Below are 57,671 nucleotides of genomic sequence, written 5' to 3'. Positions count from 1 at the left end.
GTTTTGTTTACTGCGTTTTATGTTGTACAAGATGAAAAAGAGAAAAACTAAAATACCCCCAATCCTAACTGATGATAATAGGGGCAAAGTTTTCAGTAGTAAGATGGATCACTAAGTTTTTACTTTGATCATCGTTTTTCACTGTTCTAAAGAAGGACAGTTAGTGAGATTACTCTTCCCAAATCACGAGTTTGTCTTTAGGCCAATTCTGGCCTACGTCATGATATTTTTGCTCTAAGACATGACGTTTTATCTTTAGTGTTGGCGTAAGAATACCATTATCGATGCTCCACGGATCTTTGATCATCAATACGCCTTTTATCTGCTCATGAGATTCGAGTTTAGTATTCATTTTTTCGATAACGCGTTTCGTCGTGCGTTCATAACGCTCTCGATCAAAATCAGAGAAATTATGCGGCACAACCAAAAGTATCGGCGCTGGCAACCCTAAGCCAATTAAACACAGCATTTCTACTCGGCTGTATTCATACAATTTTTTCTCAATCGGGACGGGAGAAACAAACTTACCCTTGGCTGTTTTAAACGTATCTTTGATTCGTCCTTGGATCGTAAGATAACCATCAGAGTCAATTGAACCTAAGTCTCCAGTGTGTAACCAACCTTGAGCATCAAAAGCGTCTTTGGAAGCAATGTCATTTTTGTAGTACCCAGAAAATACCCCTTTACTATGAACGAGTATCTCACCGTCATCGGTAATTTTTAAGCGAACTCCTGGTCCAGCATGGCCAACCGTTCCTATTTTATCGGCCCGGAAGGGGTAATTGATCGTACTGTAGGCAAATGATTCGGTCATTCCCCATGCTTCAGTAATATTTAAGCCAAGGCTGTGGTACCACTCTAACAAGGCAGGAGAGACTGGGGCTGAGCCACAACCAAGGACTCGTGCTTGATCTAACCCTAAACCATCCGCTAATTTGCGTTTAATTAAGCTATTTATAAAAGGGATTTTGAGCAGAATATTCAGCTTTTTCTGCGGAAGTTTGTCTTGAATACGCTGTTGGAACAAAGTCCATAGCCTTGGTACTGAGATAAACAACGTTGGGCGATGCATTTTCACATCTTCAATAAACGTATCAAGTGACTCAGGAAAAGCGGTTAAAACACCACCTTGAATTGACGTGCCAAGAATGTAAACACGTTCGGTGATGTGTGCGAGAGGCAAATAAGAAAACAGGCGATCATCTTTTTGAATACCGATTTGAGCAATCAATTGTTGTACTGCCCAAGCAAAAGCACCGTAGGTTAGCATGGCACCTTTTGGTACGCCTGAGGTTCCTGAGGTATAAACAATCGACATCAGTTTATCATCATAATGTTCAGGCCGTTCTTCACTTGGGGGATACTGAGCAATTAAGTCTAGATATTGATGGTGGCACGCTGGTGCTGAAGCGTAAGGTAGAGCGATACTGATCAGCTCTGGCATTTTAGCTAAAACTTGGGCGGTGGCTTTACTGTCGTCTAATTTACCGACAATGATTATTTTACTTTCACTATGACTCGCACAATATTCAATGGTGTCAGCGCCGGCAGTAGGGAAAATGGGCACACTGACATAGTCACCGAGCATGATTGCTAAATCACATATGAACCACTCGGCGCAGTTTTTTGATATAAGCGCCACTTTATCACCAGGTTCAGCCCCTAAGGCGCGTAGTGCTGAAACGAGACGTAGTGCTTGATCAGCGACTTGAGCGAAGGTGTATTCAACAAATTGTCGATTAATGATTTGTTTCAAGTAAACGTCGTTGGGGCGAGTTTGCGCCCAAGTTAAGATCATTTCATTAGGGGGTGGGAGAGCGCACTTAGTTTGACTTAGATTTGTTAACGGATTCATTCTTTAACTCCATGTATGAGGCAATGGCTATTCTATTTATGTTAAAATTTTGTAAATAGTAGCATGGCTATAGGAGTGATGAAGGTTAATTAACTCACATTTGTTAATGACAACAGAGTGATACCTCACAAAAATTACTCAAATTAAGACGCTGGGGGTTCTCTATCTTTCGGATCGAGTTCTGGATAAGTCTCGCTAACCCGCTTTAAATAATCCTGATGATAACGCAGCGCGTTAACGCAGTGTTTATCTAGCTTACCGGATACGACCATTTTTTCTAGTTCCAACAAGGCAAATGGAACAGACCAAGCTTGTTTGTAGGGGCGATGGCTCGTTAGTGCATCGAAAATATTTGCGACAGCAATAATACGAGCGGAGATAGGAATGGCTTCTTGGGTTAAGCCATAAGGATAACCACTGCCATCAAGAAATTCATGGTGGTAGGCAACAATCTCTTTGAGTACGGCGATACTTGGATGTTCTGGTGAGCCAATGTCATCAATAATATCGTTGATGATCTCAATACCTTTTTCGATGTGTTGATTGAGTTGCTGTCTTTCATCTTGACCGAGTGAACAAGGTTTATTCAGTAATTCTGCCGGAATGGCCAGTTTGCCAATATCATGGCATTTAGAAAACTGGCTGATATTCTCTATTACCTCATCATCCAATTGGTAGACCGCTGCTACTTCTAGAGCTATGACACGCGCATAACGACTAATTCGTTCTTTGTGTTCTTTTGAATCTAACCAGTGTTCAGGTGATTTAGCGTTAATGGCTTTGGTTGCATTGAGCAGCGATTGGACTAAATCGTATTCTGAACTGACGACAAAACGTACGATATCAATATACGATTTGAGTTGTGCGTATTTTTCTGGGCTAAAGGTATTTTTTTGTTTTGAATTTAAAAAAATAAAACCAATGAACGTTTGATCATGGTAAACCGGTAAGGTCATTGAGGATTGAAAACCTTGTTCAAATAACCATTGGCTATGCGGAGTGGTATGATTAACTTCAATTGAAATATCATTGATATAGCGAACTTCAGCAGATTGTGCACACGCTTTTAAAATCGGTAGATTATCGAGGGGCACCGAGTAATGAAGCAGTTCAAAACCTTGATTATCGCTGTGAGCATAAGTTTTTAACTCGGTACTTTCTTCATCGTATAAAGCGAAGGAGATACGGGCGATATTCGGCTCTACCGTTAGCATCCGTTGATGGATATCGGTTAACTGATGGTTTAGTGTGCCCACTTTAGCAAAGAAGCTGGGTTTTTCTCCTTCATGGTACGTGTTCATTTGCCCCCCTTGCGGTGGAATAGTCATCGCCTTTAGTAAGTCTAGGCGATTCGCTGGAATTCACCGTGTTTGATCAGCAAAAAATCACTTCTTTTTGTTACAAAACGCCACGAATAAGTGCCGTTAACAAATAGAACATGACTAAACCAAGAATGGGCCACTTCATAATTTTAAGTAACCATAAACCGATCAGTAGTAAAGCAACATCCCAAGCGTTGAATACTGCACTGATAAACACTGGTTGATAAAGAGCAGCGAGTAATAATCCGACTACAGATGCGTTGACTCCGGTGAGAGCACCTGAAACGGAGGGAATATTAGCAAGATTTTGCCAGTGTTTGAGTACGCCTAAAAGCAGTAAAAATCCCGGTAAAAAGACGCCGATGGTAGCGATGATGGCTCCGGTGATCGGCGATGCGGGTAGCAAGTAGTAACCCAGATACGTTGCTAGTGTAAACATTGGCCCCGGCACCGCTTGAGCGGCAGCATAGCCAGTAAGGAAAGTATCGCTGCTTATTTGATCGGCTAACAAATTTTGCAACAGAGGCATGACGACATGGCCACCACCAAATACTAAGCTACCAGCATAAAAAAATTGTTCAAATAACATTAAACTCGCACTGGAGCTGACTAGCCATGGTAGGCCAAATAAAATCGCTACAAATAAAACTAAAGGCCACCACGTTGGTCGAAATGGAATGAGACTTGTCGTGGCAAACGGATTTTTTAGCCACTTCATGCCGATGATGGCAGCAAGGATTATGACCAAGATTTGCGCTAAGATACCGGGAAAACACAACAAAATGACCGCACTAAACAGACCTAAGCTGGCGGTGGTTTTTGTTCGGCAAAAGTTTTGATACATCCCCCATGTTGCCTCGGCAACGACCACGACAGCGAGCAGTTTTAATCCATGGATCAGTAGTGCATATTGGGAGGTATCAAGCCAATAGCGGCTGAAAGTGGCGAGTAATACCATTAGTATGATCGAAGGGAGAGTAAAGCCAATAAAGGCTAAACCAGCGCCCAGTAATCCGCCTCTCTGATAGCCGATCGCGAAGCCAACTTGACTTGAACCTGGGCCGGGTAAAAACTGACTTAAAGCGACGATCTGTCCATATTGTTGATCGCTCATCCACTTCAATTTTTCAACAAACGTGTGTCGAAAGTAGCCAATATGCGCCGCTGGGCCGCCAAAACTTATCCAACCGAGCGTAAAAAAGCGTATGAATATTTCCCACATTTTGTTCATCGTCCCAAGCGCGAATTGAATATTTAACGAACCTGAGCAATCAGTTGATCGATGTGTTCAAGGTCAGTGGCGTTGACACCGGCTAAGTTGCCATATTTAGGCATGGACCGATCATTTTCCCATGGTGCTTGCCAGCCTAAGGTATGTTCGACAAAATGGCGAGCAAACGCCTCAGAAACTTCCAAACACCCGGCGAGCACGGTATCAACGTAAGTTTGGACAATCGGACTGCGTGGACAAGGGGGCTGATATTGTTCGGTGACATAGACCCAAATCGCTTGATCGGTTTTAAGAGGATGCTGACAGTCTATGTGTTGATGAGAAAGTGCGATACGTTGATATCCACGTTCTCGGCGATCAAATTCAGCCAATCCAGCCTCATCGATTTCGAGCAGTACGCCATTCACTTGGCCTTGTCCCGGGTTAACCACTAAAGGTGAAATCAGATAGCTATCATCCACTTTTCCCCAATAACGCACTAAACCATGAACAATCGCTGGAATCGCTTGTCCGGTTTGGCCTGTCAGTTGACGCGAAGCTGAGTTCATTAAGCTTCCGTAACCGAAAATATACATAGTGAGTCCCCATTTAATTGGTTAAAAAACGCAAACGGCGCAATATCCAAAATTCCATCACAAAAATAGCAAGCAGACCAGCACAAAAGACCCCAAAAGCGATAGGAGAGTCAGTACCTGGTATACCTCCTACATTGACACCCAGCAGGCCCGTTAAAAAACTGGCAGGTAGAAAAATTGCAGCGATGACTGAAAATAAATAGGTATTTTGGTTCATTTTTTCAGCGTGATACTGACGCAATTCCCCTTTAATAATATCCAACTCACTCAGGAAAAAATCTAAGGTTTCATTAATCCGAGTAATGGTATTTACGCTATGTCGTAAGTTTAATTGCTTATGATTTGCCATCAATAGATTGGAGTTTTGATAATCCTCAAGCGCGTATTGCTGAGGTTTAATAAAGCGTTTGATTTTTAACAGTGCTTTATGGGTTTGGATTAAGGGATCGCTTAATTCGGTCTCACTTTCGAATCGAGTGATTTTCTCTTCGACGCTATCAAGATAGTCATCAATGTTTTTGCTTAAGCCATCAATAATAGTGACCAACACATCAGCAAGACTTTTCGGTCCATTGCCTTTTTGTAGTGCTTGGCTAATTAAATTAATGGTTTTTGAAGATATCTTACGGCTGGTAATCAAGGCGCCATGATAATAAAGAATACGCACACTGAGCATATCAGAAGGGTCGGCATTATCATTCAGGTTAACCCCTCGTAGAATCAGCAGAAAATGCTGTTCGTCGTACTGTTCAAATAGAGGTCGAGTATCTTCGGCGAGTAAACTATCGACGATAGAAAGAGGAATGGCATTATCGATTAGCCATTCACGCAACCCAGCTTTATCTCGTTGGCAGTGGTACCAGTGGTCCGCTTCAATTTTTTGGGGATGCAGAGAGAGTTGTATCGTAGGAGTCGTGGCAAAAGACCAATGATCGAGAAGAAAATCCATTGAGAATCCTTGTCCTTGATAAAATAAACCCAAGTGATGAGTTATCAACATCACTTGGGGAAAAGTGTTCATCGAATCAGAATAAACTAAAAACCACGCATCTGAATACGGCGTAAGAATTCTGTCATGATACGATCGTAGAGCAGATCGCCGAGAATCGCATCTTCAACTTGATGATCAATGCTCGGGTTATCATTGACTTCAATCACATAAACCTGTCCATCGATCTCTTTAAGATCGACGCCATACAGACCACTACCGATCAAGTTTGCCGCTTTTACCGCCACATCCACCACCGATTTAGGCACCTGCTTTAAATCGAAGGTTTCAAACCCACCCGATGAGACTCGGCCACTGCTGTGGTGCTGATAAATTTGCCAGTGTCCACGACTCATCATGTATTTACAGGCATAAATCGCTTGGCGGTTCATGACGCCAATTCGCCAATCAAAATCAGTCGGCATAAAAGCTTGAGCTAGGATCAGCGCGCTTTTGCTAAATAACGCATTGGCTTCTTTTTCAAGCTCTTGTTCATTACGAACCTTGACTACCCCACGAGAAAAAGCGCCATCGGGGATTTTCAGCACCATAGGGAAATCCAGTTGTCCCATCAAGTAGCTTTTCCAATCGTTATCAAACCCTTGTACGATAACACTCTTAGGCGCAGGAACTTTATTACGTTGCAGTAACTCGGTCAAAAATACCTTATTGGTACATTTCATGATCGATTCTGAATCATCCATCACGATCAGGCCCATTTTTTCCGCTGTTTTCGCAAAGCGATAGGTGTAGTTGCTAATATTAGTGGTGGCGCGAATGAATAGGCCATCAAACTCGCCCAAACGCGACAAATCATCAGGGGAGATCAATTCTAAGTTCATACCTAAGCGATTGGCGGCGCGGCGAAAACGCTTCAATGCAGAAGGATCGGAAGGCGGCATTTTTTCCTCTTCATCGACCAACATCGCGATATCGTAGCGATACTTCTTCTCCTGTTTCGGTCTGCGCCAGATTTTACTTGAGAACAGCTCTAATGACTCAATGAAGAAATCTTGCTCACTGTCTTGCAGATCTTGAAAAGGGAATGGTGCAATACTGTGAATTTGCCATTGTCCCTGAATTTTGGTCATTTTCAGTTCAATCACTGGCACCATAAACTGTTCGAACAGGCGCTGAGCCAGTTTTTCTAGACCAGATTCTGGTGTGCGTCCAAAGTAGATTTTACAGTGGATAGAGTCGATGTTTTTGCACAGCTTGTTAAGTTTTAAGAGTCCAGAGGACAGTAAAAACGGCTGGTTAATATCGTTAATTGCCATTACACGTGGGATCACTCGATGTCCACGGGCTTCAGCTAACAGAGAGCAGTAATATCCCGTACTCATGTAATCATAATCGCGACAAAGGTTCACCACCTGTACGCTGCGCTGTGAAGCTTTCCAGTCAGCATCTAAATATTGATCAACGCTGACGACTTGTTCTGAAGGGAAATACTGTTGCCAGTCACTGGCCTGATCGGTCACGATTAAAAGGTTTGCCATCGCTATATTCTTCCTAAATCAATAGGTCTATTATTGAGTCACAATCTTGCCAACCACTCTTTTCATCCTGTAAGGACGTCGTATGGACTTTCGTCTTGCGAAAAGTACTGATCTCGCTGCGCTTAATGCGTTAGAACAACAGCTGTTTGATGGAGATAAAATTTCTCCTCGTCAAATGAAGCGTTTTTTACATTCTAGCCATTCGGTGATTTTTGTCGCCGATTCCGGTACGGAGTTAGCTGGATATGCATTGCTACTATTTCATCAAGGTACACAGCTCTCAAGGTTGTATTCGATTGCCGTTAAACCTGATTTCAGAGGACGGAGGATTGCTCAAACGTTAGTTGAACAATGCGAGCGTGCTGCTCTTGATCAAGGTTTCACTACATTACGGCTAGAAGTTCGTGAAGACAATATAGCAGCAATAAAATTATATGAAAAAATGGGTTATCGCACTTTGAAGTGTTTGATCCATTATTACGACGATTTATGTGATGGTCGTCGGATGCAAAAACGTTTGACTCCTCATGGACCTAAAATTTTGCTACCGATGCCCCTTTATGTGCAAACCACACCCTTCACCTGTGGTGCCGCTTGCTTATTGATGAGTTTCTCTTGTTTACGACCCTCTTTTGAACTGAGTCGCACCCAAGAGCTTCAGTTATGGCGAGAAGCGACGACGATTTTCATGGCGGCGGGACACGGTGGCTGTAGTGGCCAAGGCTTAGCGTTAGCAGCAGCGAAACGAGGTTTTCATGTCGAGTTATGGAGCCAATCACAAAGTACCCCTTTCATTGATAGTGTCCGAGACCTCAATAAAAAACAGGTGATTGAGTTAGTGCATCTGGATTTTTGTGAGCAACTGGCTCATCAAGATGTGGCGATGATTGATGCTCCACCAACTCAGGATCAACTTGAAGCGTGGGTGACGCAAGGGGCTTGCGTACTATTGTTGATTAGCACCTATCGGTTTGATGGCAAAAAAGAACCTCACTGGATCATTTTAAGTGGCATGAGTGAAAAGTTTTTCTTTTTCCACGATCCTCACGCGGAATCTGAACAGCATGCGATGGCTTCGGCGTATGTTCCGGTTGGTAAAAAAGCCCTATCTCAGATCATCGGTTTTGGTAAGCAAAAGCAAACCGCTTGTGTGGTGATTAGCCCAGCCAATATTGCCCGTTAATTCGGTTCATCAGCGAACAATAGTGCAATAACAAAGGCTAGCTGACGCTAGCCTTTGTTTGGATAATCGAACGGGTTAAGCCGTTGAACTCATTGGATGAGACTTAGTTATTGCTATGCAACTCACTGTTTAGCTCAACCGCTGATTTATTGGCTAAACACTCGATTTGACCGGTGATCGAATTGCGGCGGAATAACAGGTCAGAGACACCAGCGAGTTCGCGTGCTTTGATGATCTCAACTTCTTGACCTTGGTTATCGAGCATGCGCACTTTGGTGCCAGCAGTCACGTACAGACCGGATTCTACCGTGCAGCGATCGCCAAGGGGGAAACCAAGACCGGCGTTGGCGCCAAGTAGTGAGTTCTCCCCAATCGAAACCACCACTTTGCCGCCGCCAGATAAGGTGCCCATGATTGACGCACCGCCACCAATATCAGAGCCATTACCTACAACAACCCCAGCGGAAATTCGTCCTTCCACCATGCTAACCCCTGTGGTACCCGCATTAAAGTTGATAAAACCTTCATGCATGACAGTCGTCCCTTCGCCAACATGTGCGCCAAGACGAACGCGAGCGGTATCAGCAATACGTACACCGGTTGGGACAATGTAATCGACCATTTTCGGAAACTTATCGACACAATCGACGCTCAATTGACGTCCGGCAAGGCGAGCTTCGATTTGACGCTCGGCAAGCTCTGGTAAATCAATCGGACCCTCATTGGTCCAAGCAATGTTATGCAATAGACCAAAAATGCCATCCAGTACTGTGCCGTGTGGTTGCACGAGACGATGAGAGATAAGCTGTAGTTTTAAAAAGCCTTCAGCGATTGAGCTTGGTTGTTGATCGGTAGCGAGCACCACCAAAATCAGTGGTTGAGTAGACAGCGCGGCTTTGCTGGCAAAAGCGGCATTGTCTGCTTGAGCATGAGTCGCAAAGGCATGAGCCAGTTGACCGCATTGCTCTGGTAAGATCTCAACTACTTGATTACCCGATTGATAATTGCAAATATCAGCCAATACTTTGATTAAATCATCACTTGGATTTAGAACTGGATGAGGGAAAAATGCCTCAATGATTTTTCCGTCACGATTGAGTGTGGCCGTACCAAAGCCTAGGGCAAAATTCGCCATTATGAGTTCTCCATTTTGGTGGTGTCAATTTCGTGGTCAATGACCGTAAGATGATCGTTATCTTAAAGAGAGTTTTATTCAGAGGAAAGGTGCAATACGTTATCCGTCCATCGAACGATATCGTCTGTCTTTTTAGCGATAGATATCCTTTCTAGGATAAAAAACCGCTGCTAGGCAGCGGTCAGAGTCAGTTAAGCAGCATCGTCGACAGAGTCATCACTCTCGACCGCTTTCGGTTTTTTCGGTGGCGTAGGCTTGCGCTTGGCACCGAGCGCGACCAGCACGTCTTCTTTGTTCTGTGCCAAGAACAGCGCTAACTCTTCTTGTTTACTTTCATCTTCAATCAGAGCGCTTTTACCTAATAATTCGAACAGCTCATCTGCCATATCGAGCATTTTGTCATAAGCATCAGCTTCGGCTTTCGAGGTAAAAGTCATTTTCTCTTCTCCGTTGCGCTCCACCACGTACTTAACGATGACGGCCATGGTTCATCCTCTATGTTGTGCTAAATAATTACTGGCTTTTTATACAGTTTTTATTCAATAAAGTCTAGATGAAGCCATCAAACTGAGAGGCTAGGCATTGGATTGATGACAAAAGGCGATAAAGCTTTTCAACAGCGGACTTTGGTACTTTTCTTTATGCACCAACACCCAAAAACGCCGTTGCATATCGAGAGGGACAGTCAGTTGCTTGACTCGCCCATCTTGTAACGCGCAGTGGGCCGCCAGCTGTGACAAACAACCGAGGCCTAATCCAGCTGAGACACTGTTAATCAATGCTTCGGTGGTATTGAGCTCGAAACTCTCTTGCCATTGCTCAATACGCGGCGCAACGACGCGCATAAAAAATTCTCGAGAACCAGAACCGGCCTCTCTTAGCACCCACTGGCTCTGTTCAAAATCGCTGAGCGTTAACGTTGATTTTTTGGCGAGCGGATGATCAGGGGCGCAGATAATACACATTTCATCTTGACCAAATTGACGCGAAATCAATTGGGGATGCAGGGTCTTGCCCTCGATTAAAGCAACGTCTAACTCATAATCGACCAGTTTTTGACAAATCAGTGCTGAATTAGAAATAAATAGGCTTTGTGCATGATGATCGTATTGGGAGCGAAAGACGCTAATTAAATAAGGCGCTAACTGGTTGCCAATCGTGTCACTGGCTCCAATCCGTAATTGCCCAGAGAGGGTATTTTGCTGATCAAACAGATGATGCAGATCTTTGGCGCGTCCCAGCAATTCATCGGCCAAAGGCAATAGTTTTTGTCCTTCTTGATTAAGGATTAACCGGTTGTTGACTCGATCAAACAGCGCATGTCCTAAGTGTTTCTCCAATTCCGCTAAAGCTGAACTCACCGCTGCTTTAGAGAGAAACAGAGCGTCTGCGGCTTCGGTTAGCGTTTTGTGTTGGGTGATGGTCATAAACACATTGAGTTGTTTGAGCGAAATCGGGCTGGCCATAGGTTGTTTAGTTTTATCGAACGTAGGTTATAAATAATCAGATATATTCAAACATTAAGCAAGGGTATCATGCGCGTATTGCGATAATAAGCCGTGTTGAGGTGAGTATGATTCAAGCAGCAAAAACAAAAGTGATGGGAGCGCCCACTCCCATGGCAGGATTGGCATTAGGTATTGCCAGTTTAGGTTGGAGCTGGGAAAACCTTGCCAATTTACAAGGCTACGGTCAGTGGCTTGGCGCTGCGCTAGCCAGTGTGTTATTGATTGTTTTAGCGTTTAAGTTTCTTTTGCATAATCATTTACTCCGCCAAGATTTGGCGCACCCAGTGGTGGGCAGCGTCGTGCCGACTTTTGCGATGGCGTGTATGGTGGTGTCTCATTCGGTGGGCCAATTTTCACCATTTTTCGGTGATGGACTGTGGTTACTGGCAGTGTTGCTGCATGTCATTTTCTTGGTGAGCTTTGTTTATCATCGTGCTAAAGCGTTTGAACTGCATCATATGGTGCCGAGTTGGTTCGTGCCACCCGTGGGGATCATTGTGGCTGACGTGTCATTTTCTGGTAACCCGCTATTGGCTCCGATTGCTCATGCAACCTTAATCTTTGGTATGTTGGCTTACGCGGTGATGCTACCGATGATGATTTATCGTTTTATGTTTACCCATCAAGTGCCAGATGCGGCTAAACCCACCTTAGCGATCTTGGCAGCGCCAGCGAGTCTCTCTTTGGCGGGTTATTTAACGGTTACCGCTGAGCCTTCCCCTGTGATCATTGCTTTACTGTTTGGTATTGCGGTGTTGATGACGGCGATTATTTACCTCGCGTTCACTCAATTACTGCGTTTACCTTTTAGCCCCGGTTATGCCGCGTTTACCTTTCCAATGGTGATTGGTGCCACGGCGCTGTTTAAAACGGCTCATTGGATGGAAAGCGTAAATATCGATCCTCACTATGTACAGCAGATACATGCGCTTGCCAGCTTTGAACTGATTGTGGCGACCGTGGTGGTTGGATACGTAGCGCTGCGTTATCTGATGTTCTATTTTCCAGCTCGTTCATTGGCTGGTCAGGCGGGATAATCGTCATGCATTAGGGTTAACAGACCCGAGGAAAATTATCCAGTTAACGGCACTTATGCTACTCTCAACCCTTATTAAGGGCAGAGTAGTGTGAGTGCATTGTGTTTACCGTTTATCATTCGAATAACGTTGAAATCCTCAAAACGCTGTTAGTGCAGTTGATCAAAAACGACCCGTTAGTGCACCCGTTTGACAAAGAAAAAATCTTGGTACAAAGCTCGGGCATGTCGCAATGGCTAAAGATGGCGTTAGCCAAAGAGCTGGGAGTGGCTGCGAATCTTGAGTTTCCATTACCGGCCAGTTTTATTTGGGAGATGTTTACCCAAGTCTTGCCTGAGGTACCACAGCGCAGTGCATTTAATAAAGAAGCAATGACGTGGAAGTTAATGCGTCTGCTGCCAAACCTACTCACTCATCCACAATTCACTGCCCTGCAACGCTATCTTGAGCGAGACGACGATCACTCTAAGCTATACCAATTGGCAGAGAAAATTGCCGATATTTTTGATGGTTATTTGGTGTATCGTCCGGATTGGATCGCTCAGTGGGAAGCGGGGGAGGTCGTTAAAGAACTCGATGACGAGCATCCTTGGCAGCCAATATTGTGGCAAGCCTTATATCAAGACACTGTCTATCAAGGTCAGTCCCATTATCATCGTGGCAATCTGTATCAAAGCTTTATTGAGCAATTGGCAGAGGGGGCATTAGATACCCGTCTGTTACCCAAGCGGTTATTTATTTTTGGTATTGCCTCTCTTCCTCCCCGTTATCTTGATGCACTAAAGGCATTAGGTGAGCAGATAGATGTCCACCTAATGTTTACCAACCCTTGTCAGCACTATTGGGGGGATATTCGCGATCGAAAAACCCTCGCTAAGCTGGACAGTCGACAGCGTAAAACTTTAGCGTTACAAGCCAATGCAATCCACGTTGAAAGTCAGCGATCGCCACTGAAAGGAGGCATTGAAGCGAATCTTGTTGATGAGCAGCATAACGAAGCTTCGGTCGGCAATGGTTTATTAGCCTCTATGGGCAAATTGGGCCGTGATAATCTCTATTTGCTGTCGCTATTGGATTGCGAAGAGCTGGAGCTGTTTATGGCCCCTGCTCGGGATAGTTTACTGCATCACCTGCAAGCGGATATTTTGCATTTAGAAGAACATCAAGATGATCAGCAACTTGATAATAGCCTGCACAAACAGATCATCGAGGTTGATGATTTTTCTCTCTCGCTTCATGTCTGCCATAGTCCAATGCGAGAAGTGGAAGTCTTGCACGATCAACTGCTGGCCATGTTTGATGCTGATCCAGATTTAAAACCGCGTGACATTATTGTCATGGTGGCAGATATCAATGCTTATAGCCCAGCGATTAGCGCCGTATTTGGCAATGCGCCTGGTGAGCGTTATATCCCTTACGCCATTTCAGATCGCACAGCCGATCAAGAAAGTCCTATCTTAAGTGCATTTATGCATTTGGTTAGTTTGCCAGAATCACGTTGCTTAGCCTCAGAGTTACTGGAATTACTCGAAACGCCAGCGATGATGGCTAAGTTCGCGCTTAATGAGCAAGAGTTCGCGCAAGCAAAATTATGGGTGGAAGCGTCTGGGATTCGCTGGGGGCTAAATGCTCGTACGGCAGATCAATTTGAACTGCCGCCAACCGAACAAAATACTTGGCAATTTGGCGTTGAGCGGATGTTACTCGGTTATGCCATGCCGCCCTCTGCGGGCTTATTTGAGCAAGGCGAACTGGCTTTAGCGCCTTACAATGAAGTGCAAGGATTGAATGCGGAGCTGGCGGGCAAATTGGCGCATTTTATTCAGCGAGTGAGTGATTACCGTGAGCGGCTCGCCAACACTCAGAGTATTGAACAGTGGCGAGCGCTGTTAGGGGAGCTACTGGATGACTTTTTTGTGGTTGATCTGCAAGGTGAGCTGGCGCTGAAATCGATTCGCGATACCTTAGCGCAATTAAAACAACAACTGGCGGATGCTAAATACGATCAAGCACTGGCACCGAGTATCATCATCCAGTATCTACGCAACAAATTATTAGGTACACGAGTCAGCCAGCGCTTTTTGGCAGGACAAGTGAACTTTTGTACCTTAATGCCGATGCGATCGATCCCCTTTAAAACGGTGTGTTTATTGGGCATGAACGATGGCGTGTATCCGCGAACCATGCCGAAAGATGGTTTTGATTTAATCAATGGACGTCCCCGAGCGGGGGATCGCTCGCGGAGAGATGATGATCGCTACCTATTTTTAGAGGCGTTGCTCTCGGCACAAAAAACGTTGTACATCAGTTACGTTGGTCGTTCGATTCAAGACAATACTGAACGTGTCCCTTCAGTTTTAGTCGCAGAGTTAATGGAGTATTGCCAACAAAATTACTGCTTGCAGGGCGATCAATCGTTGAGCAGTGATCGGTCGGCGGAACGATTGGTTGATGCGTTAACCACAACTCATGCCATGGTCCCGTTCAGTCCAGACGCATTTTTGACCCAACCCGGCAGTTACGCTAAAGAGTGGCTACCTGCGGCTAATCGTCAGGGACAATCCCGTGGTGAATTTAATCGTGCGCTCAGTGATTACTTAATTGAGGCAACATATCCTCTGAATTTAGAGCTTGTAGAGCTACAACGTTTTTGGCGTTTGCCAGTGCAATACTTTTTTAATCGCCGACTGAAAGTCACCTTTGAAGCGCCGCAGCCAGTGATGGAAGATGCAGAGCCTTTTACTTTGGATGGGCTAGAGAGTTATCAATTACGCGATCAACTCCTTGATGTTTTTCTTGAGCAGCCGAATTCTGAACATGCGATCGAACGTTTATTGGTTGAGCAGCGGGCGCAGGGTAAATTACCGATCGGTGCCTTTGGCGAGCTAGAATTTGAGACTAATCGTGCTCAAGCTCAAGCGCTAGCGGAGAAAATCGGTTTCTTATGTCACTCACCACTTGATGATCAAGAGATCAATCTGCGTTTTGATTTATTCGGTGAGGGCAAATCGGTTCAACTGACTGGCTGGCTGACTAAGAATTATCAAGCTGGATTAATGCGTTATCGCAGTGGTGCGATTCGTGCTCAGCATTATCTCGCGGCGTGGATCGATCATCTTGCTCTTGCTGCAATGGGAATCAATAAACCGACTCATGTGATTGGTTACGATCGCAAACAAGGCGTGCAGCATTGGGTTTATCCCCCCATCGCGGATGCCGATCACGCCAAGGCATTACTGACGGAGTTAGTGCGTTTATTTTATCAAGGCATGACCGAACCGTTGGCGTATTTTCCTAATACCGCATTAGCCAGTATTGAAGCGGGGTTTAGCCGTGGAAAGTGGGTCGATGATCGCGAAAAATCACTGAAAAAAATGGCGGAGACTTTTCATGATGGCTATATGACTCGTGGTGAAGGCAGTAATGTTTATATTGCGCGTATTTGGCCACAATGGCATGAAGAGTTAGCTGAGCAAGTCCGGTTATTGGCCAGTTTAGTCATTCAAGGACCCAGACTTGCGGCTCAGCAAGCGGCAGATGTTGAGCATTAATCGGATGATGCAAAGCCAGCTTACGTTTAGATCGTTATTGGGGTTTCGTCTTACATCGGTGTGCTGGTACACACCTGTGCATTCAAAGGTTAACGAGTTATGAGTATCTCTTCACCAGCGGTGGTGACACCGTTAGATCCGCTTACTTTTCCATTGCATGGCGCGCGATTGATTGAAGCATCGGCGGGAACTGGAAAAACCTTTACCATTGAGGCTTTATATTTACGTTTGTTGCTGGGCCATGGCAATGCAGACACTCGTCATCCAACGCCGCTGACGGTTGATCAAATTTTGGTGGTGACGTTTACCGAAGCGGCAACCGCTGAATTGCGCGATCGCATTCGTCAGCGGATCCATCAGGCGCGAATCGCTTTTTTACGTGGTTCTAGTGATGATCCCGTCATTCAAGGTTTGTTGGCCGATTATGCCGATCGACCTGGGGTCGCAAAAGTATTACTGCAAGCCGAACGACAAATGGATGAAGCCGCCGTTTATACGATTCATGGTTTTTGTCAGCGGATGCTGACGCAAAATGCCTTTGAATCAGGAAGCCGATTTAGTAACGAATTTGTCACCGATGAAAGCCAGTTGAAAGCGCAAGTCGTGGCCGATTATTGGCGTCGTCAGTTTTATCCATTACCATTGAACCTGGCGGCCGAAGTCCGTCGTTTGTGGCCTTCGCCACAAGCCTTATTGGATAAAATTGGTGGTTATTTAACGGGGGTTCCGCTAACGCTATCGGTTGAAGCCATGAAGGGTGATTTAACGGCACTTTATCACGATGGCCTATCACGGATTGCTGATTTGAAACAGCAATGGTTGGCGTCATGTCGCGATCTCCCTTCATCGATTCAAGACTCTGATTTACATGCCGCGACTAAAAAAGCGCTATTAACACGGCTAGAGTTGTTGAATGTGTGGGCAAATCAGCCTCACCATCAGTTCGATTTACCCAGTGAATTATCAGACTTTGCTCAAAGTGCGCTGGAGGCTAAAGCTAAAAAAGGCAATCCCCCCCAACATGCTCTGTTTACGATTATTGAGCAGTTTTTACAAACGCCGATCAGTTTAGCTGCGCCATTATTGGCCCACGCGATCCTCCATTGTCGAGATCGGCTCGCTGAAGCCAAAGCGCAAAAACAGTGGTTATCGTTTGATGATCTGTTAACTCAGTTATCGGCTGCGATTGATCACGATCAGCTTGGTTTACTGACTGAGCGGATTCGCACACTTTATCCAGTGGCGATGATTGATGAGTTTCAAGATACCGATCCGCTGCAATACAGCATTTTCAGCCGAATTTATCTCCCCAAAGCAGAATGTGGTTTATTGATGATTGGCGACCCGAAACAGGCGATTTATGGTTTTCGGGGGGCGGATATTTTCACGTACATCAAAGCTCGTCAGCAGGTCAGTGCGCATTACACGTTAGGCACTAACTGGCGCTCTAGTGCGCAGATGGTGAGCGCGGTTAACCAGTTATTTAGCTCATCTGCTAGCCCTTTTATGTATGATCAAGACATTCCGTTTTTGCCTGTTGCCGCTAGCCCGAATGCGGATAAGCGACAATGGTTACTTAACGGGCAGAGTCAACCGGCATTAACTTACTGGCTGCAAGAGGCCGATAAGCCACTTCCAAAAAATGAATACCTATCCTGTATGGCTAAAGCGTGTGCGAGTCACATTCAAACCATTTTGAGTGCGGCGCAGCACCATCAAGCGTATTTTGAAACGGGCAAAGGCCAAAAAATAGTTCAAGCTGGCGATATTGCTGTGTTAGTGCGTACGGGTAACGAAGGGCGGATGATCAAACAAGCGCTCGCCGAACAAGGGATTGCCAGTGTTTATCTTTCAAATCGTGATAGCGTTTTTAGCAGTGATGTCGCGCAGGATCTCCAACGCCTATTGCAAGCGGTATTAACCCCAGACGATGATCGTACTTTACGCGCCTGTTTAGCATCGCCCTTATTTGCTTTCGATGCTGCCAGCCTAGATGCACTCAACAATGACGAAGTGGTTTGGGAAAACGCAGTCAATGAGTTTAAAGCCTATCGACAACTGTGGATTGAACGTGGTGTATTGCCGATGCTGCGCAGTGTGATGAGTAAGCGTCATCTCGCCGAACGTTGGTTGGAAGAGCAGAATGGCGATCGTTTATTGACGGATTTCATGCACATCGGTGAGCTACTTCAGCAGGCACGACAAGAGATAGAGAGTGATCACGGCCTGTTGCGTTGGTTGGCTCAGTCGATCAGTGATGCCGAGCAAGGGATCGGCGGTCGAGATGAGCAGATTCAACGTTTAGAGTCGGAACAAAACTTAGTACAAATCGTCACCATTCACAAATCGAAGGGATTGGAGTATGACTTAGTCTTTTTGCCATTTGTGGCTGGCTATCGAGAGGCCAGCGAAGGTAAGTATTATGATTCAGTCAACGATCAAACCGTGCTTGATATTACTGACAGCTCGGCAGCGCTTGAGCAAGCGGATAAAGAACGGCTGGCTGAAGACCTGCGCTTGATCTACGTAGCCTTGACTCGCGCGGTGTATGGTTGTTTTATTGGCTTGGCACCGCTGCGTAATGGCCGCTCGACTAAAGAGCCGACAGGCGTTCACTTAAGTGCGATTGGTTATTTACTGCAAAATGGTCAAGAGGCGGGTATTGCCGAACTCCATTCGGCGCTTAACGCGCAAGTAAGCGATGCTATTGTGGTCACCGCTCCTCCGCCACCACAGAGCGAACCCTTCACGGCGTTGGTGGCCGAGAAACCGATCTTGAAAGCTCAGACTTTGCATACGCATATCGATCGCCATTGGCGTTTGACCAGTTACTCGGCGTTGGTAAAACATTCGAGCAAGCTGGCTTATGATGAGGCGAGCTTGGAAATATCCGGTTTTGATATCGATTCGGGCGATGAACAGAATCAAGCTCTATTACTGGAACCAGAACGCTCTATTTTTACTTTTCCCCGCGGCGCGACACCGGGAACCTTTTTACACAGTTTGTTTGAAGAGGTTGAGTTTACCGAATCGGCCAGCAGCGATGAGAATCAGCAACGAATCATTGAATTGATGGAACGAGAGCACATTGAGCTTGAGTGGTTACCGGTTTTACAACAGTTAGTTGATACCGTATTAGCTACGCCGCTCGATGGAAAAGCATTACGCTTGAATCAAAAAACCGCCCAACAACGATTGGTGGAAATGGAGTTTTTATTACCGGTCGAAGTGCTGAGCGCTCCCGCTTTAAATCGAATAATTCAACGCTATGATCCCTTGTCCGCTAAGGCTGGGGAACTGGGGTTTTATCCTGTACAAGGCATGCTCAAAGGTTTTATTGATTTGGTATTTGAACATCAAGGTAAATATTATTTGTTGGATTGGAAATCCAATCATCTCGGAGATGAGATCGGTGCTTATCATGGTGAGCGTTTAAGAGCGGCGATGGTCGAGCATCGTTATGATCTGCAATATCAGCTTTATGCATTAGCGCTGCATCGATTTTTGCGTAGTCGTCTCGCCGATTATGATTATCAGCGTCATTTTGGCGGTGTGTATTATCTGTTTTTACGCGGTATTGATGGTCAGTCTGAACACGGTATTTTCTTTAATAAACCAAGTAGTGAACTGCTGGATGAGATGGACAGATTGATGGATGGAGAAGCCACTCATGTCCGAGCGACGAACGCTGGACAAATGGAGTTGGATTTATGACTGGTTCACTAATGACACTACTGGAACCCTTAGCCGAAAAGGGGGCGCTACGCCAACTGGATTATCAATTTGCGCGATTTATTGCTCAAAAAAGCAGGTCTCAATTAGGCGATGAAGATAGCCAAGCGCTCGGTTTTATTGCCGCGCTGGTCAGCGCAGAGTTAGCTAAAGGGCATATTTGCTTGCCACTGTTTCGTGAACAGGCAACCGCTACTGAGTCATTACTCTTAACTCCGGCTGATTTCAGTGCCAAGTTAGGTTTATTTGGTGATGCGGCGCTGGTGGTTAATCAGCAGTTGCAAGCCATAGATTGGCTTGGGGTTTTGCAGCGTTCGAGTTTGGTTGGTCAGCAAGGGGAAGCGGTCCCGTTAATGTTTGATGGTCAGCGTCTTTATCTGCATCGTTATTGGTACTATGAAGTGACCTTAGCGCAGCGTTTACTCAGCTTTGGGTCACCAATGAGCTTAAAGCCTACTGATGTCCAAAAGCTGAAAGCATTGCTCGATGGCTTATTTGCTCGTCAACACCATCGGTTGCTTGAGGCTTTGCTGGCACAGTCCGCCACGGCGACCCCATTAACTCGCCAACAGCTGGTGTGTGACTTTCTGGATGTGGTGAGTCCGCAAGAATTGGATTGGAGTGCGATTGATTCTGTAGTCAGCGCAGCTCGTCACGTGAAAGATCTGATCCACTTAGATATGCTGATCCCGCAACAGGCTTGTATTAATTGGCAGAAAGTGGCGGCCGCGGTGGCGCTTACGCGTCGTTTTGCGGTGATATCCGGAGGGCCGGGGACGGGAAAAACCACTACGGTAACCAAATTGCTCGCCGCGTTAATCGCTCAAGCTCAGCAAAACGGTAGCATGCCTAGTATTAAGCTTGTTGCGCCGACTGGCAAAGCTGCAGCACGTTTAACAGAGTCGATTGGTAAAGCCGTGGCTGAGTTAGCGGTTGAGCCGGCGCTAAAAGCCGCGATCCCTAGTGAATCAAGTACGTTACATCGATTACTCGGTCCGATCCCTCACAGCGTGGAATTTCGTCACCATCAGCGCAACCCGCTGCATCTTGATATTTTAGTGGTTGATGAAGCTTCGATGGTGGACTTACCCATGATGGTGAAACTGATCGAAGCGCTGCCTAAACACGCCCGTTTAATTTTGTTAGGTGATAAAGATCAATTAGCGTCTGTGGAAGCGGGAGCGGTCTTGGGCGATATCTGTTCGTTTTTGGCCTTAGGATACAGTCGTTCGCAAAGTGAACAACTGTCGGCATTAACCGGCTATCAAGGGTTCACCGGACATTCGCAAGCGAACGTCAACCCTATCGCTGACAGTTTATGCATGTTGCAAAAAAGCTACCGCTTTGATGTACGCTCTGGCATTGGTCAGTTGGCTAAAGCGATCAATCGTGGCCAACCGAGCGCGGTCGATGAGGTATTAAAACGGGATTATGGCGACATTACTCATCATCCACTCACCAGCGACCAGTATAATCAGATGTTGCAAACAGTGGTTGAAGAGTATGGTCACTATTTACGTCGTCTTGAGCGCGTTATGATTGATCCCTCTAGCGCTGCGCCAGAAACGCAGGCCCAACAAGCGAAAGCGGCGCTGGATTGTTTCAATCAGTGTCGTGTTTTGTGCGCAGTCCGTGAAGGGGATTTTGGGGTGAATGGCTTAAATCAACGCATCGAGCGAGCACTCGCGGCGCGTCGCTTGATTGATATGCAAGATGAGCTTTGGTATCACGGCCGACCCGTGATGGTCACTCGTAATGATCACAGCTTAGGGTTATACAATGGCGATATTGGTTTATGCATATTAGACAGGAGTGAAGACGAACCCCGTTTGAAGGTCTATTTTGAATTACCGGATGGCAGTGTAAAGGCGATTTTACCGAGCCGCGTCCCTGAACATGAAACCGCCTATGCCATGACCATACATAAATCCCAGGGCAGTGAATTCGACTTAACGTTACTGATTTTACCGCCTGATTTTAGTCCGATATTAACTCGCGAGTTGATCTACACTGGAGTAACTCGTGCGAAAAAACGATTAATCCTCTTGAGTGATTTACCGATCATGAAACGCGCGGTTCAGTTAAAAACGGAGCGTGCCAGTGGTTTAGTGGCTAAATTAACCGTCTCTTAATCCGTTATCGCGAAAGGTCAATAGACCCTAGGCTTACCGTCCACAATCTGCATCATAAAGGGTAAGCCGAACGCGCTAAAAGGCATGAGTAAAGGTAATGTTTTTGATTTTATAGCGGCTTTGAGAGCTCAGGATAAAAGCACGAAGTTGGTCGCTGGTTGGAAATACGCAGTGTACTGCGTGACCTTCAAGGAACTGGTTATCGGCCATATCCCAAAAGCTTTGTAATGAGTTACAAATAACAGTTTTCATCAATTGTTGCTCTTAAGTACGAGTGGTCGTAAAAGCAATCCTTGCATACCGATGGTTAGGTCGTACCCTCAAGCATTGGTTTCCTGAAGCATTGAGGGTATGGATGAGATCTGTATATTAATTGTACAGATTTCGTCAGGAGGCGGATTCTACCCATAATCTACACAGAAATAAAGCGTTCATTTACTGTGCAATGAATATGCAGTTCGTTGCTATTTTTTGGGGCGCGCCGTACCTTGGCTATTCTTGGACTATAAACGCAAGACTAAAATCTTTGAGCGACGTTGGTAGTTATATAAACTTTGTTTAGCCACTGGGAGGGATTCGACTCCGACCTCAATAAAGCCTTGTTCTCTAAACCAATGCAAGCTGTGGGTAGTTAATACAAATAAACGTTGAATACCCATTTGTTTTGCTTGATGTTTCATATGGTTGAGTAACAGTAACCCTCGATTGCCATCACGGTATTCAGGGTGAATAGCCACACAAGCCATTTCTGCCATTTTTTCATCAGGATAGGGGTAAAGAGCGGCGCAGCCGATCAGTAAGCGATCTTTTTCAATAATGGTAAATTTATGAACTTCTTGTTCGAGTTGTTCGCGAGAGCGGCGCACGAGAATACCTTGCTCTTCCAATGGACGAATCAAATCAAAAATACCACCAATATCATCAATGCTCGCCTGACGGACTTGTTCGGCACTCGCCATCACTACTTGAGTTCCAATGCCATCAAAAGAGAACAATTCTTGAATCAGTGCGCCATCGTCTTTGTAGCTGATCAAATGGCTGCGTGGTACGCCAGCTCGACAAGCGGCAATCGCCGCGCGCAGAAAACGTAAGGTCCCTGTTGGGTCCTCACTTTTTGCAATAGGACATGACTCTAAACGCTCGACAATGTGTTCGACTTCATTGGGTAACAGCTCGGCAATCGCATTGCCCTGCTCATCAATAATGCCTTGTTCAGAGCAAAAACCGATTAACTTATCGGCTTTAAGGCGAATCGCGACTTGAGTCGCGACCTCTTCGGATAGCAGATTAAAACATTCGCCAGTGACTGAGCTGGCGATAGGCCCCAGTAACACAATCGATCCATGCTCAAGGGTACGATTAATACTGTCAATATCGATGCGACGAATACGACCGCTGTGGCAATAGTCGACACCATCGTCTATACCTAATGGTTGAGAGATAACAAAATTACCACTTACGACGTTAAGTTGGGTGCCAGCCATTGGCGTATTGTTGAGACTCATGGATAATTGAGCAGTAATCGCTAGTTGTAATTGTCCAGCTGCTTGCATAACCAACCTTAACGCTTCTTCGTCAGTCACGCGAATACCTTTATGGTAGGGGGTGGTTCGTTGGTGAATCTGCAAAATTTGATTGATTTGTGGACGAGCACCGTGAACCAATACTATTTTAACGCCAAGGCTATGCAGTAAGGCTAAATCGCTAATAATATTAGCGAAGTTTTTATCTGCTATTGCCTCGCCGCCGATCATGACCACCATGGTTTTACCGCGATGAGCGTTAACATAAGGCGCGGATTGTCTAAATCCTTTGACTAAGGCTGTGCTACGAATTTTCACTTTATCATACCTAAGTGTTTAAATATGTCTAAATAATGACTTTTTATTCATCTATTAACAAGCGGTTTTATCGATAATAGGGAGATTTTTTGTTATGGGTTTAGTCAATAAAAAGATTTAGCCATCTCTTGGGGTGTCGTTGCGTAGTTCTACGCTAACGTCTCTAAGGGAAGTGATAAACGAGGGACTCTTATTGGTTAGGTTTAGAGTCACTCACTGATGATGAGAGAAGAAGAAAGTGAATACGAATTCAACCCGTAATAAAAAATGGTTAGAGCGAATCTTAATCCTCGCGGTAGTACTGGGCGTCTCGGTGGTTATTTTGCTGTATAGCCAAGTGTTTAATCGCCTAGCAGACTCTTTTTCACCATCAAAAAGTGATATTTATGGATTGTGGATAGAGCAGAATGTCGCGCCGTATGCCGCGCAAAGAATTTATGTCCAAGAGGATGCGATTATGATTGATGGACGTATGGTGACAACCCATTATGACTTTAACGGGCGGCATTTGAGTTTTTATATCGGCGATCAAAAGATGGAATATCGGATGCTCAATGATGAATACACAGAAATGCGGCTAGTCTCCAAAGCGCATTATAACCCGACGTTTCAATTGTCAGGAAAGCATCAAAAAAACCTTCGTTAACAATTCAGCCATTGCGCTTCACTGTGGAGTTTGTCATGCTTTTTGATGAAACCCAACATGGATAACTCCCAGTGATAAAACGATTATTTTCTTGTGCTACGTTAGCGCTTCTGTTTGGCTGTGCTCAGCCGACCGACCGCGCGCAACAATATACTGATGATCAATTTCCTCATATCTTAAATCAGGTTGAGCTGCTCCATTCCAATACCCCGCGTGATTTTTCTAAGTTTGCCGCACAAAGTGAGCAAGTGGTGATTAATTCGCCTTCTATGGCGGCGATCTATCAACCTTTGTATGAAAAGCTTAATGAGTGGGCGATGCAAAGCGGCGATCCCGCTGATCTGGCGCAATTTGGTGTGCAAACCGCGCAAATGGGCGGAGGCGATAAACGAGGTAATGTTCTTTTTACGGGCTATTTTTCACCAGTAATGGAACTGCGCCATACCGCCGATGAAGTCTATCGTTATCCGGTGTACGCTCTACCGGATTGTAGCGATAACTGTCCAACCCGAGCAGAAATCTACGCTGGTGCACTCGCTGGGCAAGGCTTAGAAATTGGTTATGCCGCCAACTTGATTGATCCGTTTATTATGGAAGTGCAAGGCAGCGGTTTTGTTCATTTTGAAGATGATGACACGCTCGAATATTTCGCTTATGCCGGTAAAAATAATAAAGCCTATGTCAGTATCGGCCGCATTTTAATTGAACGAGGTTTGGTTGAGCGCGCCAATATGTCATTAAAAGCGATTAAAGAGTGGGTGCTAGCGAATGATGAGCCGACGGTACGCGAGTTATTAGAGCAAAATCCTTCTTATGTCTTTTTCCGCCCCAGTGCTGCCGCACCTGTCACGGGTAGCGCGGGTATCCCTCTATTACCGATGGCTGCGGTAGCAGGGGATCGCACTATTTTACCGATGGGTACGCCTATTTTAGCTGAAGTTCCTTTATTGAATGCTGATGGAAGCTGGTCAGGGGTGCATCAATTGCGTTTATTGATCGTGCTTGATACTGGCGGCGCTGTGAAACAAAATCACCTCGATTTGTATCATGGCATGGGGTATCGCGCTGGTATTGAAGCGGGGCATTACAAGCACTTTGGCCGGGTATGGAAGCTGGGGTTAGAGAACTCAGCGACACAAGCGCCTTGGGCTTTGCCACCTGAAAAACGACAATAACACGACACAGCCTAGACTTTTTTATCAAGAGTGCGTATAAATCGCACTCTTTCTTTTTGCCTCTTTTATACAGTGTGGATGCTTGTTATGCGTGAACTCGATACGCCTGCCTCAGACAATTACAATCAGCGTTTTGGCGGTACTCGCCGCTTGTACGGTGATAGACAAGTGGAGATCCTCCGTGCCGCTCATGTGTGCGTAATTGGGATTGGTGGTGTTGGTTCATGGGCGGTGGAAGCTCTGGCTCGCTCTGGTGTTGGCGAACTGACGTTGATCGATATGGATGATGTCTGTGTCACCAATATTAATCGTCAAATCCATGCAATGACGGGGACGATAGGCAAAAGCAAAATTGAGGTCATGGCTGAGCGAGTGACATTGATCAACCCTGACTGTAAGGTCAATTTGATTGATGACTTCATCGACTCGGACAATCAAGCTCAGTACCTTAATAACCAGATGGACTATGTCTTAGATGCGATTGATAGTTTATCCGCTAAAGCCTCTCTGTTGGCTTATTGCCGCCGCAATAAAATCAAGGTGATTACTATTGGTGGTGCAGGTGGTCAGACCGATCCGACCCAGATTAAAGTGGCCGATTTAACGAAAACCATTCAAGATCCTTTAGCGAAAAAGCTTAAAGATCGCTTGCGTCGTGATCATCATTTTCCAACTAATCCAGCACGTAAATTTGCCATTGAGTGTGTTTTTTCAACTGAGCAACTTAAATATCCTCAAGCCGATGGTACGGTGTGCGCCGCTAAATCAAGCGCGGAAGGGCCTAAGCGTATGGATTGTGCTACTGGATTTGGTGCTGCAACTGTGGTCACCGCAACCTTTGGTTTTGTCGCGGTTGCCCGGATCATTGATAAACTTATCCAGAAACATTCAGCGTAAATATCTGCAGCAATTGAGTCAGTTGCTGCAGTGTCGAGACCTTTAACTCATCATTCGTTGCGGAGATATTATTGATGTCCAGTTTGCCTAACCATCCGTTTGGTCTCACTATTACTGATGCGCACATTCTTGCCACTATGCGGTCATTACAAGGTTGGGAAGCGCGTTATCGGCAGCTGATCCTCTGGGGTAAGCAATTGCCTGTTATGGAGGAGAGCTTAAAAAGTGATCAAGCCGTTGTCGCAGGATGTGAAAGTCAGGTCTGGTTAGTCAGCGAGCAAAATGAACAGGATGGCTGGTTATTTTTCGCCGATTCCGATGCGCGTATCGTACGTGGCTTGATTGCTGTGGTTTTAGCCGCATTAAACGCCAAAACTGGTGAGCAGATAGCGGCTTTTGATATGGATGCGTATTTTTCCGATTTGGGATTACTTAACCATCTCAGCCCTTCTCGTGGCAATGGCCTGAAAGCGATTGTGGAAAAAATACGCACAGAAATTGCCTAAGGCTACGCTTCTTCCTGTTTATCATAATGCAATTGCGGTAGAGGGATCAGGGGGAGCGCAACCTCTTTAGCTCGTTGTTTGCCTGAAAGTTGAGCAATAATTTCAATCGCAAACTCCAGTGCTGTGCCTGGCCCTTGGCTGGTTAAGAGATTGTGATTAACATCAAAGGTAACACGACGATTGCGCCAGCGTTGCTCTGGGATACGTTCTTGTAAGCTGGGATGACAAGTCATGATCGCCTTTGGGTAGAGTTGGTGATGTTCTAACATCACGGCAGGGGTTGCACAAATCGCCGCGACTAAACGGCCATCGTATTTCTGCTGTTTGACGATTTCCACCAGTAAGGTGCTGTCGCGAAATACTTCCGCTCCGCCAAGGCCACCCGGTAGTACGATCGCCGCAAACTCTTCATCTGCCACATCCACTAGTTTACAATCTGCTGTTAAGGTCACGCCGCGTGAGGCTTTCATCGTTAATTGGCCTGAAAAATCCGCGCTAGCGACCACGACGTCGTAATTCGCTCGAACCAAAATATCAATAATGGTCACGGCTTCCATTTCTTCGGTTCCGGGAGCGATGGGAACTAATATGCGTTTGGTCATTAAGATATCCAACCTTGTTGTAGTGAATGAACCTGTTGATAAAGGTGCTGGTTCAGGGGAACCGTTAAACCATGCTGAGCGGCTTTTTTTATGACATAACCAGTAATAAAGTCTATCTCGGTTGGTCTTTGCTGGGCAATATCTTGTTGCATTGATGAGTAATTTTGACTTGTTGCTTCGATAACGCGATCAATAGATTCGGTGAGTTGTTGTGGTTCGATTGGCACTTGTTCGGCTTGCATAACGCCCACCAGTTCATTAATTAACTGATTGAGTAATGGTCGATAGTTAGCGTTCGCTAATTGCCCATTGCGACAGTTCTCGATTGCTGTGAGTGGATTAATCGCGCAGTTAATTGCTAGCTTGTGCCATAAGGCATAGCGAATATTGTCTGTCCATAAAACGTGCGGTAAAGCATGGTTGAGGACATCAACCAAAAAATCACAGCGCTCGCCTTGAGCGTTGACGGCGCCTAATTGGGTGGTGCCTTGTCCGGTATGCATAACATGATGTGCGCCCTGTTTTAACGCCCCATGAGTGGTGGTTGCCATCAATAGTGGGTAATCAGAGAGCGGCTCTGTGAGTGTGTCGAGTGCCCCCATCCCATTATGAATAAACAGTAATATAGTTTGTGGAGCAAGCTTATCGAGCAAAGGAAGCAAGGCGGTTTCTACTTGCCACGCTTTAACACAAACGAGCAGTAAGTCAGCCTGTTCAAGAGTCGCTGGTTGATTATAAGCGAGAGTGATCGGCGGCAGATCATCCAGAATAAGGCAACGCTCTCCCGCTGGTTGGGTTCCCCATAAGGAGACTTGATGGCCAGCTTTATGTAATTGATAAGCCCATAAACGTCCGATTGCACCAGGGCCTAATATAACGATATTCATCAAGTTTACCTGTAGTTAGGGCGGATGATGCTTGTTTGCTTATAGTAGCCGATGATGGCGATAAAAAACGAATCGGCAGTCAGCGCTAGTGGACCAATTAATCATTTATTCAAACCTTGAATAGAACGGCTGAACTAAATAATCCCTGCGATATCACGGAATTTTAATGTTTTTTCCGGTAAATTACAGCGGCTCTGTGACTTTAAGCAAAATAAGGAAATAAATTTATGCGATTTAATCGTGCCATACTCGCCAGTACCATCGCCCTTGCGTTATTAGGATGCAGTCAAACAGATAAAGAGAGTGCCGAACAAGCGGCCTTTGAACTGACTATTGCCCATATTAATGATACCCACTCCAGTTTTGATGCGGTTCGTTCAAGCTTTTATATCAATCAACAGCGTGTGTACAACGAATTTGGCGGCCATCCACGCATTTTATCCAAAGCCAATACCTACCGTGAACAAGCTGAAAAAAACAATCAAAGCATGCTGTTTTTACATGGCGGTGATGCGTGGCAGGGTAGTGCGTACTTTAAATTGAATGAAGGGCTGATGAATGCGGATATTCTGAGCCGAATGGGTATCGACGCCATGGCGCTAGGTAACCATGAATTTGATTTAAATAACCAAAAACTGAATGCATTTTTAGATCGGATCAACTTTCCCGTTCTTGCTGCCAATATTGATACTAGTTTAGATAAAGATTTAAAAGATCAAACCAATCTAAAACCTTATGTCGTGTACGCGTTCGATGGTTATACGAAACAGCGTTTTGATGATATGAGCCAATTACCAACCGATAAGCCGTTGGTAGGGGTTTTCGGATTAGCATTGGATGATATGCCTAATATTGCTCCGAATACTGGAGACGTTCAATTTTTTGATATGGTTGAATCTGCGCAAGCGACCGTTGATGAACTGCAAGCTCTGGGTATTAAGAACATCATTGCCGTCACCCACGTCGGTAATGCGATTGATTTAGACATTGCCAGTAAAGTGAATGGGATTGATTTGATTGTTGGTGGTCACTCTCACTCACTATTGGGCGATTTTACTAACCTAGGTTTGGGCAATAACGGTATTTATGCTCAGTTAGTCACTAACCCGAATGGCACCAGTAAAACTTGTGTCGTTCAAGCCGGAGAGTTTGCTCAAGCGATTGGTAAAACGACGGTCGCGTTTGATAGTGACGGCGAACTGATTTCGTGTGCTGGCCATAATACTTTGCTGACCAACGACGAGTTTTACCATCAAGCTAATCGTCAGCAAGAGAGTGCCTTTAGCGACGATGAACGCAGTAAAGCCCTCCGTTTTATTGAGCGTCAGCGTAACATTGCAGTAGCCGCCGAAGAAGCCGCACTGCGTGCTCATATCGATAGCCAATACAAGCCTGCGGTTGAGAAAGCGTATGGTGATGTGATCGCTAATGTGCCACAGGAAATTCGCCATGCTCGACGTCCAGGTGATAATAATTCTGATCAACACGGCTCGCGAGTCGCACCGATTGTTGCATTGGGACAATATTATTGGGCAGCGAGCGATGAAGTGGTGCAATTGACAGGAATGAAAGCTGACTTTGCACTGACCGGAGCCGGTGGCATTCGCACCAATATTGCTGAAGGGGAATATCGTGAAGGGGACGTGACGTTAGAAATGTTGCCTTTTGCTAACTTTATGTCTGTTGTACCAGTGAAAGGTTCGGTAATTAAAGCGTTGATCGCGAAAACCGTCAGTGAAACGTTGCCGCCTACCGCTCACGCAGGGAAATTCCCGTATGGCGGTAACTTGCGTTATGTGTTTGATGAAACCGTTCAACACCAAGCAGGGACTCTCAGTTTAATTGAAGTTAATACCGGTACATTGAATGAGCCAATCTGGAGCCCATTAGAGGATAATAAAATCTATAATGTGGCGATGAATAGCTATAACGCGACCGGTAACGATGGCTGGACACCATTATTTGAAGCGCAAAAAGAGCAATCTGGTCGAGTCGATTTTGCTTATGTCGATGGTAATTTGACTGCTTTCCCAGTCAGTCACATTGAAGAAGTAGGCGGACGCTATCAAGTACACTATCAAGGTCATGAACTCAATTGTAAAGCGGATAATGTCGTATGTAATACTGATGCGCGTGCTGTGGTTAAGTATATCGCAGAACAACAACCTGTATTGGAAGCGCTGGATTACTCAGTAGTGACCTTGAATCGAGTTAATTAATCGTTATCTTGGTTAAGCAAAAATTTGTGATTATTAAAGCGGTTCTTTAGATGAAGGACCGCTTTTTATTTTTTGCTCGATACCGTCAAAAAAATCAGTGCGACTCAATAAAAAAGGGAGAAGCCGATGCTTCTCCCTTTTGCTGAATAATAAATGATTAGAATTTGTAGGTAACGGCTACGTAGTGGCCAAAGCCGCTTGATTTGAATGCACTGGAGTCTTTAATACCAAATACATCTTTATAGCCTTTCAAACCATAACCAACTGCGAAGCGATCGGAATGCCAGTAAATACCGTTAAACATTGCTCCACCATTGCTTGCAGATGAATATTCCTCTTTCATGCCAAATTGGTAATCAATGTAACCTTGGTAAGAGACAAATGATCCATTTTCAAAAAAGTAGAAAGGCTTAAACCAGTTGGTTGCAAAATGGAAACCGTTCCAATCTTTATCATTGCCTTGATAAGTTGCATAAAGGTTAACGCCAACTTTACCTAGCCATGGCACCATCACATCAGAACCAAGACCGATTTTCTGATTGTTGACACCTGAATTACCACCCCACTCGATTAATGAAGCGATGTAGAGTTCTTGTACTGGGCCAAAAGAGAGATCTTTACCGGTTAACGCGTCGAGAGACATACGCGGCGCAAATTTCATAAACATTTTTTCTGCGCCAGCTTTGTCGCTACTTGGGTTACTGGTTAGGTTAAATACGTCAACATAACCATACAGGTCAAAAATACCTGAACGACCACCAAATTCCATCTCTAAGTAATCGTGGCTTGATTTACCTGGCAGTTCGTCGAATGCACCCATCAAGTTAAACTGCATCCATTTATAATCGTTTTTATGGATATCGCCGTCAGAATAGTCAGCAGCAATAACAGGAGCAGAAGTAGCAGCCATGAGGCCAAGAGCTAAAAGTGATTTACGCATAGGGGAACTCTCTTTGTTGAGTGAACTTACAAGGCTGAATGTTGTCCTTGCTAATTGCCGAGCATAATAGCGACAAATTTCTCAATTAAAAGTGATAGAGAGTGCAAAACTACTTGTTTATATTGATGCGTATCACACTATTTTATTTTTCTTAATCAGAATATATATTTTTCATTTTGTTGCATTATTAGTGTGATCTTCGTTGGTTTTGTTTGTGGGGTGGGATTTTTTAAACCACTCTCAAAAGCAACAAAATCGGTAAGTGATCCCTTAACTGTCTATTTCGTAAACAGGAGAAACATCAGTAAAAATAGAGGGAGGAATAATGCAAGAAATTATGCTTTTTCCACTGAGTTCGGTTGTATTGCCTGAAGGTAAAATGAAGTTACGCATTTTTGAACCTAGATACAAACGAATGATTGCGGAATGCAGCAAAGCCAATAGCGGATTTGGTGTCTGTTTATTGGATAATAAATCTGCAGTCAAACGTCACCAGCTTTCGTACCTCGGTACTTGGGTTAAGATTGTTGATTTTGAAACCTTAGACGACGGTTTATTAGGGGTCACCGTTGTTGGCATTAAGCGTTTTTTTATTGAACAAGTACGCAGTGAGTCGGATGGGTTACGCAAAGCCACCGTCCGTTGGTTAACTAACTGGTCCACCACACCTTTGTCTGACCACCACTTATTATTGAGCGAGCAGTTACAGCTAATTTACCAACAGTTTCCGCAAGTGGGGCAACTGTATTCACATCGTTTTTTTGATGATGCGAGTTGGGTTGCTCAGCGTTGGTTGGAGATTCTCCCCTTATCAAAAGCTCAGTGGGAGGGCTTGGTCGATCATGAGAGCTGTCATCCGGCATTGTCTTTTCTTACACAGACGATTGAAATCTATGATGATTGCTCTGGTCAGGGATAGTGCGAAGCTATCGCTTTCTTTTATTGTGTGGATGATTTAATAACCACGTTTAACTTTTTAGGGATAAGAGTCGCATAGGACAAACACGAGTCTACTCTGCCCGTCTCAGCCATTTGGGTATATAATGAATCTTTCTCTAGGTATTGAAATCTCCATCATTACTCAGTCAGTGATCCACGATGACTTTACTTACGTAATATGAGTGATTGGGGAGAAATCTCAAGCCGAGGTTTTGCAAGGACAGGTATCCTATGACGAGTCAAAATCCACAAACCTTTACCCGTGATGATTGGGCTGATTGTATGGAAAAAGTACAGCAACAGGATAAAGCCGCTTTTGGTGTCGTGTTCCATTTTTTTTCTCCCCGTCTTAAACAGTTTGTGATTAAGCAGTTAGGCAATGAGCAGGTTGCGATGGAAATTGTTCAAGAAACGATGGCGGCGTTATGGCAAAAATCGCATTTGTTCGATAGTCAGAAAAGCTCTCTGTCAACATGGGTCTACACGATTGCACGTAACCTCTGCTACGACTTAATGCGTAAGCAAAAGGGAAGGGAGTTGCACGTGCTTGCTGATGATATTTGGCCAACCGATTACTGTCCGCCAGATTTAATCGACCACTATTCGCCAGAGCATGAAAGACTGAAAGAGCAAGTGGTTAAGTTTCTTGATTTACTACCAGAATCACAGCAAAAAGTCGTAAGAGCTGTGTATTTAGAAGATTTACCGCACCAACAAGTCGCGGAAATGTTTGATATTCCTCTTGGGACCGTCAAATCACGTCTACGGTTAGCTGTAGAAAAACTAAGAACCTCGATCGATGCGGAGCCGTTATGAGTTATCATCCAGAATTATCATTACTTGAAGCGTATGCCAAAGGCAATGTTGATGCTTGTCATGGAATCGCTCTGGCGACTCATCTTGAGTTGTGTGCTCATTGTCGTCAGGTGGTTAAAAAATTTGAAGAGCAACAAGGCGAGCAACTGGCTGCGCTAGAGCAAGAGTTATCGACCGATGATTGGACTGGTATGCTGACAGAGATTATCACCACTCCAGTGCCAAGTGCGCCAGTATCGGCCTCAGAGTCTTTACCGATGACCATTGAGGTTAATGGTAAATCGATTGCGATTCCTGCTGCTCTACGACGTTTGATTCCAGCCGACACTAAATGGCGCAATTTTGGTGGTAAGGTTTACTCACTTCCTTTACCCAGCGAAGATAAAGTGCGCATGAGTTTAATGTACATTAATCAGGCAGTGAGTGTGCCACAACACACCCACAAGGGCATCGAATCTACTTTGGTTTTGCATGGTGGTTTCCGTGATGAAGAGGGGCATTATGAGGTCGGCGATTTTATCCAGCGTGACGCTTCTATTTGCCACGCACCACAAACCGATGCGGGGCAAGATTGCTTATGTTTAGCCATTCTCACTGAACCGATGATCTTCACCCAAGGTGTAGCGCGAGTCTTTAATCTATTTGGTAAAGGCATGTATCCCTAAACGAGTTTTTCGTTAACCTCTACTCTTCATGCTTCAGCCCCTAGGTTTATCCCTAGGGGCTTTTTATTTGCACTTCATGTTGTTTATTGAACCAAACTCTCTTTTTTGATTTTTTCTTGATAAAAACCAATCCAATCAATAGCAAACGTTTGCCAATGGTCACGAAATCGCTTGGTTATGAGAGCGATTTCAAATCTTTGTCAAGTGATCTTTAGCGTTAATGATGAGAATGGCATTTTAACCATATGTATTTTATTGGTTTATTTTTTGTCAATTATTTATTCGTAACTTGAGTTTTTACTCTATCGTGTTTGCTGTCACAAAATTAAAACATTGATTGAGTTAATATTACAAGCTGTTGTGATTAACCTCACGTTAAGCAATCAAGATGACTTATAGCAAGGAAAATGGCATGCGAGTAATACATTCTCGGAAATCAGCGTTGCCTTTAGCGCTGTCCGCCGTGTTTTTAGCATTATCGGCAACGAGCCACGCTGCTCGACTTTATAGCGCTGATAATGGTGATTATATGGATGTGTTTGGAGAAGTGGGTGTTGGCGGATATTTTGGCAATAAAGCCAAGTTTAATCAGTTTAATAGTGATGAATCGTTTATTGATGATACGTTGGCAACGTTAGGTGCAAAAGGTCAAGTATCTGGAATTCATTATCGCTTAGAGCTCGATTATGTGCGTGAAAATTGGCCCAATGGTAGTGGTGATATGGTTACTGAGGTCGATAAAGCTTGGCTAGGTTACCGCCTATCTCCTCAGCATAATATTGAAATTGGTCTTAATGATACCGCTTTTGATGATTACGATGCGTTTGGTGACTTAACCATTGAAGGCGGCGTTGAAACTCAAGAAGCGGGTGATCAATCACGTACGATTAAATACGAAGGACATTATTTTGATTTGATTCGCGTTGGCCTCTCTTACAGCTACCGTGCTGAAAGTTCATCTGGGGCTGCGTTAGGCAACTTAGTCAATGGCTATGTAGGGTATTTCTCCGATCCGCTCTCGATTGTTTTCGGAGCAGAAAAGCGTAATGGCTCTGGTGGTGAATCTCGTTTGGGGGAGAAAACTCTCTACGGTATCGGCCTTCGTTATGCCTTATCAGACAATATCCTACTCGGCGTCAATGGTTTTATTGAATATCAAGATGAAGCTCAGCGACGCACATTAATTAAAGAAGCCGTTGGTGATAAGCCTGCTGTGTATCAGTTTAACAACTATGAGCAGCTTAAAAATCAAGGCGGTTTAATCTCCGTACAGTACAGTTTGACTCCACAATGGGATCTGATTGGTTCGGTTAACTACGAAAAGTATCAAAGCTGGGACAAGTTTGATCAGTACTGGGATGAACACCAAGATCGTTGGGATAGCTGGGGGGCGAGCCGCACTTGGCAAACGGTAGGTGTTCGTTACAAGCCATCACGTTCAGCCGTGATTGAGTTAGAAGCCAATATTGGTGAAGCTCATTATGAGAGCTACGCCAAAGCCAGAATCTTTTTCTAGTCTTCAGCAAGGACAGCAAAGAATATGAATACCCAATTAAAAACTTTAACTGCTTCCATTGCGTTGACGCTGAGTGCATCCGCTTGGGCAGATATAAATGATATTGTGATTTCTCGTTATGTCATGGGAACCGGTAATGATAAAGCGATTGAAATTCTTAATACCAGTGAAACGACAGCCCATACTTTTGAAAATACCGCGTTGTATACCGTTGGAGCAACAAATGCGGGTGGACCGTTATTTAACTTCGCCGATGTCTTAAATGGATTAACCCTACAACCTAAACAATCGTTAGTGGTTTATAATGGTAGTGCTGGTGCTGAGCTCAAAAATGCGATTGACTCAGCTGCTATCACCAAAACTCATAACCTTCCTTTTAATGGGGATGATAAGGTTTTCATCGCGACCATCATAACTAATGATGCTGCAGTCGCAGAAGCGAATATTCATGATGTTGTGGGGTTATCTCAACCTATACCTGGAACTAATAATAGTACTAATGGTTGGGGATATCGCCGTACCTTCCACCGATTACCAGACATCGCACCGCAGCAAGAGTGGAGATCAACAGATTGGCATGAATACCAGCCTTTCACTTTTGTTGGACTTGGCGACCGAACGTTATATGGTGAAAACGCCAGTGAATTGCCAGAGCCACCACCAGTGCCTGGTGTTTGCGATACTTCTAATGCCGAAATCAAAACCATCCGTCAGATCCAAGGTGAAGGAGATTCATCACCTTATGTAGATAGAGGATTTTGGAGCTCTAAACCTTATAAAATTACTGGTGTGATAGCGCAGTATTCTAAAGGTGTAGGAGATTGGCGAGGTGTTTATCTACAAGATAAATTAGCGGGTGATCGAGCAGGTTCGGATGGCGTTTTTGTTCGTATGGATACCGCGAGTATGTCACCAGAAGATATAGGTAAAGAAATTTGTTTTGAAGCACATGTTCAAGAATATTTTGGCATGACTCGTCTTTTAGCCAGTGGCACACCGAATAACTTTATTAATGATTATGATGTTATTAGTACTGGCAATATTCCAAGAGTTACGCCATTGCAAGTTCATGAGAGTGATTATGTGGGTGACGGTGATGAGCGTCGTTTAGATTTTAGCCGCACTCTCGAGCGCCATGAAGGAATGCTGATCAAGCTACCGAAAGATGTCAATCCACTTGAAGAGGGAACGCAAGATATGCGTGTCACTCGTACATTTAGTTTTGATTTCGGTTCGTTTAGACAAAATATGGTATTGGCGTATGAGCGAGTTAATATGCAGCCAAACCAACTGCATGTGGCAGGTAGTGAAGCCTCTCAAGAACAAGCTGAAGAGAACCAACGCCGACGTGTCTTTGTTGAGAGTGATCGCCAAGCACCTGATGGCGAGATCCCTTATTTCCCTGAATTTAAAGACAACCCAAATCGTAATGCCATCTTAGTTAATGATAGTGTGATGGATATTACCGGTATGTTAGTGCACACCCGTGGTGAATATCGTCTCGTGATCCCAGAGTCTGATACCACAGTAACCAATAAAAACTTCAAGCATAACGATATTCGACGCACTAACTATCCAGAATATAAGATTAATATTGATGGGCAGTTACAAAGTTTAAATTTAAATAAGATCCCAGAGAATGGAAACCAAAATCAGATTGATCGATACCGTTATCAACGTCATGAGCAAGGTCGTTTTCCGTTAGTTGTTGGTTCTAAAAACGTATTGAACTACTTCAACTCGCCTTTTGCGGGCGATCCAAACCGCCATGGTACTAACCGTGGTGCCTTTGACATGGAAGAGTTTGAGTTGCAACAAGCCAAGATAGTTGAAGCTTTGTATCGTATGGATGCAGATATCGTCGGTTTGTTAGAAATGGAAAATAACGGATTTGGTACGCGTTCAGCGATTGCTCAATTAGTGGATGAGCTCAATAAAAAATACACTCGTGATCGCTATACGCATCGTCATTTCCGTGATTCGATTCATAATCGCTATAGTTTCATCGCCATCGATTCTAATAACGATTTAGTCTTTGATCATAATGATCATATTGGTACGGATGCCATTACCAACGCTATTATCTATCGTCCTAATAAAGTGACCTTGATTGATAGCCGAGTTATTGAATTACCCAATCAAAATGCACCATCGATTACCAATCCAGAAACTGGAGAAGTGTATCTAGACTCACAGGGTCGACCTATTAGTAGTGGTCGAGCTCAACAGCGTGACGCTTTAACGGCTACTTTTATGGTTCATAATACAGGTAAGCGTTTAACGGTATCGGCTAATCACTTCAAATCCAAAGGTTCGAACTGTATTGACGATTGGCGAGGATGGGAAAGTTTCCCTAACTTTAAACCAGGTGATAGCCTACCAGACCTTGATTTCCAAGGACAGTGTGAGCATTTCCGGGTTGCCGCCGCGTATGAATTGGGTAAGCAGCTCGACAAAATTCCAGGTGATAAGGTGATTTTAGGCGACTTAAACTCTTACGCTATGGAAGATCCGATGTTAGTGCTAACCGCTAATCCAACCGGTAAAGCGCTTTATGCCGGTCAAGATACTTATATTGGTAAGCGCCCACAGTTTAGTGATTTAAGTGGCATTCGTATTGATCGTACCTTTGGTTATATCAATGCTGTACCTTATAAAGATGAGAAATTTGATCGTCCAAAGAGCTGGAGTTATTCATTTAATGATGAATTAGGTTCGCTTGACCATGCGTTGATTTCACCTTCATTACGTCATCGTTTAGTCGATGCGATTGACTGGCGTATCAACAGTATTGAATCACCGCTGTATGACTATAGTAAGCAAAATAATGGTCGTCCTCATAAAGGCAATCATTGGCAAAACTTCCATCATGATAATAATGGTCGGATGAATATCACTCATTATCGATCTTCGGATCATGATCCTGTGTTATTAGTCCTTGACTATAAAGTCGGTGAACGTGATGGTAATCAGCCAGTTGTAGTGACGATTAATAATAGTCGTATCGATATTCCATTAGCGATCCCTGCTGATGCGAAAAAAGGTGATACGGTAATGTTAACGTTTGAAGGGTTACGTGAACCGCAATTGGCGCGTATCCCACAGCCAATATTAACCAAAGACGGCCAACAAATGATCGAAGCCAGCGTGTTTGGCATTCCGGCAGGGGAATATACGCTTCACGTTCACTTAACTCGTCAAGTGATTGAAGAATCAACAGAAGTGGCGACGCGTAGTGGCGATGCTCCTAAAGTCACCCTGCAAACCGTTGAAGGAAGCTCGGTCAGCTTACCGATTAAAGTTGCTCGTCAGCAAGGATTACAGCCAGATCGCGTCATTCCAGAATATGATGGTACTGGCGGTTCAGCAGGAAGCGCGGGCTTGTTTGGATTGATGTTAATCGGCTTGGCAGGGTGGTTCCGTCGCCGTCGCTAAGTAAATAAGTTGAATTAATCAGTAATAAAAATCCGCCTTCACTGGCGGATTTTTTTATCAAGCAACCACTAAAAAAATAGCTAAGCTAATCCTTGAAGGATAACAAATTTTTCTAGCAGTTGTTCTTCGCTTTCAATGTGTTGAGGATCCGTAATAATACAGTTATTGATCGGACACACCGACTGACAGGTCGGTTGATCATAGTGTCCTTTGCACTCGGTACATAAATCTGGGTTAATCTCATAAACGTATTCACCCATCGAAATGGCGCCGTTTGGACACTCTGGTTCACACATATCACAGTTGGTGCATTTGTCTGTGATCAATAGTGCCATGATTATTTGCCTGTTGGGTTGCGAGTATCTTGACCGGCATTGAGGTTACGCATTAATAACGCGTACTCAAGATCTAAGTCTTCAGGCATAGGAATAAACACGAAGTGACCATTACCTTTTGCATCATCAATGGCTTGCGACTTGCGGTTTTCCATCATTTCAAGAGTAAAAATGATATTGCCTTTAGGGGTCATCAACTCAAGACTGTCACCGACACAGAACTTGTTCTTCACTTCCACTTCAACTAAATCACCACGGCGTTTACCGGTAAACTCACCGACAAATTGCTGACTATCGGAGACAGAGTAACCATAGTCATAGTTTTGGTAGCTATCATGAGTATGACGACGTAGGAAACCTTCGGTATAGCCGCGATGCGCGAGGCTTTCTAAGGTGCCCATTAGGCTGTCATCAAATGGTCTGCCAGCGACGGCATCATCAATCGCTTTACGATAAACTTGAGCCGTTCGGGCGCAGTAATAGAATGACTTAGTACGACCTTCAATTTTGAGCGAGTGAACGCCCATTTTGGTTAAACGTTCAACGTGCTGAACGGCGCGTAAGTCTTTTGAGTTCATGATATAGGTACCATGTTCATCTTCAAACGCGGCCATTTTTTCTTCAGGGCGGTGGCTTTCAGACAACAGCACGACATCATCAATCGGTTTACCTAATCCTAAGGTGTTATCGGGACGCTCTGTTTGTACTTCAATCGCTTGGGCGGCGCTTGGATCGAACTGTTCGACAATTTGCCCTGACGCATCTTCTTGGCCTTTTTCAACTTTGTACTCCCAACGGCAAGCGTTGGTGCAAGTACCTTGGTTCGGGTCTCGTTTATTCATGTAGCCTGATAATAAACAGCGGCCCGAATAGGCCATGCACAGTGCGCCATGAACAAAGATCTCTAGCTCAGTCTCTGGGCATTGTTGGCGAATTTCTTCGATCTCTTCCAGTGACAGCTCGCGAGATAATATTACGCGTTCGACACCTTGGGTTGACCAAAACTTAACCGTTGCCCAGTTAACCGCATTAGCTTGTACTGACAAATGAATCGCCATCTCAGGAAACGCTTCACGTACCATCATGATCAAGCCGGGATCGGACATAATTAATGCATCCGGTCCCATGTCGATAACCGGTTTTAAATCGCGAATAAAGGTTTTTAATTTTGAGTTGTGTGGCTGAATATTACACACCACATAGAATTTTTTACCCAGTGCATGCGCTTCGTTAATGCCGATTTGCAGATTTTCGTGGTTAAACTCGTTATTACGTACGCGTAGGCTGTAACGCGGTTGGCCGGCATAAACAGCATCTGCGCCGTAAGCAAAGGCATAACGCATATTTTTTAGACTACCGGCAGGTGACAGTAGCTCAGGAACGAAAGGGGATGTTGTACTCATTATTAGCTTCTCAATCTGATTTCAAGTCAGGCCAATACCACCTCATGGTATTGGAAAGGGCGCAAATTTTACGTCAAAAGGTAAGCGGTGACCATACTCTTTTTCAGGTTATTATCCCTTGGCGTCTTGGTCTTGTCGTGGAAGGATGAAGAGAAAGGATTCAGGCTGGAGATACCAGCCTGAATAGGCCGTTAGGCGTCGTTTGACGGTAAGCCGCCTAATACATCAAATAAGTTAGGTAATAGAGCAGAAAATTCACCACACATTAACGATAAATCCGCATCGAATCGCGCCGCTTGGTCTTCTCTTGGAATATCTTCGTTTTGGTCTTTGAGCTCATCACTAAATGCCAAACGCTTTAAGCTGCAATCGTCGGCCAGAATAAAACTGATCCGCTCTTGCCAGTTGAGCGCTAACTTAGTCACCACTTTATTAGCGGCAATATGACTGATGATCTCATCACTAGTCAGCTCTTGCTTTTTACAACGGATGGTTGCGCCATCTTCTAAGGTGGATTTTAACTCTGCTTCTTCTAAGAGCGTAAAGCCTTGTGGTACGTTGCCGTCCTTGACCCATTGAGTCAATGTGGTTTCGACCGCAACTTCAGGAATTGCTGGTACAACGGGTAAGCTGCCCATGGTTTTGCGCAGCAGAGCCAGAACATCTTCGGCTTTTTTATAGCTGCTAGCATCGACCAGAATTAACCCTTCTTTAGGCATGATGAGTACGTAGGTATAATGGCTACGAGTGAAGGCTCGCGGCAGCAAATCAATCATGACTTCTTCTTTTAAGGTCTCTTTCTCTTTTTTCTTGAGTGGTCGACCTTCTTGCGTCTCAATGGTGTCGACTTTGGCATTCAAAGACTCTTTGATCACCGATGCTGGGAGCATTTTTTCTTCTTTTTTGGCGCAAATCAGTATTCGTCCATCACTAACGTGCGTCATCATATCGCCATGTTTACCAAGGGCATGCACCCAGCCAAACTTCTGTTTGTCTTGACTAGAGCAAGGGCTAAAACGAAATTCCGTTAGTTGAGTTTCCAGTTGATCCGCATTAAAGGGAATATCACGATTGACGCGATACACCATACAATTTTTAAACCACATAGTGCGCTTCTTTTGGTTGTTCACAATTCGTCTATGATAGGGGAATTGACGATTAATGTCTTATACTCTTACGACACGAAATGACGATTGGTTAGCGGAGTTTGGTCACGCTAATCACCTCGTAAACCGTACACAAGCGTGAACTTTATATGAAAATTAGTTTGCAAAGGTCACAAAAGTGTCATAATCATTTCCCATAATGCATAGCGTTGATTAATAACAAAGGTTATTCAATTATGTCTAGAAGGATTCTGGTCGTTGAGGATGAAGCACCCATTCGTGAAATGTTGTGTTTTGTGCTTGAACAAAAAGGCTATCAAGCAGTGGAAGCTGAAGATTATGATAGCGCGGTGACTAAGCTCGCTGAACCTTTCCCCGATCTTGTTCTGCTCGATTGGATGCTACCCGGCGGTAGCGGGATTAACTTTATCAAACACATGAAACGTGAAGAGTTAACACGTAACATTCCGGTTGTCATGCTGACCGCTCGGGGTGAAGAAGAAGATAAAGTTCGTGGTTTAGAAGTAGGAGCGGATGATTACATTACCAAACCGTTTTCACCGAAAGAGTTGATTGCGCGTTTAAAAGCGGTTATTCGCCGTGTTACTCCTACCTCATTAGAAGATGTCATTGACGTGCAAGGTTTAAAATTGGATCCGGTGTCTCACCGAGTGACCGCTGATGATATGGCGCTAGAGATGGGACCGACCGAGTTTAAGATGCTGCACTTTTTTATGACTCACCAAGAGCGCGTATACAGTCGAGAGCAACTGCTGAATAACATCTGGGGCACCAATGTCTATGTTGAAGATCGTACGGTGGATGTGCACATTCGCCGCTTGCGTAAAGCTCTAGAAGAAGCCGGACATGATAAGCTTATCCAAACCGTGCGTGGCGCTGGCTACCGGTTTTCAACCAAAGCTTAAGTAAGCCTATTGTGGAGTATTATGGTTGAACGATTAACTTGGAAAAAGCTGGCCTGGGAGCTGGCTTTTTTTTACCTTCCCTGGCTGATTGTTGGCTGGGTATTTGGGCATATGCCTTGGTTGCTGTTAGCGGCAACGGCATTACAGCTGGTTTGGCATTTGCATAATCAAGTGCGATTTTCGGCTTGGTTGTGGGATGAAAAGCGCTTAACACCCCCTTCTGGTTCAGGGAATTGGGAGTCGCTGTTTAATGGTATTTATCGTTTGCAGCAGCGGCAACGCAAAAAGCGCAAAGAGCTCACCAATTTAATTCGCCGTTTTCGTAATGGTGCAGAATCGTTACCTGATGCGGTGGTGGTGTTTCGCGCGGAAGGCAATATTGTGTGGTGCAACCGCTTAGCGCAGTATTTGTTGGGATTTCGTTGGCCCGATGATGCTGGACAACCGATTTCCAATTTGATCCGCACGCCAGGTTTTATCAATTATCTGCAGAAAAATGATTTTTCAGAACCGTTGACCATGCACTCGCCATTGAATGTTGAGCGATCTTTAGAGCTACGTATCGTGCCGTATACCGAAGGTGAACATTTAATGGTCGTACGTGATGTGACTCAGGTGAAGCAGCTTGAAGGCATGAGACGAAACTTTTTTGCTAATGTATCGCATGAGTTACGCACGCCAATGACGGTACTGCAAGGTTACTTAGAAATGACGGAAGACCCAGAGCTGCTACTCGGTCCAATGTGGCCGAAAGCCCACGGAGTGATGACCGAGCAGTTGAATCGGATGTCGAGTTTAGTTAATCAATTGCTCACCTTATCGAAAATTGAGGCTTCGCCCATTCATGAGTTGGATGAAGAAGTTGATGTCCCAGCGATGCTTGAGGTGTTAGAAAAAGAAGCGTTAAGTTTAAGTGGTGAACAGGCTCATCAGATTCGTTTTACTGTTGATAAACAGCTTAAAGTCTTAGCCGATGAAGACCAACTGCGTAGCGCTATTTCTAATTTAGTTTATAACGCCGTGAAATATACCCCAGCGGGCGCAGAGATTCAGGTTCGCTGGCAAAATACTGAACAAGGGGCGTTGTTTGAAGTGGAAGACCGTGGTGAAGGGATTGCGGCTCAGCATTTGCATCGCTTAACCGAGCGTTTTTATCGAGTGGATAAAGCGCGATCACGCGATACCGGTGGTAGTGGTCTGGGGTTGGCGATTGTCAAACATGCGCTTTCCCATCACGATAGCCATTTAGATATTCGCAGTGAGGTTGGCGTTGGGAGCTGTTTCTCGTTTGTGTTACCGAAACGTTTGGTGGTGAAATGCAATTAAGACGTTGGTTGGTGGTGATGATGGCGAGTTTTCCGTTCAGCTCAGGAGCTTCGCAATCACTCGCCGATTATCATCGCGTACCGGGTATATCGGGGAGTGTCCTTTCTGTGGGCTCGGATACTCTCGCCGGGCTGACAACACTTTGGGCAGAAGCGTTTAATGAGCTGTATCCTAATGTTAATGCTCAAGTACAAGCATCAGGCTCATCGACTGCACCTCCAGCTTTAACGGAAGAAACTGCGCAATTTGGACCGATGAGTCGACCTATGCGTCTACGAGAGATTGAAGCGTTTGAACGCACCCATGGCTACAAGCCGACTGAGTTACGGATTGCGATTGATGCGATTGGTGTGTTTGCTCATCGAGATAATCCCATCGAGGGGTTAAATTTTACCGAGCTCGATCAGATTTTTTCAGTAACGTTACGTTGCGGGGCCACAGAATCGATCAACCGTTGGTCACAATTAGGTCTAGATTACTCGTGGGCACAGCGACGCATGCAGTTGTTTGGACGTAATTCGGTATCGGGAACGTACGGCTATTTTAAGCAAACCGCGTTGTGTGGCGGTGATTTTAAAGCCCATGTCAATCAACAGCCGGGTTCAGCCTCTGTGGTGCAGTCGGTTGCTTCATCGATTAATGCATTAGGCTATTCTGGGGTAGGCTATCGTGTTTCTGGAGTGAAACTGGTCCCGATTGCTCGCCAAGGACGAGATTACGTTTATCCCTCACACGATAATATTTTGTCTGGTGAATACCCTTTATCTCGTTATCTGTATTTGTACGTTAACAAACACCCAGGGCGGCCATTAATGCCGCTGGAAAGAGAATTTGTGCGTTTTATCTTTTCTAAGCAGGGACAAGATCTGGTTAGCAAAGAAGGTTACTTAGCCATTTCTGCTGAGGTCGCGCAGCAAGAATTGGCCAAAGTGGGGATTAAGTGATCCGTGTTTACCGCGCATGCCAGCAGTTAAATCTAGGCTTTGACCCACTTTATTTAAAACGTTAACGTCCAACCAACTTTATGCCAATAGGCTTGTTCACTGAGTAAATCGATGTGCAGCAGTTTGTTGTTTTCAAGCCAAGCCGGATCATTGCATGTTAATTGCCACCGATCTTCTTTGGCACTTAAGCGAATCTCGGGAAGTGGATCATCATTGCGCTGTCCATTTAGGACAATCGCTAACCGTAACACGCGGATAAGGCCGATGATGTGTTTTTTCTTATAGAGATAGAAATCGCTCATTTCACCAAGCTTAAGAGCTTTACGTTGAAAGCGAACCAGCGTGGCGAGCACCCTTTGTTGTTCACTGTTAAACCCTGGCATATTGGTGTGCTGTAAGATGTAAGCGGAGTGACGATGAAAGGCTTGTAAGCTGATGCTAAGGCCAACTTCGTGGAGTAGCGCAGCCCATTCTAGTAGCGCAAATAAATCACTGTTGGCTTTGAGTCCTAATTCGTCATTAACTTGACTCAAAAACTCTTTAGCGTAGCCCTTAACTTTTGCCGCGTGCTCTAAATCAACGAAGTGTTTGACCGCTAAGTTTTCTGTCGTGCGTAAACGGACATCGTCGTACTTGAACCTATCTTCCATTTCATACAGTAAGCCTTCGCGCAATGCGCCATCGGAAAAATGCATTTGCTTGATCTTTAATGCATTAAAGACACCGGTTAAGATGGCGACTCCGGCAGGAAAGACCGGTTTACGATCATCAGTCAGTCCGGTTAATTGAATATCCGCAATTTGATTAGACTCACACAGCTTATCGACTAATTTATGTAGCCGTTCTTGGGTGATCACGCCATCGTCGTAGCCTAAGCCAATCAATACTTCATGGATAGCTTTGACGGTACCGGATGAGCCAAACGCACGCTGCCAGCCTTTTTTACGATATTTACTGGCCATGGACTCGAGTTTTTGTTCCGCCGATAAAATCGCTTGAGCAAACTTTTTCTTGGACAGTTTATCATTGGTAAAAAAGCGTTCAGTGTAACTGACACAGCCCATCTGTTTGCTGTTAACCAATTCAGCTTCAAAGCCTTTACCGATGATCAGCTCCGTACTTCCACCGCCAATATCGACGACCAGCATAGAGTCTGCTTGCGGTTGAGTATGAGCTACACCAAGATAAATCAATCGCGCCTCTTCACTGCCAGGAATAATTTCGATAGGAAAAGGCATCACCTCTAACGCTCGTTGTAAGAAAAGGTGAGCGTTATTAGCTTGACGTAAGGTGTGGGTGGCGGCAATGCGGACATTCTCGACTTTGAATCCTTGGAGCCGCTCGGCAAACATGGCTAAACAGGCTAACCCTCGCTCAATGGAGGCGTGATCCAGGTTTTTTTGTTCATCTAAGCCTAATGCCAAATGCACCCGTTGTTTATGGCGGCTGATCAGTTGTAAATCTTGTTCAACGACTTTTGCGACCACCATATGGAAGCTATTTGAGCCAAGATCAATCGCCGCGATTTCTCGGCTGGTCGATTCGCTACTGTCTGGAGAAGTGATCTCAGAGTGGGTTTTCATGTGGCTCAAGGTTTCCTTTGGGTTTGCGTGTTTCTTTTTCTATTCGTTTAAGGTAGTCGTAAATAGCCAATTGTGAACGTATTTTTTTCCGATTGCCGCGTTTGACGTAACGGTTACTCATCTCTTTATCGATAACTCGAGCTTTGACGGTATCGGTAAACTGGAGATTAATGATATCGATGATCCGTTGTTTTAAACGTGGGCTACGAATGGGTGTGGTTACTTCAATCCGATGATCGAGGTTACGTGTCATCCAGTCAGCCGAAGAGATATAGACTAAAGGGTCGCCATCGTTATGGGTGATCAGTACTCGTGGATGCTCTAAGAAACGATCAACAATACTAATAATACTAATGTTATCACTGACTCCTGCAACACCGGGAACTAATGAACACATACCGCGAATGATCATTTTTATTTTAACGCCCGCACTGCTCGCACCATAGAGTTTATTGATCAATCCTTTATCAACCAAATTATTCACTTTAACTATGATTTCAGCCTTCTTACCGTTACGGGCATTGGCAATTTCACTATCAATCAATCGATACAACTGGGTACGGCTATTTCGCGGTGAAACCAGTAAGTGAGTAAATTTAATCGGGCGAAATGGATTTTCAATATACGCAAACACACTACGCACTTCATTGGTGAGTTCATGATCGGCGGTGAGTAAAGAAAAGTCAGTATAAATCCGTGCGGTTTTTTCATGGAAATTCCCGGTACCAATATGTGCATAGCGCACTAATTCACTCTCTTCTCGACGAGTAATCAACAGTAACTTGGCATGAATTTTCATTCCTGGGATACCAAAAATCACGTCAACGCCCGCTTCAGTGAGGATCCGGGACCATTCGATATTGGCTTCTTCATCAAAACGCGCTTGCAGCTCGACGACCACGACGACACGTTTACCGTTATGCACAGCATCGATCAACGAATTCATCAATTTAGAGTTTTTAGCTACCCGATAAATGTTGATTTTAATGCTGATCACTTTGGGATCAAACGAGGCTTGGCGCACTAACTCGGTGATATGCTCAAAGCGATGGTAAGGGTAGTGGAGCAAGATGTCTTGGCTACGAATGGCATCAAAGGCGTTTAAGTAACCATCGAAATCAGCACATTTGAGAGGTGGTAATGTACGGTTTTCTAAGTAATCGCGCCCAACATTGGGAAACGCGATAAAGTCTTTAAAGTTGTGATAACGACCACCGGGAAGCAGACTATCATAATAAGAAATTTTGAGTTTTTCACATAAAAACGTCAGCATGGCTTCAGGCATATCATGTTCGTAGATAAAACGCACGGGCATCGCGGTCAGTCGCTGACTTAAGCCTTCTGATAATTGTTCGAGTAAACTGTACTCAACTTCGCGGCGTAAATCGTACTCTGCATCTCGAGTCATTTTTATTGCGTAGCCGTGAAGCGTGTCGTAATCAAAAAAGCCACGGAAAATATCATCTAAACAGTAACGAATAATATTATCGAGCAAAATAATGGTCTTGCGTCCTTTGCCTTTTTGCTCAGGTAACATGACAAAGCGAGGTAAGTGATCGGTTGGGATCTCGAGCAGGGCATAGCTTGATTGCTGGTCTTTTTTAAGCTCAACGGCAATGTAAGCGTACTCATCTTTAAGAAATTGCAATACATCAATATCATCACGCAGCAATAGCGGAGTAATATGGGGTAACACCTCTTTATGAAAATATTTACTGATCCACTTTTGCTGTAAGGGATCGAGTTGGGTCTCATTGACTAAAAAAATCCGCCGCCGGGCCATTTCGACAATCAATTCACTGTATAGACGATCAAAATCTTGGTTCAGTTTAAACGCTTTGCTCTGCATTTTACTCAGTAGATGCTTGGAGCTATCTTTTACGCCTTGTTCACGGTTGATTAAAATTCGCCGTTTGACATCGGCAAAACGGACTTTATAGAATTCATCTAAGTTATTAGAAAAAATACCTAAAAAACGAATTCTTTCAATCAATGGTACCGTTTTATCTGCCGCTTCTTGCAACACACGCTCATTAAACGAAAGCCAACTTAATTCTTTGTCGATGTACAACTTTTCGGTACTCATGGATTCCTTTCTTTTGCTTAAGCTCGAAAACCTTGACGAGATGATGCGTCGGTTTCCGCCATGCTTATCTGTTGCCTAGTTTATAATTTACGTCATCTCAATCACATCGTTTATCTATACTCATGGCGACGGACTGCCGTCTATCTGACGATCGACGTTATTTGTAGATAAGCCAGTCGCAATGATCATTGTGCAAACTAAAGCGATGATATGACATAATTATTACAAATTGAGTTGATATAGAGTGGTTTTGTTTTCAGTTGCTTATCTGCGCTGTAATATAACCGTCACGTATTTGAAATAGTATACCCTGTAGCACCATAAAGTATGAAACGCTTCACATAGTTAAGCGGCTGGTTATTCTGATGCGCTTCTTGCGCTCGCGATCTTATTCTTACTCTCCGTGCTGTTGGTCACTACCGCTTTCTAAGCTCGGCCGCCCCCTTAAGATAACAAGGATAGAGTGAATTGATGCCCCACAGTGAATTTTCATTACAGCAACGAGATCATAAACGACGCTTGAAAGATCGTTGCGTTCGCTTTGCGGTAACCTGTGGTGGGGTTGGAGTCTTAGCGGCTCTGATTTTAATTTTTGTTTATTTGGCGTTGGTCACCCTACCACTTTTTGCAGATGCCAAGCTTGATGCCAACTTTGCTAAACAGCCGATTTCTTCTGTGCAGCCTCAGGTACTGGCGATGGATGATTATGGTGAGCATCTGTTCGTGGTCGATCAATATGGTGAAGCGGAATTTTGGGCGCTAAAGCAACCGAGTGATAAGCCGTTATGGCGACAGCCTTTGTCTTTTGTTCCTGTTAAAATAGAAGCCAGTACGACACAAGACGGGTGGTATGCGGTTTTGGATGCTGCGCATCAGGTGCATCTTTTTCGTCCTCGGTTTGATTATTCAATAACTCAACAGCGACGAGAGTTTACCCCTGTGCTGGAGTCATTAAGCACCGAATCTACGCTGGTTGCAGCACCAGAGGAAGCGGTGATTGAGCAGTTCAACTTTGCGCTAACGGCTGACTATCTTTATACGGTCAGTTATTTGGCTGACCAACGGGTGATGATTCGTTGGCTGGCGCGACAAGCGCCTTTAGCCATGGCAGAAACGGTATTACCTACTCGGTACGCGCAACTGGATCAACTGCTTATTACTCCAGATGGCCAGACGATTTACTTACGTACCGGCTCGCAATTGGCGGTTATTCAGCGTGATGGTGAAGCGTATCGTCTGCGTGAACAAGTGGATCTTAGTCGCGGCCAGCCGCAGCGCTTAGTGACGAATATGACCTTGTTATCCGGTGCTTATTCTTTGCTGGTGACCTACGAAAATGGTGTTGTTAGCCAATGGTTTGATGTTTTACAGCAAGGCCAACGCCAGTTGCAGTCGATTCGTGATTTTCAGCTGGCACCGTCTATTCAGCTTTTGCTCACGGATACTCAGCGTAAAGGTTTTTATACTTTTTATCCTAATGGCACGCTACAAAGTCATTATACCACCAGTGAAAAGCTGGTGTTGTTTGAGCGGGTTTTTCCTAAAGCGCCGACGTTAGCGGTGATGTCGAATAACGAGCGTTATATTGCCACTTGGGACGATGGAATCGTTCAGGTCATTGAATTGGATAATCCTCACCCTGAGATTTCCTTTTCGGCACTATGGAAAAAAGTCTGGTATGAAGGCTATCCAGAGCCGCAGTTTGTGTGGCAGTCAACCGCGGCGAATGAGCAGTTTGAACCTAAATTAAGTTTAGTGCCGATTGCGTTTGGTACATTGAAAGCGGCTTTCTATGCCATGCTATTTGCCGTGCCGATAGCGGTGTTTGCCGCTATTTATACCGCTTATTTTATGAAACCCGCGATGCGTCGAGTGGTGAAGCCGACCATTGAATTGATGGAGGCGCTTCCGACGGTGATCATTGGCTTTCTCGCTGGGCTATGGTTTGCGCCTATCGTAGAAAACAATTTAGCAGCGGTAGTCACACTTTTAATCGGTTTACCCATCTCGACGTTAATCATTGGTGTTATCTGGTCTTGGTTACCTAAACGTTATTTGGGGTATGACATTTCCGGTTGGCAAGCACTGATCTTAGTGCCATTAATGATCGTTATCATGGCATTGACGCTCTCTTTTAGTCATCTCATCGAACAAGTCTTGTTTGCCGGAGATGTACTGCTCTTTTTGGATCAAAGAGGCATTGGTTTTGATCAGCGTAATGCGTTAATTGTGGGGATTGCGATGGGATTTGCCGTGATCCCAACGATTTTTACCATTGCTGAAGATGCGATTTTCTCGGTTCCGAAGCATTTATCGGATGGTTCATTGGCTCTTGGGGCGACTGGATGGCAAACCTTAACCCATGTAGTGTTATTGACCGCCAGCCCAGGAATTTTTTCGGCAATCATGATGGGGTTGGGGCGAGCCGTTGGCGAAACCATGATCGTACTGATGGCAACAGGGAATACGCCTATTCTCGATTGGAATATTTTACAAGGCATGCGCACCATTTCAGCGAATATTGCGATTGAACTACCTGAGTCTGCGGTGGGGAGCTCTCATTATCGAGTGCTGTTTTTAGCGGCGTTATTGTTGTTTGTCTTTACTTTTATCGTTAACTCCTTTGCCGAGTGGGTGCGTCAGCGCTTACGCGCCAAATATCGTTCATTATAATCGGGAGCACGTAAATGAAACTGACCCAGCAATTTCAATCTGGCTCTCCTTGGATTTGGCTGACGGCTGGCGCCGTTAGCATCAGTTTGATCTCAGTATTAGGCTTATTGTTATTAATTGGCTGGAAAGGATTAATTTATTTTTGGCCAGCGCCGCTCTATCAATGGCAAACTGAAGATGGTCATACTTTAGTTGGGCAGCTCTATGCTCGAGAAAAGGTGACGGTCAATCATCTTCTTGAGATGGGAATAAGCCTACCTGAAGACGCGATTGCGCAAGGCCACGTGCAACGATTAAACATTAAGGTGGCTAATCGAGACATTTATCAGGCTGATTTTTTGTCGATTCTTGATATTAAATTGTCACCGGCGACCCTTGCTCATGGTTGGGTCGTCTTGCAACGAACCCATGACGGGCAGTTTTATGGTAAGCCGATTGGTTTTGAATCGACACTCATCAGTCAAGAGCAGCCTTTAAGTCCCTCTCAGTGGTTAGCAACCGTTTTTGGGCAGACTCAGCAGATAAGAGCGGAGATCGAGCAGCAAGTTCGACCGCGCATTCGTGAACTGGCTCATCAGTTAACGACGCTTCGTCTCTCAGATCTCAGTTCTTTAAAACAAACCCCTAACCAGCGTACAGAGCGCCAGCAAAAAGAGCAGCAATGGGTGAGTGAGCTGGCCGAAGCTGAGCAACGATTAGAAAGCTTAAGGGCAATATTGGATGATCAGCGACTCTTATTGCAAGATATGGCTGGTGATACGATTGGTATCCCAATGAGTCAGGTGCTCGATTATTGGTATCCCAATGAAATGACCCATGCCGAGAAAGTGATTCGCTGGCTGAAGCATTTGTGGGATTTTTTATCCGACTCGCCTCGCGACTCGAATTCTGAAGGTGGGGTCTTTCCCGCCATTTTTGGCACCGTATTATTGGTATTGATCATGTCGGTGATTGTGATGCCACTGGGTGTTATTGCTGCGGTTTACCTTCATGAATATGCCAAAGACAATGCTTTTACGCGTTTAATTCGTGTCGCGGTGATCAACCTAGCGGGTGTGCCATCGATTGTTTATGGGGTATTTGGACTGGGCTTTTTTGTGTATACGATTGGCGCAAGTATTGATAATGTGTTTTATGCCGATAGTTTACCAGCCCCCACCTTTGGTACGCCGGGATTATTGTGGGCGGCATTAACGTTAGCGGTGCTTACTTTACCAGTCGTGATCGTCACCACCGAAGAGGGGTTAACACGCATTCCGCCATCAGTGCGTTATGGTTCATTAGCCTTAGGAGCAACGCAGTTTGAAACCATTTGGCGGATAGTGATGCCGATGGCCAGTCCAGCGATGATTACTGGGCTGATTCTTGCGATTGCTCGCGCCGCTGGCGAAGTGGCTCCTTTGATGTTAGTCGGTGCGGTTAAGCTAGCCTCGAATTTACCTGTCGATAGCGAGTTTCCTTTTGTACATCTAGAGCGCAAGTTTATGCATTTGGGATTTCACATTTACGATGTTGGTTTTCAAACCACCAATATTGAAGCTGCTCGCCCCTTAGTGTATGCCACGGCCTTTTTGCTGGTGACTGTGGTCGTGATGTTGAACTTAACCGCCATTCATATTCGCAATAACTTGCGTGAAAAATACCGAACCTTAGGACAAGATTAAATATGTTTTCTGTTGAGCAAACATTAGGTTATCAGCCTCCCTTAGATGTTCATCATTTAACGGATCAGCAAACCGCGATTACTATTGAAGAACTCAGTTTGTATTACCAACAGACTCGTGCTTTAAATGGAATTTCGATGCGTATTCCCAAAGGGCAGGTGACGGCATTTATTGGTCCTTCAGGTTGTGGTAAGTCGACGTTATTACGCTGTATTAATCGAATGAACGATTTAGTCGATGGTTGTCGAGTTGAAGGTGCCGTGAAATTGCATGGTAAAAATGTCTATGACAGTGATGTCGATGTGCCGACGTTGCGACGCCGAGTCGGGATGGTCTTTCAGCGCCCCAATCCTTTTCCTAAATCCATTTATGAGAATGTGGTCTATGGTCTACGCTTACAAGGTATAAAAAACAGTCGGACACTCGATGACGCGGCAGAGTATTCATTACGAGCGGCGGCCTTGTGGGATGAGGTAAAACATCGTTTGCACGAAAATGCATTTGGATTATCCGGTGGACAGCAGCAACGCTTGGTTATTGCGAGAGCGATAGCGATTGAACCCGAGGTATTGTTGTTGGATGAACCTACCTCTGCGTTGGACCCTATTTCAACCTTAACCATTGAAGAATTGATTCATGAGTTAAAAAAACAATATACCGTGGTGATAGTGACGCACAATATGCAGCAAGCGGCGCGAGTCAGTGACCATACGGCTTTTATTCATATGGGAAAGTTGATCGAATATGCAGATACAGATTCTATTTTTACTTCTCCATTGAAAAAACAGACCGAAGACTACATTACTGGTCGATATGGCTAATCAAATAGCAAAAAAATAGGATGGCATGATGCAGTTAGGCCGACATATTTCAGGACAATTTAATGTCGAACTTGAATCGATTCGAACCCATGTACTGACCATGGGAGGGTTGGTGGAACAGCAACTCTCTTTGGCGATGCAGGCGCTGCACAAAGAAGATATCGAGCTAGCACGCAAAGTGGTTCGAGATGACCATCAAGTCAATGAAATGGAAGTGTCAATCGATGAAGCGTGCACGCGAATCATCGCTAAGCGCCAGCCGACGGCCAAAGATTTGCGTTTGATTATGGCCATCATTAAAACCATTACCGATTTAGAACGCATTGGTGACGTCGCGACTAAAATGGCCTATATCGCAATAGAAAGCCCTGCCGATAAAGAACGTCGCTTTCAAGTCTCATTAGAGCCACTCTGCCGTCAAGCCATCGCCATGCTGCATCAAGTCTTAGATGCTTTTGCTCGCATGGATGTGGTCGCGGCGGCGGCGTTGCATAAACAAGATGATAAATTAGACCAAGAATACGAAGCGGTGATCCGTCAGTTAATGACCTATATGATGGAAGACCCGAAAAATATACCGCACATTTTGCAAGTGATGTGGTCGGCTCGTGCTATTGAACGGGTCGGTGATCGCTGCCAAAATATTTGTGAATACATTATTTACTTTGTAAAAGGTAAAGATGTTCGTCACTTAGGCAAACAATCGATAGACGATGCGTTGCGCTAAACCAAGCCCCTCAATTGTTCAGCGACTTGAGCAATCGCGGTTGGATTCGTTACCGGGATCATAAAATCATCCACGTCCGCTTGGCCCATTTTTGCGGCAGCGGATTTGAGCTGCATGTGACTGGGCCGTACGCTTTTACCTGATAAGTGGACTTCCTGTACGCCAGTTTGTTGAATAATCCGCGTCACATTATTCGCGGTTAATCCTGCGCCTGCCATAATGCGAATTCTGCCTTTGGCAAGGGAGACCATGTCTGCCAATGTAGAGATACCTTGTTCTACTTGAGGCGCTTGCCCTGAGGTAAGTACTCGCTCACATCCTAAATTAATTAAGAGTTCAAGCGCCTGACGAAAATCCCGACATTGATCAATTGCTCGATGGAACGTCACACCTAAACCATGTTGCTGAGCACGGGTAACCAGTTGTTTGACCTGTGATTCGTCTATCTCCCCCTGTGCGGTTAAGGCCCCAATGACGACACCTTGGAGCTTAGCTTCGGCTGCAGCATCAATGTCATCTAACATCATGGCGATGTCATCGTGGTCATACAAAAAATCGCCTTGGCGTGGGCGTATCATGGCATACACCGGAATAGTCGATAGACGAGCACTTTGCTTCATCATGCCATAGCTGGGGGTTAGCCCTCCTAACGCTAACGCTGAGCAAAGTTCGATACGCGTCGCGCCTCCTTGAATGGCATAATGCAGCGATTCGATATTATCAATGCAGACTTCAAGTTCATAATTCATGATGATCTCTCACTTAAACGGTTTGAGTTGTTGATGCTGATTTTATCAGTCTGCCGCGATAGCGTCTGTTAACCTAAGGTCTGAAATAGAGGTAAAGTTAAGCTTTTTACCTTTCCTTAAATAGTGTGAGTGAGTGATTTAGAGTGCTTAGGAATTGGCGTTTATTGAGGATGACATGAATGAAAAAAGCCCAAAACCAGTGGCTTTGGGCTTTGATGACTTTACTTATAACTGATTGGCTTATGCGTTAAACGCTTTTTATTGTGTCCAACCTTTATCCGTGTGGCTCGAGTTGAGCGCGAGCCATTAATAGGCCGGTAGTGGCCTATTAACTTATTTCTTACCTAGATCACCAGCATGCTCAGATAGGAATGCAGCTACGCCTTCACTAGAGGCTTTCATGCCAGCTTTACCTTCTTCCCATTGCGCAGGGCAAACTTCACCGTGCTTTTGGTGGAAGTTAAGTGCATCTACCATACGTAGCATTTCATCAATGTTACGACCAAGAGGTAGATCGTTAACCACTTGGTGACGAACTAGGCCTTCTTCATCAATCAGGAATGAACCACGGAATGCAACACCCGCTTCTGGATGCTCGACATCGTAAGCTTTAACGATTTCGTGTTTGATATCTGCAACCAATGGGTATTTAACTTGGCCGATACCGCCGTTTTCTACCGGAGTATTACGCCATGCGTTGTGTGAGAATTGTGAATCGATAGAAATACCGATCACTTCAACGCCTTTAGCTTGGAAATCTTCAAAACGCTTGTCAAAAGCGATAAGCTCTGAAGGACAAACGAAAGTGAAATCAAGAGGGTAGAAGAAAACAACGGCTTTCTTACCTTTTGTAAACTGTGCAAAGTTGAAGTTTTCAACGATTTCACCGTTACCAAGAACAGCTGCAGCAGTAAAATCAGGGGCTTGACGACCTACGAGTACCATTTTTTTGCTCCTAAGATGATGGTTAATGCTTGATAAAATAGCATGTTTTATCAAGTCCATTTAAACGAGACAAACTATAGTACACCATGTAGCATAGAAAAAAGCGAATTAAATAGATTAAGTTAATCGAAAAAAGCGATAAGAATTGGTAGCTGAATTTACTCGGTACGAGAAATCGCGCTTTAAGCTATTTGAGTGGAGAATAAAGAGAATACGATGAATAAATGGCCAAGCTTAAAGCAGCTACATTATTTAATTACGTTATATGAAACACGACATTTTAGTGAAGCGGCTGAACGCTGTTTTGTTAGCCAATCGACACTGAGTAAAGGCATTCAAAATTTGCAGACTCTGATTGGTTGCCCTTTGTATGAGAAATCGGACAAAAAAAGCCCGTTGGTTTTTACTTATGCCGGAGAACAAGTGGTAAGGGGAGGGCGTGAATTACTGGCGAAAGGTAAAGATCTACTGGAGTTAGGTCAGCAGTGTCAAAATGGGCCAATGGAAGGACAGCTTAAACTAGGCTGCATTCCGACGATCGCGCCTTTTTTATTGTGTGATTTGGTGCAAGAGCTTAACCAACGTTATCCTAAGTTACACTTATTATTACGCGAAGATACGACCGCTAATCTATTAAACGCCTTACGAGTCGGAGAGCTCGATGTATTAATTCTCGCCTTACCGATGGACATCGGTCAGATGATGAGTCGAATCGTTGGTCGAGATCCTTTTAGGATGGTGATTAGCCGTCAGCAGGCGGACCGTATTCGAGTACCTATCACTTATGATGAACTGCCTAATGAATCGGTATTTTTATTAGAGCATGAGCACTGCTTAACTGAACATGCGGTATCTGCCTGTAAGTTAACCGATAAAGAAAAAATCAATCCTTTTATGGCAACCAGTTTACATACCTTAGTACAAATGGTGGCCAACGGATTAGGTATGACCTTTATTCCGCAAATGGCGATTGAACATGGTCTGTTAGACAATCAAAACTTAGTGATTATTGATCCTCCCGGTCAGCAGGCTTATCGAGAAATTGGTGTGGTATGGCGTCCCGGTTCATCTCGCCAGCCAACTTTTGAACAGCTTGCCGAAGTCGTGGCACAGCTATTATAACGCCCTCTCAGGACAAAATAAGGGAGGGACGATGGCAGCGATACACTCTTCGTTTTGGAAGTTGCTGTGATATTAGCGACGTTTGTTTACTCTAACTCCATCATTTATCTATGTTCATGGAGCCAGTGAGAGCGAGTTTTGGCTCTCATTGGCATTGGTGACGTTTTTTCCAGATAAATTTGCCAGTGGCTTGCTTGCTAGCGGTTAATAGCGCCAAGTCGTTTGGAGAGCATAATGATGTTAAGCCGTTTGGCTGTTCTGTATATTTGCGGTTTTTCTAGTTTTATTTGCCATTTTTTATTAATTAAACAGAGTTTAACTCTGCTAGTGAATCTTTTTTTGTCAAATTTTACAGCCATGAAGTTTTGAAGCTTTCATAAAATAGTAAAACTTCACATGTTAATTTTACATCTTTTCCTCATTCCATTG

Annotated in this window: 44 protein-coding genes; 23 read left to right on the top strand and 21 right to left on the bottom strand. The window is 44.7% G+C overall.

What is annotated here, in order from left to right; all coding sequences use genetic code 11:
- Positions 1 to 169: 169 nt before the first annotated feature.
- From CAG60_RS02815 to CAG60_RS02790, 6 genes are all read right to left on the bottom strand, one after another.
- Positions 170 to 1,855 carry an AMP-binding protein gene (locus CAG60_RS02815; protein WP_161438235.1) on the bottom strand — a complete coding sequence of 562 codons (1,686 nt, stop codon included), beginning with the start codon at positions 1,853 to 1,855 and terminating at the stop codon, positions 170 to 172.
- A 143-nt stretch (positions 1,856 to 1,998) separates the two neighbouring features.
- Positions 1,999 to 3,156, bottom strand: a complete 1,158-nt coding sequence (locus CAG60_RS02810; RefSeq protein ID WP_161438234.1) for an HD domain-containing phosphohydrolase — start codon at positions 3,154 to 3,156, stop codon at positions 1,999 to 2,001.
- A gap of 97 nt (positions 3,157 to 3,253) precedes the next feature.
- On the bottom strand, positions 3,254 to 4,399 hold the full coding sequence (gene chrA / locus CAG60_RS02805) for a chromate efflux transporter (RefSeq protein ID WP_161438233.1): 1,146 nt from the start codon (positions 4,397 to 4,399) through the stop codon (positions 3,254 to 3,256).
- A 32-nt stretch (positions 4,400 to 4,431) separates the two neighbouring features.
- Positions 4,432 to 4,983 carry a gamma-glutamylcyclotransferase family protein gene (locus CAG60_RS02800; protein WP_154169045.1) on the bottom strand — a complete coding sequence of 184 codons (552 nt, stop codon included), beginning with the start codon at positions 4,981 to 4,983 and terminating at the stop codon, positions 4,432 to 4,434.
- A gap of 13 nt (positions 4,984 to 4,996) precedes the next feature.
- Entirely contained in the window at positions 4,997 to 5,932 is a 936-nt protein-coding gene (locus tag CAG60_RS02795) for a zinc transporter ZntB (protein WP_161438232.1), read from the bottom strand.
- A gap of 86 nt (positions 5,933 to 6,018) precedes the next feature.
- Positions 6,019 to 7,470 (bottom strand): RimK family protein, encoded by a 1,452-nt coding sequence (locus CAG60_RS02790; protein ID WP_161438231.1) that lies wholly within the window; start codon positions 7,468 to 7,470, stop codon positions 6,019 to 6,021.
- 82 nt (positions 7,471 to 7,552) lie between these two features.
- Here CAG60_RS02790 and CAG60_RS02785 point away from each other — a divergent pair, with 82 nt between their 5' ends.
- Complete coding sequence (locus tag CAG60_RS02785; RefSeq protein WP_161438230.1) at positions 7,553 to 8,653, top strand: GNAT family N-acetyltransferase/peptidase C39 family protein; 1,101 nt, start codon at positions 7,553 to 7,555, stop codon at positions 8,651 to 8,653.
- A 103-nt stretch (positions 8,654 to 8,756) separates the two neighbouring features.
- Here CAG60_RS02785 and dapD read toward each other — a convergent pair whose 3' ends face one another.
- The 3 genes from dapD to CAG60_RS02770 all read right to left on the bottom strand — a co-directional run bounded on the left by dapD (position 8,757) and on the right by CAG60_RS02770 (position 11,254).
- Positions 8,757 to 9,788 carry a 2,3,4,5-tetrahydropyridine-2,6-dicarboxylate N-succinyltransferase gene (gene dapD, locus CAG60_RS02780; protein WP_161438229.1) on the bottom strand — a complete coding sequence of 344 codons (1,032 nt, stop codon included), beginning with the start codon at positions 9,786 to 9,788 and terminating at the stop codon, positions 8,757 to 8,759.
- A gap of 191 nt (positions 9,789 to 9,979) precedes the next feature.
- Positions 9,980 to 10,273 carry a YebG family protein gene (locus CAG60_RS02775; RefSeq protein ID WP_004395895.1) on the bottom strand — a complete coding sequence of 98 codons (294 nt, stop codon included), beginning with the start codon at positions 10,271 to 10,273 and terminating at the stop codon, positions 9,980 to 9,982.
- Between the two features lie 90 nt (positions 10,274 to 10,363).
- The gene (locus CAG60_RS02770) at positions 10,364 to 11,254 is read right to left on the bottom strand and encodes a LysR family transcriptional regulator (RefSeq protein ID WP_161438228.1); all 891 of its coding nucleotides are present in this window, start codon (positions 11,252 to 11,254) and stop codon (positions 10,364 to 10,366) included.
- Positions 11,255 to 11,361: 107 nt separating this feature from the next.
- On the opposite strand from CAG60_RS02770, the gene CAG60_RS02765 reads away from it, so the two are divergent.
- The 4 genes from CAG60_RS02765 (at position 11,362) to recD (ending at position 21,748) form a co-directional block, all read left to right on the top strand.
- Positions 11,362 to 12,333: a TDT family transporter gene (locus CAG60_RS02765; RefSeq protein WP_161438227.1), complete on the top strand. Its 972-nt coding sequence runs from the start codon at positions 11,362 to 11,364 to the stop codon at positions 12,331 to 12,333.
- A gap of 101 nt (positions 12,334 to 12,434) precedes the next feature.
- Positions 12,435 to 15,884 (top strand): exodeoxyribonuclease V subunit gamma, encoded by a 3,450-nt coding sequence (gene recC / locus CAG60_RS02760; protein WP_161438226.1) that lies wholly within the window; start codon positions 12,435 to 12,437, stop codon positions 15,882 to 15,884.
- 99 nt (positions 15,885 to 15,983) lie between these two features.
- Positions 15,984 to 19,598: an exodeoxyribonuclease V subunit beta gene (gene recB / locus CAG60_RS02755; protein WP_161438225.1), complete on the top strand. Its 3,615-nt coding sequence runs from the start codon at positions 15,984 to 15,986 to the stop codon at positions 19,596 to 19,598.
- Positions 19,595 to 21,748: an exodeoxyribonuclease V subunit alpha gene (recD, locus tag CAG60_RS02750; protein WP_161438224.1), complete on the top strand. Its 2,154-nt coding sequence runs from the start codon at positions 19,595 to 19,597 to the stop codon at positions 21,746 to 21,748. Before recB ends, recD begins: the two co-directional genes overlap by 4 nt.
- Before the next feature lie 75 nt (positions 21,749 to 21,823).
- Here recD and CAG60_RS16490 read toward each other — a convergent pair whose 3' ends face one another.
- Positions 21,824 to 22,000, bottom strand: a complete 177-nt coding sequence (locus CAG60_RS16490) for a hypothetical protein (protein ID WP_004395889.1) — start codon at positions 21,998 to 22,000, stop codon at positions 21,824 to 21,826.
- A gap of 251 nt (positions 22,001 to 22,251) precedes the next feature.
- The gene (gene argA / locus CAG60_RS02745; protein WP_161438223.1) at positions 22,252 to 23,589 is read right to left on the bottom strand and encodes an amino-acid N-acetyltransferase; all 1,338 of its coding nucleotides are present in this window, start codon (positions 23,587 to 23,589) and stop codon (positions 22,252 to 22,254) included.
- Between the two features lie 238 nt (positions 23,590 to 23,827).
- On the opposite strand from argA, the gene CAG60_RS16810 reads away from it, so the two are divergent.
- The 4 genes from CAG60_RS16810 (at position 23,828) to csdE (ending at position 26,813) form a co-directional block, all read left to right on the top strand.
- Positions 23,828 to 24,235 (top strand): DUF2850 domain-containing protein, encoded by a 408-nt coding sequence (locus tag CAG60_RS16810; RefSeq protein ID WP_161438222.1) that lies wholly within the window; start codon positions 23,828 to 23,830, stop codon positions 24,233 to 24,235.
- Between the two features lie 71 nt (positions 24,236 to 24,306).
- Positions 24,307 to 25,410 carry a murein transglycosylase A gene (mltA, locus tag CAG60_RS02735; protein ID WP_161438221.1) on the top strand — a complete coding sequence of 368 codons (1,104 nt, stop codon included), beginning with the start codon at positions 24,307 to 24,309 and terminating at the stop codon, positions 25,408 to 25,410.
- A gap of 87 nt (positions 25,411 to 25,497) precedes the next feature.
- Entirely contained in the window at positions 25,498 to 26,307 is an 810-nt protein-coding gene (gene tcdA / locus CAG60_RS02730) for a tRNA cyclic N6-threonylcarbamoyladenosine(37) synthase TcdA (RefSeq protein WP_161438220.1), read from the top strand.
- 74 nt (positions 26,308 to 26,381) lie between these two features.
- On the top strand, positions 26,382 to 26,813 hold the full coding sequence (csdE, locus tag CAG60_RS02725; protein ID WP_161438219.1) for a cysteine desulfurase sulfur acceptor subunit CsdE: 432 nt from the start codon (positions 26,382 to 26,384) through the stop codon (positions 26,811 to 26,813).
- 2 nt (positions 26,814 to 26,815) lie between these two features.
- On the opposite strand, the gene CAG60_RS02720 is transcribed toward csdE, so the two are convergent.
- Entirely contained in the window at positions 26,816 to 27,415 is a 600-nt protein-coding gene (locus tag CAG60_RS02720) for a DJ-1 family glyoxalase III (RefSeq protein WP_161438218.1), read from the bottom strand.
- Positions 27,415 to 28,302 carry a 2-dehydropantoate 2-reductase gene (gene panE / locus CAG60_RS02715; RefSeq protein ID WP_161438217.1) on the bottom strand — a complete coding sequence of 296 codons (888 nt, stop codon included), beginning with the start codon at positions 28,300 to 28,302 and terminating at the stop codon, positions 27,415 to 27,417. The genes CAG60_RS02720 and panE overlap by 1 nt, the downstream gene beginning before the upstream one ends.
- A 227-nt stretch (positions 28,303 to 28,529) precedes the next feature.
- On the opposite strand from panE, the gene CAG60_RS02710 reads away from it, so the two are divergent.
- On the top strand, positions 28,530 to 30,521 hold the full coding sequence (locus CAG60_RS02710) for a bifunctional metallophosphatase/5'-nucleotidase (protein ID WP_161438216.1): 1,992 nt from the start codon (positions 28,530 to 28,532) through the stop codon (positions 30,519 to 30,521).
- A 157-nt stretch (positions 30,522 to 30,678) separates the two neighbouring features.
- Here CAG60_RS02710 and CAG60_RS02705 read toward each other — a convergent pair whose 3' ends face one another.
- Positions 30,679 to 31,461, bottom strand: a complete 783-nt coding sequence (locus CAG60_RS02705) for a nucleoside-specific channel-forming Tsx family protein (protein WP_161425646.1) — start codon at positions 31,459 to 31,461, stop codon at positions 30,679 to 30,681.
- 325 nt (positions 31,462 to 31,786) lie between these two features.
- On the opposite strand from CAG60_RS02705, the gene CAG60_RS02700 reads away from it, so the two are divergent.
- The 5 genes from CAG60_RS02700 (at position 31,787) to CAG60_RS02680 (ending at position 38,832) form a co-directional block, all read left to right on the top strand.
- Positions 31,787 to 32,380, top strand: coding sequence for an LON peptidase substrate-binding domain-containing protein (locus CAG60_RS02700; protein WP_161425647.1), 594 nt, complete (start codon positions 31,787 to 31,789; stop codon positions 32,378 to 32,380).
- 251 nt (positions 32,381 to 32,631) lie between these two features.
- Positions 32,632 to 33,216, top strand: a complete 585-nt coding sequence (locus CAG60_RS02695) for an RNA polymerase sigma factor (RefSeq protein WP_004395879.1) — start codon at positions 32,632 to 32,634, stop codon at positions 33,214 to 33,216.
- Positions 33,213 to 33,881 carry a ChrR family anti-sigma-E factor gene (locus CAG60_RS02690; RefSeq protein WP_161438215.1) on the top strand — a complete coding sequence of 223 codons (669 nt, stop codon included), beginning with the start codon at positions 33,213 to 33,215 and terminating at the stop codon, positions 33,879 to 33,881. The genes CAG60_RS02695 and CAG60_RS02690 overlap by 4 nt, the downstream gene beginning before the upstream one ends.
- Before the next feature lie 412 nt (positions 33,882 to 34,293).
- A complete protein-coding gene (locus tag CAG60_RS02685; RefSeq protein WP_158137921.1) occupies positions 34,294 to 35,397 on the top strand; it encodes a porin in 1,104 nt (367 codons plus the stop codon).
- A 24-nt stretch (positions 35,398 to 35,421) separates the two neighbouring features.
- Positions 35,422 to 38,832 (top strand): ExeM/NucH family extracellular endonuclease, encoded by a 3,411-nt coding sequence (locus CAG60_RS02680; RefSeq protein WP_161438214.1) that lies wholly within the window; start codon positions 35,422 to 35,424, stop codon positions 38,830 to 38,832.
- A gap of 80 nt (positions 38,833 to 38,912) precedes the next feature.
- Here CAG60_RS02680 and CAG60_RS02675 read toward each other — a convergent pair whose 3' ends face one another.
- From CAG60_RS02675 to rdgC, 3 genes are all read right to left on the bottom strand, one after another.
- Positions 38,913 to 39,167 carry a YfhL family 4Fe-4S dicluster ferredoxin gene (locus CAG60_RS02675; protein WP_040904656.1) on the bottom strand — a complete coding sequence of 85 codons (255 nt, stop codon included), beginning with the start codon at positions 39,165 to 39,167 and terminating at the stop codon, positions 38,913 to 38,915.
- A gap of 2 nt (positions 39,168 to 39,169) precedes the next feature.
- Positions 39,170 to 40,570: a prephenate-dependent tRNA uridine(34) hydroxylase TrhP gene (gene trhP / locus CAG60_RS02670; protein ID WP_158144210.1), complete on the bottom strand. Its 1,401-nt coding sequence runs from the start codon at positions 40,568 to 40,570 to the stop codon at positions 39,170 to 39,172.
- A 191-nt stretch (positions 40,571 to 40,761) separates the two neighbouring features.
- Entirely contained in the window at positions 40,762 to 41,676 is a 915-nt protein-coding gene (gene rdgC / locus CAG60_RS02665; RefSeq protein WP_161438213.1) for a recombination-associated protein RdgC, read from the bottom strand.
- 236 nt (positions 41,677 to 41,912) lie between these two features.
- Between rdgC and phoB the strand changes: the two genes are divergently transcribed.
- From phoB to CAG60_RS02650, 3 genes are read left to right on the top strand one after another with little or no spacing between them, the layout of a single operon-like run.
- On the top strand, positions 41,913 to 42,602 hold the full coding sequence (phoB, locus tag CAG60_RS02660) for a phosphate regulon transcriptional regulator PhoB (protein ID WP_161425357.1): 690 nt from the start codon (positions 41,913 to 41,915) through the stop codon (positions 42,600 to 42,602).
- A gap of 21 nt (positions 42,603 to 42,623) precedes the next feature.
- Positions 42,624 to 43,928 carry a phosphate regulon sensor histidine kinase PhoR gene (gene phoR, locus CAG60_RS02655; RefSeq protein ID WP_161438212.1) on the top strand — a complete coding sequence of 435 codons (1,305 nt, stop codon included), beginning with the start codon at positions 42,624 to 42,626 and terminating at the stop codon, positions 43,926 to 43,928.
- 17 nt (positions 43,929 to 43,945) lie between these two features.
- Positions 43,946 to 44,872: a PstS family phosphate ABC transporter substrate-binding protein gene (locus CAG60_RS02650; RefSeq protein WP_272924703.1), complete on the top strand. Its 927-nt coding sequence runs from the start codon at positions 43,946 to 43,948 to the stop codon at positions 44,870 to 44,872.
- Between the two features lie 53 nt (positions 44,873 to 44,925).
- On the opposite strand, the gene ppx is transcribed toward CAG60_RS02650, so the two are convergent.
- Together ppx and ppk1 are read right to left on the bottom strand one after the other, a co-directional pair.
- Complete coding sequence (gene ppx, locus CAG60_RS02645) at positions 44,926 to 46,455, bottom strand: exopolyphosphatase (protein ID WP_161438210.1); 1,530 nt, start codon at positions 46,453 to 46,455, stop codon at positions 44,926 to 44,928.
- Positions 46,439 to 48,541, bottom strand: a complete 2,103-nt coding sequence (gene ppk1 / locus CAG60_RS02640) for a polyphosphate kinase 1 (protein ID WP_161438209.1) — start codon at positions 48,539 to 48,541, stop codon at positions 46,439 to 46,441. Before ppk1 ends, ppx begins: the two co-directional genes overlap by 17 nt.
- 471 nt (positions 48,542 to 49,012) lie before the next feature.
- Here ppk1 and CAG60_RS02635 point away from each other — a divergent pair, with 471 nt between their 5' ends.
- The 4 genes from CAG60_RS02635 to phoU are packed head-to-tail and all read left to right on the top strand — an operon-like array spanning position 49,013 to position 54,426.
- A complete protein-coding gene (locus tag CAG60_RS02635; protein WP_161438208.1) occupies positions 49,013 to 51,214 on the top strand; it encodes an ABC transporter permease subunit in 2,202 nt (733 codons plus the stop codon).
- A gap of 14 nt (positions 51,215 to 51,228) precedes the next feature.
- Entirely contained in the window at positions 51,229 to 52,878 is a 1,650-nt protein-coding gene (gene pstA / locus CAG60_RS02630; protein WP_443275395.1) for a phosphate ABC transporter permease PstA, read from the top strand.
- Positions 52,879 to 52,880: 2 nt separating this feature from the next.
- Entirely contained in the window at positions 52,881 to 53,699 is an 819-nt protein-coding gene (gene pstB / locus CAG60_RS02625; RefSeq protein WP_004395863.1) for a phosphate ABC transporter ATP-binding protein PstB, read from the top strand.
- 28 nt (positions 53,700 to 53,727) lie between these two features.
- Entirely contained in the window at positions 53,728 to 54,426 is a 699-nt protein-coding gene (gene phoU / locus CAG60_RS02620) for a phosphate signaling complex protein PhoU (RefSeq protein ID WP_040904645.1), read from the top strand.
- Here the strand turns inward: phoU and CAG60_RS02615 are convergent.
- Positions 54,423 to 55,175, bottom strand: coding sequence for a copper homeostasis protein CutC (locus CAG60_RS02615; RefSeq protein WP_161438207.1), 753 nt, complete (start codon positions 55,173 to 55,175; stop codon positions 54,423 to 54,425). The two genes, phoU and CAG60_RS02615, sit on opposite strands and share 4 nt — an antisense overlap.
- 333 nt (positions 55,176 to 55,508) lie before the next feature.
- Positions 55,509 to 56,120: a peroxiredoxin C gene (locus CAG60_RS02610; RefSeq protein ID WP_158144204.1), complete on the bottom strand. Its 612-nt coding sequence runs from the start codon at positions 56,118 to 56,120 to the stop codon at positions 55,509 to 55,511.
- 216 nt (positions 56,121 to 56,336) lie between these two features.
- Between CAG60_RS02610 and CAG60_RS02605 the strand changes: the two genes are divergently transcribed.
- Positions 56,337 to 57,242 carry a hydrogen peroxide-inducible genes activator gene (locus CAG60_RS02605; RefSeq protein ID WP_161438206.1) on the top strand — a complete coding sequence of 302 codons (906 nt, stop codon included), beginning with the start codon at positions 56,337 to 56,339 and terminating at the stop codon, positions 57,240 to 57,242.
- The last annotated feature ends 429 nt before the right edge of the window (positions 57,243 to 57,671 follow it).

The organism is Vibrio sp. V33_P6A3T137 (genome assembly GCF_009904835.1).
Taxonomy (GTDB): Bacteria; Pseudomonadota; Gammaproteobacteria; order Enterobacterales; family Vibrionaceae; genus Vibrio; species Vibrio metschnikovii.
The sequence above is the reverse complement of the archived record's forward strand: the minus strand, read 5'-3'. Positions and strand labels throughout refer to the sequence as shown.

What these genes read in the sequence shown, in the direction of transcription:
- CAG60_RS02815 (WP_161438235.1), bottom strand. Translation starts at nt 1,855, where the DNA reads ATGAATCCGTTAACAAATCTAAGTCAAACTAAGTGCGCTCTCCCACCC.
- CAG60_RS02810 (WP_161438234.1), bottom strand. Translation starts at nt 3,156, where the DNA reads ATGAACACGTACCATGAAGGAGAAAAACCCAGCTTCTTTGCTAAAGTG.
- chrA (WP_161438233.1), bottom strand. Translation starts at nt 4,399, where the DNA reads ATGTGGGAAATATTCATACGCTTTTTTACGCTCGGTTGGATAAGTTTT.
- CAG60_RS02800 (WP_154169045.1), bottom strand. Translation starts at nt 4,983, where the DNA reads ATGTATATTTTCGGTTACGGAAGCTTAATGAACTCAGCTTCGCGTCAA.
- CAG60_RS02795 (WP_161438232.1), bottom strand. Translation starts at nt 5,932, where the DNA reads ATGGATTTTCTTCTCGATCATTGGTCTTTTGCCACGACTCCTACGATA.
- CAG60_RS02790 (WP_161438231.1), bottom strand. Translation starts at nt 7,470, where the DNA reads ATGGCAAACCTTTTAATCGTGACCGATCAGGCCAGTGACTGGCAACAG.
- CAG60_RS02785 (WP_161438230.1), top strand. Translation starts at nt 7,553, where the DNA reads ATGGACTTTCGTCTTGCGAAAAGTACTGATCTCGCTGCGCTTAATGCG.
- dapD (WP_161438229.1), bottom strand. Translation starts at nt 9,788, where the DNA reads ATGGCGAATTTTGCCCTAGGCTTTGGTACGGCCACACTCAATCGTGAC.
- CAG60_RS02775 (WP_004395895.1), bottom strand. Translation starts at nt 10,273, where the DNA reads ATGGCCGTCATCGTTAAGTACGTGGTGGAGCGCAACGGAGAAGAGAAA.
- CAG60_RS02770 (WP_161438228.1), bottom strand. Translation starts at nt 11,254, where the DNA reads ATGGCCAGCCCGATTTCGCTCAAACAACTCAATGTGTTTATGACCATC.
- CAG60_RS02765 (WP_161438227.1), top strand. Translation starts at nt 11,362, where the DNA reads ATGATTCAAGCAGCAAAAACAAAAGTGATGGGAGCGCCCACTCCCATG.
- recB (WP_161438225.1), top strand. Translation starts at nt 15,984, where the DNA reads ATGAGTATCTCTTCACCAGCGGTGGTGACACCGTTAGATCCGCTTACT.
- recD (WP_161438224.1), top strand. Translation starts at nt 19,595, where the DNA reads ATGACTGGTTCACTAATGACACTACTGGAACCCTTAGCCGAAAAGGGG.
- CAG60_RS16490 (WP_004395889.1), bottom strand. Translation starts at nt 22,000, where the DNA reads ATGAAAACTGTTATTTGTAACTCATTACAAAGCTTTTGGGATATGGCC.
- tcdA (WP_161438220.1), top strand. Translation starts at nt 25,498, where the DNA reads ATGCGTGAACTCGATACGCCTGCCTCAGACAATTACAATCAGCGTTTT.
- csdE (WP_161438219.1), top strand. Translation starts at nt 26,382, where the DNA reads ATGTCCAGTTTGCCTAACCATCCGTTTGGTCTCACTATTACTGATGCG.
- CAG60_RS02720 (WP_161438218.1), bottom strand. Translation starts at nt 27,415, where the DNA reads ATGACCAAACGCATATTAGTTCCCATCGCTCCCGGAACCGAAGAAATG.
- panE (WP_161438217.1), bottom strand. Translation starts at nt 28,302, where the DNA reads ATGAATATCGTTATATTAGGCCCTGGTGCAATCGGACGTTTATGGGCT.
- CAG60_RS02710 (WP_161438216.1), top strand. Translation starts at nt 28,530, where the DNA reads ATGCGATTTAATCGTGCCATACTCGCCAGTACCATCGCCCTTGCGTTA.
- CAG60_RS02705 (WP_161425646.1), bottom strand. Translation starts at nt 31,461, where the DNA reads ATGCGTAAATCACTTTTAGCTCTTGGCCTCATGGCTGCTACTTCTGCT.
- CAG60_RS02700 (WP_161425647.1), top strand. Translation starts at nt 31,787, where the DNA reads ATGCAAGAAATTATGCTTTTTCCACTGAGTTCGGTTGTATTGCCTGAA.
- CAG60_RS02695 (WP_004395879.1), top strand. Translation starts at nt 32,632, where the DNA reads ATGACGAGTCAAAATCCACAAACCTTTACCCGTGATGATTGGGCTGAT.
- CAG60_RS02690 (WP_161438215.1), top strand. Translation starts at nt 33,213, where the DNA reads ATGAGTTATCATCCAGAATTATCATTACTTGAAGCGTATGCCAAAGGC.
- CAG60_RS02685 (WP_158137921.1), top strand. Translation starts at nt 34,294, where the DNA reads ATGCGAGTAATACATTCTCGGAAATCAGCGTTGCCTTTAGCGCTGTCC.
- CAG60_RS02680 (WP_161438214.1), top strand. Translation starts at nt 35,422, where the DNA reads ATGAATACCCAATTAAAAACTTTAACTGCTTCCATTGCGTTGACGCTG.
- CAG60_RS02675 (WP_040904656.1), bottom strand. Translation starts at nt 39,167, where the DNA reads ATGGCACTATTGATCACAGACAAATGCACCAACTGTGATATGTGTGAA.
- trhP (WP_158144210.1), bottom strand. Translation starts at nt 40,570, where the DNA reads ATGAGTACAACATCCCCTTTCGTTCCTGAGCTACTGTCACCTGCCGGT.
- rdgC (WP_161438213.1), bottom strand. Translation starts at nt 41,676, where the DNA reads ATGTGGTTTAAAAATTGTATGGTGTATCGCGTCAATCGTGATATTCCC.
- phoB (WP_161425357.1), top strand. Translation starts at nt 41,913, where the DNA reads ATGTCTAGAAGGATTCTGGTCGTTGAGGATGAAGCACCCATTCGTGAA.
- phoR (WP_161438212.1), top strand. Translation starts at nt 42,624, where the DNA reads ATGGTTGAACGATTAACTTGGAAAAAGCTGGCCTGGGAGCTGGCTTTT.
- CAG60_RS02650 (WP_272924703.1), top strand. Translation starts at nt 43,946, where the DNA reads ATGATGGCGAGTTTTCCGTTCAGCTCAGGAGCTTCGCAATCACTCGCC.
- ppx (WP_161438210.1), bottom strand. Translation starts at nt 46,455, where the DNA reads ATGAAAACCCACTCTGAGATCACTTCTCCAGACAGTAGCGAATCGACC.
- ppk1 (WP_161438209.1), bottom strand. Translation starts at nt 48,541, where the DNA reads ATGAGTACCGAAAAGTTGTACATCGACAAAGAATTAAGTTGGCTTTCG.
- CAG60_RS02635 (WP_161438208.1), top strand. Translation starts at nt 49,013, where the DNA reads ATGCCCCACAGTGAATTTTCATTACAGCAACGAGATCATAAACGACGC.
- pstA (WP_443275395.1), top strand. Translation starts at nt 51,229, where the DNA reads ATGAAACTGACCCAGCAATTTCAATCTGGCTCTCCTTGGATTTGGCTG.
- pstB (WP_004395863.1), top strand. Translation starts at nt 52,881, where the DNA reads ATGTTTTCTGTTGAGCAAACATTAGGTTATCAGCCTCCCTTAGATGTT.
- phoU (WP_040904645.1), top strand. Translation starts at nt 53,728, where the DNA reads ATGCAGTTAGGCCGACATATTTCAGGACAATTTAATGTCGAACTTGAA.
- CAG60_RS02615 (WP_161438207.1), bottom strand. Translation starts at nt 55,175, where the DNA reads ATGAATTATGAACTTGAAGTCTGCATTGATAATATCGAATCGCTGCAT.
- CAG60_RS02610 (WP_158144204.1), bottom strand. Translation starts at nt 56,120, where the DNA reads ATGGTACTCGTAGGTCGTCAAGCCCCTGATTTTACTGCTGCAGCTGTT.
- CAG60_RS02605 (WP_161438206.1), top strand. Translation starts at nt 56,337, where the DNA reads ATGAATAAATGGCCAAGCTTAAAGCAGCTACATTATTTAATTACGTTA.